Origin of the sequence: Pseudomonas sp. N040 (assembly GCF_015637705.1) — a bacterium.
Lineage (GTDB): Bacteria > Pseudomonadota > Gammaproteobacteria > Pseudomonadales > Pseudomonadaceae > Aquipseudomonas.
This window is the reverse complement of record NZ_JADOBE010000008.1, coordinates 165,494-208,751: the sequence shown is the minus strand read 5'-3', so window position 1 is coordinate 208,751 and position 43,258 is coordinate 165,494. Positions and strand designations below refer to the sequence as shown.

General features: G+C 64.2%; 41 protein-coding genes (1 of these 41 only partly in view). 33 read left to right on the top strand and 8 right to left on the bottom strand.

Going from position 1 to position 43,258, the window contains the following annotated elements:
* Positions 1–1,057: 1,057 nt before the first annotated feature.
* The 5 genes from ISX93_RS13430 to ISX93_RS13410 all read left to right on the top strand — a co-directional run bounded on the left by ISX93_RS13430 (position 1,058) and on the right by ISX93_RS13410 (position 5,608).
* Positions 1,058–1,363: a nucleotide pyrophosphohydrolase gene (locus ISX93_RS13430; RefSeq protein ID WP_195779238.1), complete on the top strand. Its 306-nt coding sequence runs from the start codon at positions 1,058–1,060 to the stop codon at positions 1,361–1,363.
* Positions 1,360–2,121: a methyltransferase domain-containing protein gene (locus tag ISX93_RS13425; RefSeq protein ID WP_195779237.1), complete on the top strand. Its 762-nt coding sequence runs from the start codon at positions 1,360–1,362 to the stop codon at positions 2,119–2,121. The genes ISX93_RS13430 and ISX93_RS13425 overlap by 4 nt, the downstream gene beginning before the upstream one ends.
* Positions 2,118–2,714, top strand: coding sequence for a DUF4136 domain-containing protein (locus ISX93_RS13420; protein ID WP_195779236.1), 597 nt, complete (start codon positions 2,118–2,120; stop codon positions 2,712–2,714). The genes ISX93_RS13425 and ISX93_RS13420 overlap by 4 nt, the downstream gene beginning before the upstream one ends.
* 75 nt (positions 2,715–2,789) lie before the next feature.
* The gene (locus ISX93_RS13415; RefSeq protein WP_195779235.1) at positions 2,790–3,917 is read left to right on the top strand and encodes a GGDEF domain-containing protein; all 1,128 of its coding nucleotides are present in this window, start codon (positions 2,790–2,792) and stop codon (positions 3,915–3,917) included.
* A gap of 194 nt (positions 3,918–4,111) precedes the next feature.
* Entirely contained in the window at positions 4,112–5,608 is a 1,497-nt protein-coding gene (locus ISX93_RS13410; protein WP_195779234.1) for a multicopper oxidase family protein, read from the top strand.
* An 882-nt stretch (positions 5,609–6,490) separates the two neighbouring features.
* Here ISX93_RS13410 and speA read toward each other — a convergent pair.
* The 4 genes from speA to ISX93_RS13390 form a co-directional block, all read right to left on the bottom strand.
* Positions 6,491–8,404 (bottom strand): arginine decarboxylase, encoded by a 1,914-nt coding sequence (gene speA, locus ISX93_RS13405; RefSeq protein ID WP_195779233.1) that lies wholly within the window; start codon positions 8,402–8,404, stop codon positions 6,491–6,493.
* Between the two features lie 108 nt (positions 8,405–8,512).
* Positions 8,513–8,884 carry a translation initiation factor Sui1 gene (locus tag ISX93_RS13400; RefSeq protein ID WP_195779232.1) on the bottom strand — a complete coding sequence of 124 codons (372 nt, stop codon included), beginning with the start codon at positions 8,882–8,884 and terminating at the stop codon, positions 8,513–8,515.
* A 202-nt stretch (positions 8,885–9,086) separates the two neighbouring features.
* On the bottom strand, positions 9,087–9,620 hold the full coding sequence (locus ISX93_RS13395; RefSeq protein WP_195779231.1) for an NUDIX hydrolase: 534 nt from the start codon (positions 9,618–9,620) through the stop codon (positions 9,087–9,089).
* A 3-nt stretch (positions 9,621–9,623) separates the two neighbouring features.
* Positions 9,624–10,676 (bottom strand): DUF2333 family protein, encoded by a 1,053-nt coding sequence (locus ISX93_RS13390; RefSeq protein WP_195779230.1) that lies wholly within the window; start codon positions 10,674–10,676, stop codon positions 9,624–9,626.
* 224 nt (positions 10,677–10,900) lie between these two features.
* Between ISX93_RS13390 and ISX93_RS13385 the strand changes: the two genes are divergently transcribed.
* The 14 genes from ISX93_RS13385 to ISX93_RS13320 all read left to right on the top strand — a co-directional run bounded on the left by ISX93_RS13385 (position 10,901) and on the right by ISX93_RS13320 (position 27,204).
* On the top strand, positions 10,901–12,694 hold the full coding sequence (locus ISX93_RS13385) for a protein-disulfide reductase DsbD (protein ID WP_195779229.1): 1,794 nt from the start codon (positions 10,901–10,903) through the stop codon (positions 12,692–12,694).
* A gap of 107 nt (positions 12,695–12,801) precedes the next feature.
* A complete protein-coding gene (aroQ, locus tag ISX93_RS13380; RefSeq protein ID WP_195779228.1) occupies positions 12,802–13,251 on the top strand; it encodes a type II 3-dehydroquinate dehydratase in 450 nt (149 codons plus the stop codon).
* Positions 13,252–13,297: 46 nt separating this feature from the next.
* On the top strand, positions 13,298–13,753 hold the full coding sequence (gene accB, locus ISX93_RS13375) for an acetyl-CoA carboxylase biotin carboxyl carrier protein (RefSeq protein ID WP_195779227.1): 456 nt from the start codon (positions 13,298–13,300) through the stop codon (positions 13,751–13,753).
* Positions 13,754–13,770: 17 nt separating this feature from the next.
* The gene (gene accC / locus ISX93_RS13370; protein ID WP_195779226.1) at positions 13,771–15,120 is read left to right on the top strand and encodes an acetyl-CoA carboxylase biotin carboxylase subunit; all 1,350 of its coding nucleotides are present in this window, start codon (positions 13,771–13,773) and stop codon (positions 15,118–15,120) included.
* 141 nt (positions 15,121–15,261) lie between these two features.
* Positions 15,262–16,158: a 50S ribosomal protein L11 methyltransferase gene (prmA, locus tag ISX93_RS13365; RefSeq protein ID WP_195779225.1), complete on the top strand. Its 897-nt coding sequence runs from the start codon at positions 15,262–15,264 to the stop codon at positions 16,156–16,158.
* A 191-nt stretch (positions 16,159–16,349) separates the two neighbouring features.
* The gene (locus ISX93_RS13360) at positions 16,350–17,552 is read left to right on the top strand and encodes a DUF3426 domain-containing protein (protein ID WP_195779224.1); all 1,203 of its coding nucleotides are present in this window, start codon (positions 16,350–16,352) and stop codon (positions 17,550–17,552) included.
* Positions 17,553–17,740: 188 nt separating this feature from the next.
* Entirely contained in the window at positions 17,741–18,709 is a 969-nt protein-coding gene (dusB, locus tag ISX93_RS13355; RefSeq protein ID WP_195779223.1) for a tRNA dihydrouridine synthase DusB, read from the top strand.
* A gap of 44 nt (positions 18,710–18,753) precedes the next feature.
* Positions 18,754–19,068, top strand: coding sequence for a DNA-binding transcriptional regulator Fis (fis, locus tag ISX93_RS13350; protein ID WP_195779222.1), 315 nt, complete (start codon positions 18,754–18,756; stop codon positions 19,066–19,068).
* Between the two features lie 81 nt (positions 19,069–19,149).
* Complete coding sequence (gene purH, locus ISX93_RS13345) at positions 19,150–20,757, top strand: bifunctional phosphoribosylaminoimidazolecarboxamide formyltransferase/IMP cyclohydrolase (RefSeq protein ID WP_195779221.1); 1,608 nt, start codon at positions 19,150–19,152, stop codon at positions 20,755–20,757.
* A gap of 217 nt (positions 20,758–20,974) precedes the next feature.
* Positions 20,975–22,261, top strand: coding sequence for a phosphoribosylamine--glycine ligase (gene purD, locus ISX93_RS13340; protein WP_195779220.1), 1,287 nt, complete (start codon positions 20,975–20,977; stop codon positions 22,259–22,261).
* A gap of 105 nt (positions 22,262–22,366) precedes the next feature.
* On the top strand, positions 22,367–25,123 hold the full coding sequence (locus ISX93_RS13335; RefSeq protein WP_229732200.1) for a hybrid sensor histidine kinase/response regulator: 2,757 nt from the start codon (positions 22,367–22,369) through the stop codon (positions 25,121–25,123).
* A gap of 50 nt (positions 25,124–25,173) precedes the next feature.
* Entirely contained in the window at positions 25,174–25,770 is a 597-nt protein-coding gene (locus tag ISX93_RS13330) for a MarC family protein (RefSeq protein WP_195779219.1), read from the top strand.
* Positions 25,771–25,815: 45 nt separating this feature from the next.
* Positions 25,816–26,025, top strand: coding sequence for a hypothetical protein (locus ISX93_RS13325; protein ID WP_195779218.1), 210 nt, complete (start codon positions 25,816–25,818; stop codon positions 26,023–26,025).
* A gap of 231 nt (positions 26,026–26,256) precedes the next feature.
* Entirely contained in the window at positions 26,257–27,204 is a 948-nt protein-coding gene (locus ISX93_RS13320) for a lysylphosphatidylglycerol synthase transmembrane domain-containing protein (protein WP_195779217.1), read from the top strand.
* A gap of 19 nt (positions 27,205–27,223) precedes the next feature.
* Here ISX93_RS13320 and ISX93_RS13315 read toward each other — a convergent pair whose 3' ends face one another.
* Positions 27,224–28,174 carry an alpha/beta fold hydrolase gene (locus ISX93_RS13315; protein WP_195779216.1) on the bottom strand — a complete coding sequence of 317 codons (951 nt, stop codon included), beginning with the start codon at positions 28,172–28,174 and terminating at the stop codon, positions 27,224–27,226.
* Between the two features lie 144 nt (positions 28,175–28,318).
* Between ISX93_RS13315 and ISX93_RS13310 the strand changes: the two genes are divergently transcribed.
* The 13 genes from ISX93_RS13310 to ISX93_RS13250 all read left to right on the top strand — a co-directional run bounded on the left by ISX93_RS13310 (position 28,319) and on the right by ISX93_RS13250 (position 40,521).
* On the top strand, positions 28,319–28,963 hold the full coding sequence (locus ISX93_RS13310; RefSeq protein ID WP_195779215.1) for a TetR family transcriptional regulator: 645 nt from the start codon (positions 28,319–28,321) through the stop codon (positions 28,961–28,963).
* 46 nt (positions 28,964–29,009) lie between these two features.
* The gene (locus ISX93_RS13305) at positions 29,010–29,621 is read left to right on the top strand and encodes a class I SAM-dependent methyltransferase (RefSeq protein ID WP_195779214.1); all 612 of its coding nucleotides are present in this window, start codon (positions 29,010–29,012) and stop codon (positions 29,619–29,621) included.
* A 23-nt stretch (positions 29,622–29,644) separates the two neighbouring features.
* The gene (locus ISX93_RS13300) at positions 29,645–30,040 is read left to right on the top strand and encodes a hypothetical protein (RefSeq protein WP_195779213.1); all 396 of its coding nucleotides are present in this window, start codon (positions 29,645–29,647) and stop codon (positions 30,038–30,040) included.
* A 305-nt stretch (positions 30,041–30,345) separates the two neighbouring features.
* On the top strand, positions 30,346–31,614 hold the full coding sequence (gene urtA, locus ISX93_RS13295) for an urea ABC transporter substrate-binding protein (RefSeq protein ID WP_195779212.1): 1,269 nt from the start codon (positions 30,346–30,348) through the stop codon (positions 31,612–31,614).
* A 184-nt stretch (positions 31,615–31,798) separates the two neighbouring features.
* Positions 31,799–33,370 (top strand): urea ABC transporter permease subunit UrtB, encoded by a 1,572-nt coding sequence (gene urtB, locus ISX93_RS13290; protein ID WP_195779211.1) that lies wholly within the window; start codon positions 31,799–31,801, stop codon positions 33,368–33,370.
* Positions 33,370–34,449, top strand: coding sequence for an urea ABC transporter permease subunit UrtC (gene urtC / locus ISX93_RS13285; RefSeq protein WP_195779210.1), 1,080 nt, complete (start codon positions 33,370–33,372; stop codon positions 34,447–34,449). Before urtB ends, urtC begins: the two co-directional genes overlap by 1 nt.
* On the top strand, positions 34,446–35,294 hold the full coding sequence (urtD, locus tag ISX93_RS13280) for an urea ABC transporter ATP-binding protein UrtD (RefSeq protein WP_195779209.1): 849 nt from the start codon (positions 34,446–34,448) through the stop codon (positions 35,292–35,294). Before urtC ends, urtD begins: the two co-directional genes overlap by 4 nt.
* A gap of 187 nt (positions 35,295–35,481) precedes the next feature.
* Complete coding sequence (urtE, locus tag ISX93_RS13275) at positions 35,482–36,180, top strand: urea ABC transporter ATP-binding subunit UrtE (protein WP_195779208.1); 699 nt, start codon at positions 35,482–35,484, stop codon at positions 36,178–36,180.
* A 229-nt stretch (positions 36,181–36,409) separates the two neighbouring features.
* On the top strand, positions 36,410–37,249 hold the full coding sequence (locus tag ISX93_RS13270; RefSeq protein WP_195779207.1) for an urease accessory protein UreD: 840 nt from the start codon (positions 36,410–36,412) through the stop codon (positions 37,247–37,249).
* A gap of 140 nt (positions 37,250–37,389) precedes the next feature.
* Positions 37,390–37,692: an urease subunit gamma gene (locus ISX93_RS13265; RefSeq protein WP_195779248.1), complete on the top strand. Its 303-nt coding sequence runs from the start codon at positions 37,390–37,392 to the stop codon at positions 37,690–37,692.
* A gap of 10 nt (positions 37,693–37,702) precedes the next feature.
* On the top strand, positions 37,703–38,008 hold the full coding sequence (locus ISX93_RS13260; RefSeq protein WP_195779206.1) for an urease subunit beta: 306 nt from the start codon (positions 37,703–37,705) through the stop codon (positions 38,006–38,008).
* 100 nt (positions 38,009–38,108) lie between these two features.
* The gene (ureC, locus tag ISX93_RS13255) at positions 38,109–39,809 is read left to right on the top strand and encodes an urease subunit alpha (RefSeq protein ID WP_195779205.1); all 1,701 of its coding nucleotides are present in this window, start codon (positions 38,109–38,111) and stop codon (positions 39,807–39,809) included.
* A 211-nt stretch (positions 39,810–40,020) separates the two neighbouring features.
* A complete protein-coding gene (locus tag ISX93_RS13250; protein WP_195779204.1) occupies positions 40,021–40,521 on the top strand; it encodes an REP-associated tyrosine transposase in 501 nt (166 codons plus the stop codon).
* Between the two features lie 295 nt (positions 40,522–40,816).
* Here ISX93_RS13250 and ISX93_RS13245 read toward each other — a convergent pair whose 3' ends face one another.
* The 3 genes from ISX93_RS13245 to ISX93_RS13235 all read right to left on the bottom strand — a co-directional run bounded on the left by ISX93_RS13245 (position 40,817) and on the right by ISX93_RS13235 (position 42,436).
* The gene (locus ISX93_RS13245) at positions 40,817–41,119 is read right to left on the bottom strand and encodes a chaperone modulator CbpM (protein WP_195779203.1); all 303 of its coding nucleotides are present in this window, start codon (positions 41,117–41,119) and stop codon (positions 40,817–40,819) included.
* Positions 41,116–42,075 carry a curved DNA-binding protein gene (gene cbpA / locus ISX93_RS13240; protein WP_195779202.1) on the bottom strand — a complete coding sequence of 320 codons (960 nt, stop codon included), beginning with the start codon at positions 42,073–42,075 and terminating at the stop codon, positions 41,116–41,118. Before cbpA ends, ISX93_RS13245 begins: the two co-directional genes overlap by 4 nt.
* A gap of 94 nt (positions 42,076–42,169) precedes the next feature.
* Positions 42,170–42,436 (bottom strand): DksA/TraR family C4-type zinc finger protein, encoded by a 267-nt coding sequence (locus ISX93_RS13235; RefSeq protein ID WP_195779247.1) that lies wholly within the window; start codon positions 42,434–42,436, stop codon positions 42,170–42,172.
* A 146-nt stretch (positions 42,437–42,582) separates the two neighbouring features.
* Between ISX93_RS13235 and ISX93_RS13230 the strand changes: the two genes are divergently transcribed.
* Positions 42,583–43,258 carry the 5' portion of an Hsp70 family protein gene (locus ISX93_RS13230; protein ID WP_195779201.1) on the top strand. It continues 590 nt past the right edge of the window, so 676 of the gene's 1,266 nt are visible here — the first part of the coding sequence; it begins with the start codon at positions 42,583–42,585; its stop codon lies beyond the right edge, outside the window.

Sequence of the window (43,258 nt, the reverse complement as noted above, 5' to 3'; positions counted from 1 at the left end):
AGCGTTCCAAGGCATGGTTATCGGCTCGGCAGGTCACTACCGAAAGTGTCAGCCATGTCTCCGCACACCTGTCACCTATGTGTCCGGTCCGTACAGCTTGTGCAAAGAAAAGTAAGCAAAAGAAACACCCCCCGGCATCCGGGTCTCGCTGCGCTCGACTCCCCTCGCTCCGGCACTGTTCCGAGGGTCGTCTCGAAGGGCCATCCATGGCCCATCGTTCCTCATTTGGCATCCATGCCAAATGCCCCTCTGCACAGCACCTGCACTCGGCCTCCTGACGGGGACGGTCCGACTACCGAAACCCTACTGTTCGAAAATAAGACCGAAAAAGCTGTTTGGTGTGCACGGACTGGAAGTCCCGTCAGGAGGGAGAGCGGAATCGGTGTGCAAGGGGTTGAGTCGCATGGATGCGACGAAAGCTGCGCTGGGCCATGGACGGCCCATCGCAGCGGCCCCCTGGAGCGCCGATGGAGCGAACGCACCCCGAGCGCGTAGCGCTCGGGGCCGGATGCCGGGCGCGCTTTCTCTTTGCTTACTTTCTCTTTGCGCGTGCAAAGAGAAAGTGAGGCGCCGTGCAGGGCGCAACCTGTAGCCCTGTGCCACGGAAAGCGTGGCGACATTACTCGACGCTGAAGCCGCGCAGGGAAAAAATCACCACGGATTGCCAACCCGTTGACTTCCCAGACGCCCAAAACCCACCCGCGCAGGCAGAAAAGGCACTGTCTGTGTGAGTGGCTGAAAGTGCTTTGTTCTGCGCAGGGTGGGCTTTAGCCCACAAATGTCTTGCAGCCGTTGCGGTGGGCTGAAACCCACCCTACGACAAGCGGGTGCGCACCTAGCAAAAAAAAACGGCCACGCAGGACGTGGCCGAAAAACACGGAGTTGCCGAAACCAAGCGACGAAAAGTGCATCTTTCCGCCACTTGTGCACTTTGGATAACAAATCCTCCTTTGCGGTCACATTATAAGCACCGGCAGAGCGCTTTCTTTTTCCCGCCAGCCCTTGCCTGCCACTCGTCCGGGCGGGAAGCTATGCAGATGGAACAAGGAATCCGTTGATGAACCTCGTCGAACTGACCAGCCGCCTGCACCGCATTCGCGACAACAATGACTGGCGCGGCTTCCACAGCCCGAAAAACCTGGCGATGGCCGCCAGCGTGGAGATGGCCGAGCTGCTGGAGATCTTCCAGTGGCTCAGCGAGGCCCAGTCCCGCCAGTTGTCCGCCGCCGAACTGCACCATGCCGGCGAGGAAGTCGGCGATATCGTGCTCTACCTGTTGCTGCTCTGCAGCGAACTGGGCATCGATATGGAACAGGCGGTGCAGGCCAAGCTGGCCGACAGCGAGCGACGGTTTGCCCGATGAAAGACCGTCACTTCGATGCCCTCGCCAGCCGCTTTGCCGAGAAGATCTACGGTGGCAGCAAGGGCGCCATCCGCCTGGCCGTGCTGCAGGCGGATCTGGCCGAAGTGCTGCCGGATCGGCCGCTGCGGGTGCTCGACGTCGGCGCGGGACTCGGCCACATGGCGCTGTGGCTGGCCCAGCGCGGCCACCGGGTGACGCTGGCGGAACCGGCCGCGCCGATGCTCGAGGCGGCCCGCGAGCGCTTTCGCGAGGCCGGCCAGGCCGCCACGTTCATCCAGGCGCCCTGGCAGGAACTGCTCGGCCAGCTGACCCAGCCGTTTGACCTGGTGCTGTGCCATGCCGTGCTCGAATGGCTGGCCGAGCCGCACGCCATCCTGCCGGTGCTGCACCAGCTGACCGGTACCGAGGGCTGGCTGTCGCTGGCGTTCTACAACCGCGACGCGCTGGTCTATCGCAACCTGCTCAAGGGGCATTTCCGCAAGCTGCGCAGCGACCTGCTGGCCGGCGAAAAGCAGAGCCTGACGCCGCAGCGCCCGATCGATCCGCGCGAGCTTGAGGGGCAGATGAGCGCGCACTGGCTGATCGGGAACCGCAGTGGCGTGCGCGTGTTCCACGACTACATGCCGGCCGAGTTCCAGGCCCGCGCCGAACTGCTCGACCTGCTCGAAATGGAACTGGCCTATCGCCGTCATCCCGCCTTCAGTGCCATGGGCCGTTACCTGCACTGGCTGTGCCGCCCCAATGGAGTCGCACCATGAAAATGCTCTTCAGCCTGGCCGCCTGCCTGCTGCTGGCCGCCTGCCAGCCGGCCGCCAACCCCTACACCAGTGAATCCACGCCCTACCCGCCGGCGCCGGCGGCGGCCGCCAGCAATGTCGATCGCAGCAGTTATCCGCCGCCCCAGCGTGATTTCGCCCTCTACCACAGCTGGGCCTGGCGTAACGCCGAAGTGCCAGCCGGCAGTGGCTGGGCCAGCAGCCAGCTGTTTACCGACAGCATCAGTGCCGGCCTGGATCGGCGCGGCCTGCGCCCGGTACAGGGCCAGGCCGAACCCGATCTGCTGGTCAGTGCCCGGGTGCTGACCCGCGAGGTGGAGATCCACCAGCCACCTGAAGTAGGCGGCTTCTATGGTCACGGGCCCTACGGCGATGGCTACGGGGTTGGCGTGGGAGGGGCGATCAACTCCACCCAGCAGATCCTTGGTGTCCAGATCGACCTGTTCGATGCGCGCAGCGGGCAGCTGGTCTGGACCGGCAGCGCCGCGCTGGTGAGCGGCTACAGCGATGATCGGCAGGCGGAAACCCTGCGTGAAACCGTCGCCAGGGCCATGCAGAGTTATCCCGCCGACTAGTTATCCAGCCCATTCAAGCCGGGCCAGCGCGCAAAGCTGACTATGCTAAGCGTGCCCCCTCAGCGAACCAGGCCCATGAACCCGAACTCTGCCCCCAGCAACCCCGAGTTGTTCGCCCTGTGGCGCGAGGCGCAAGACATGCGCAGCCGCACGCGAATGGGCGGCAGCTTTTACCTGGTGGCCTGGCTGCTGATCTGCATGGCCCTGCCGGACTCGCTGACGGCTGCCCGCTACGGCTTGGTCGGCAGCCTGTTCTTTTCTGTCGCCCTGGTGTCCCGCTGGCTGCACCGTTTTCCGACAGAACTCTCAGTGACGGGCCTGCAGCGCTGGATCAATCAACACTGGGCAATGGTCATCGTCACCACGGCCGGCTGGGGTTTCGTCAACGTCTTGATCCTGAGCCTGCCAGATTTCGCCGTGCCGCAACTGCTGGCGATCATCAGCACCATCGCTTTCAGTACGGCCTTTTCCTTTACTTTCGCCATGCGCCTGTATCGCTGTCTGGCGGTAATGTTCCTGCTCAACCTGCCCGGCCTGGTCGTGCTGGCCCAGAGCGCGCCGGAACAGCGCCCGATTTTTCTCAGCCTGGCGATCTACCTGGTTTACCTGCTGCTGTCCTGCCGGCGCAGCAATACCGACTACCTGGCCACCATCGCCCTCGAACAACAGCTGCTTAGCCAGCGCAATTCGCTCGAGCAGCTCAGCCGTACCGACAGCCTGACCCAGCTGGGCAATCGCTACCAGTTCAACGACCTGTTCCAGGCGATGCTTGCCAGCGCGCACCGGCTGGGCAGCCCGCTGTCGCTGGTGCTGCTCGACATCGATTACTTCAAGCGCGTCAACGACCAGCACGGGCATGCCGCCGGCGACCTGTGTCTGCAGCAATTCGCCGAGGTGATGCGCCAGGTATTCCGCCGCACCAGCGATGTTCCGCTGCGCCTGGGCGGCGAAGAGTTCGGCGTGATCATGCCGGGTACCACGCTGGAACAGGCCAGCCAGCTGGCCGAGCAGTTCCGCGTGACACTGTCCGAAACCAGCATGCGGATTCCCGACTCCGCGCTGCGGATCACCACCAGCGTGGGGGTCGGCGCCTACAACCCGCAGATCGACAAGGGCGCGGACGACCTGTACAAGCGCGTCGATGCCGCCCTCTACCAGGCCAAGGAAGACGGGCGCAACCGGCTGCAACTGGCCAGGGGCTGAAGCAGCGAAACTGCAGGTCGAGCCAGCGGTTGGCAGCGGCGGGCCTCTGCAGGCCGTGCCCGGGACGCGCGGTGACGGCGTGATCGGCCAGCACGGCGCCAAGCGGCCGAGGCCGGGGCCGCGTGCAAAGACTTGACCTTCCCACGATGGCAGGGTTGATTCTGCAAACACCCACCCTATTCAGGAGCACTTCAATGATCCGTCGCAGATTTCTCGGTCACGCGCTCGGCGTTGGCGGCTTGGCCCTGCTGCCCGGTTGGCTGCGCGCCGGGGAAATGGATCACTCCATGCACGACATGGGCGCCATGAGCGGCATGGATCACAGCAGTGCGGTCCAGCCACTTGCAGCCGAAAATGCCCTGCCCGGCAACGCTGCACTTCAGCCGCTGCCCAAATTGCTCAATCAGGGCAGTCAACCCGGCGTATTCAAAGCCGAACTGATAGCTGCGCCGGTCGCGGTCGAACTGCTGCCCGGCCAGCCCACCAGCTTCTGGGCCTACAACGGCAGCGTACCCGGTCCGCTGATCGAAGCACGCGAAGGCGACCGGGTGGAAATCCGCTTCATCAACCGGCTCGAGCAGCCCAGCACCATCCACTGGCACGGTTTGCCAGTGCCGCCGGATCAGGATGGCAACCCCCATGACCCGGTAGCGCCCGGCGGCGAGCGCGTCTACCGCTTCGACCTGCCCAAGGGCAGTGCCGGCACTTACTGGTATCACCCGCACCCGCATGGGCATACCGCCGAGCAGGTGTTTCGCGGCCTGGCTGGCGCCTTTATCGTGCGTGCTGCCGATGATCCGCTGGACAACATTGCCGAGCGGCACCTGCTGATCTCCGACCTGAAGCTGAATGCCGATGGCAGCATTGCGGAAAACGATGCCAACGACTGGATGAATGGTCGCGAGGGCCAGTTCGTGCTGATCAACGGCCAGCATCAACCGACCATTGAACTCAAAACTGCTGAACGCTGGCGCCTGTGGAATGCCTGCAGCGCGCGCTACCTGAAGCTCGACCTGGGCGGCCACAGCTTCAGCCTGGTGGGCACCGATGGCGGCCTGCTCGAACAGCCGCAGACGTTGCAGGAAATCCTCCTGGCACCGGCCGAGCGCATCGAGATCATTGTCCAGCCGATAGCACAGCAACAGACTGTCGCCTTGACTGCGCTGACTTACGACCGCCAAAAAATGGGTAACGTTGCCCCCGAACAGGTACTCACTCTGGCGCAGGTGACTATCGCCAAGGGTCAGCCAACCGGACTGCCGCAGACGCTGCGTGCAATTTCACCGCTGGGCAAAAGCAGCGCTGACAAGCGCGTGGTATTCAGCGAAAACATGCGCATGGAAAACGGCCAGCACCAGATGGATTTCTTGGTCAACGGCAAGGCCTTCGATATGCACCGGGTAGATATGCGCAGCCAGCTCGGCGCGGTAGAGCTGTGGGAGGTCTACAACGACTCACACATGGATCACCCCTTCCACATCCATGGCACGCAGTTTCAGATCGTCGAATTCGAACTGGACGGCAAGGTCACGCCAGCAGCATTTCTGGCCTGGAAAGACACGGTAAACCTGCGCCCCAGAGAAACCGTACGGGTAAAAATGGTGCAATCGTTCAAGGGCCTGCGGATGTTCCACTGCCACATTCTGGAACACGAGAATCAGGGAATGATGGCAACGCTGGAGGTAGTTTGAGCGTCGGGGGAATAGCGGAGCACCGAATTGGTAATCCAGCGCTGATTTGTTGGTTGCGCCGGGCTGATTATCGTGGTCGATAGACAGTTTCGGTTGCGCCCCGCCGGGCGCCTCACTTTTCTTTGCTTGTGCAAAGCAAAGTAAGCAAAAGAAACACACCCCGACATCCGGGTCTTCGCTGTGCGAAGACTTCCCTCGCTCCGGTGCCGCTCCGCAGGCACGCTCCGAAGGGACGTCCTGTCCCATCGGAGCTTTCTCGGCGTCCTGCCTCGAATCCTGCTGCGCAACACCTCTGCTCGGCCTTCTGACGGGGACGGTCCGACTACCGAAACCCTTGTGTAGGGTGGAAAACGCCGCCTGCGGCTTTTCCACCGTGGGGACTTTGGTGGATAACGCTGCGCGGTTATCCACCCTACTTTCGAATGTGCACGGACTGGAAGTCCCGTCAGGAGGGTGAGCGGAATCGGTGTGGAGGGGGTTGAGTCGCATGGATGCGACGAAAGCTGCGCTGGGCCATGGAAGGCCCATCGCAGCGGGCCCCCGGAGCGCCGATGGAGCGAACGCACCCGGATCGCAGCGTAGCGAAGAGCCGGGCCGGATGCCGGGGGCGCTTTCTCTTTGCTTACTTTCTCTTTGCGCAAACAAAGAGAAAGTAAGGCGCCGTGCAAGGCGCAACCTGTAGCCCTGTGCCGAGGAAAGTGCTGTGGTCGATTGCGCATCCAGTGCCGGCGCAACAATTCACCACGGATTACCAATCCGCAGCTCGTAGGATGGGTGGAGCGCAACGATACCCATCAATCACATCGCACCACCCCATGATGGGTTACGCCGCTAGGCGGCTAGCCCATACTGCAACTTCGACCGAGTAGAGCCGGATCCGCCTCAACTGGACAAATACGACGAGCGCGTCAGCCCCAACCGCAAGGCATCCAGATACTGCGTGCGCTCGCGCGCCGTGAGCTTGGCGCTGGCCACCTTGTCGCGGTAGTGGGTCATCAGCTCCTCCGGCGACAGGTGCACGTAGCGCAGCATGTCCTCGATGGTGTCGTGGGTTTCGATGCCGGCGTGGTACACGCTGCCATCGGCATCCTGGTAGATGTTCACCGAGTCGGTGTCACCGAACAGGTTGTGCATGTCACCGAGGATTTCCTGGTAGGCACCGACCAGGAAGATTCCCAGCAGGTAGTCCTCGCCCTCGCGCACCTCGTGCACCGGCAGGCTGGTCTCGATGCTCTGCTCGTCGACGTATTGCTTGATCTTGCCGTCCGAGTCGCAGGTCAGGTCCTGCAGCACGGCGCGGCGCAGCGGCTCTTCATCGAGGCGGTGCAGCGGCAGGATCGGCAGCACCTGGCCGATGGCCCAGGTGTCCGGCAGGCTCTGGAACACCGAGAAGTTGCAGATGTACTTGTCGGCCAGCTTGTCGTTGAGCTCGTCAAGTACCTGGCGGTGCGAGCGCTGACGGGCCTTGAGCGAGTTGTGCAGGCGCCGGCACACGGCAAAGTAGCACTGCTCGGCCAACGCCTTCTCGGTCAGGGTCAGTTTGCCGTCGGCATACTGGCTGGCCACGTCGCTCATGTAGTGGGTGGCGCGCCAGTAGGTTTCGGTGACCATCTCGATATCGGTCGGGCCGAGCAGTTCGATCAGATAGCGCACGGTCTCCGGCAGGGTGGTGACGTCTTCGATTTTCGGCATTTCATCGTTGTGCCGCTCCACGTCGGTGACCTGCACCACCAGCATGGCGTGGTGCGCGGTCAGCGAGCGGCCGCTCTCGGAGAAGATGTGCGGGTGCGGCAAGGCCTGCGCGTCGCAGAATTCCTTGAGCATGCCGACCACTACGCCGGCGTAGTCGTCCATGTCGTAGTTGATCGAGCTGGCATTGCGCGAATGGGTGCCGTCGTAGTCGACGCCCAGGCCGCCGCCGACGTCGATGTGATCGACCGGCAGGCCCAGCGCACGCAGCTCGCCGTAGTAGCGGATGGCTTCCTTGAAGCCGTGCTGGTAGTCGGCCAGGTTGGCGATCTGCGAGCCCATGTGGAAGTGCAGCAGGCGGATGCCCTGGTCGAGTCCGGCGTCGCGGAAACGCTCGACCACCGACAGCAGCTGCGCCGCCGACAGGCCGAACTTGGACTTCTCGCCGCCGGTGTCGGCCCACTTGCTTGAGGCCAGCGACGACAGGCGCACGCGCAGGCCGACCTGCGGCACCAGCTTGAGCTCGGCGGCCTCGTCGATCACCAGCTGCACTTCGGATTCTTTCTCGATGACGATAAACACGTTGTGCCCGAGCTTCTGCCCCATCAGCGCCAGCTTGATGAACTCGCGGTCCTTGTAGCCGTTGCAGACGATGGTGCCGCCCTTCGGCGCCAGCGCCAGCACCGCCAGCAGCTCCGGCTTGGAGCCGGCTTCCAGGCCGATCGAGACATCCTGGGTGGCGATGATGTTCTCGATCACCGCCTCCTGCTGATTGACCTTGATCGGGTACAGCGCGGTGTAGCGGCTCTGGTAGCCGAGGCGGGCGATATTGGCATCGAAGGCACCGGTGAGCTGGCGCACACGGTCCTGCAGGATGTCCGGGAAGCGCACCAGCAACGGCAGCGACAGGCCGCTCTTGCGCAGCTCGGCGACCTGCTCGAAGAGGTCGATCGGCGCGCTCTGCGGGCCGTTGGGGCGGACCTCGACACGCCCGGCTTCATTGATCGCGAAGTAGCCCGCGCCCCAGTGGCGGATGCCATAGACGCTGCGGCTGTCCGCGACTGTCCATTGGCTGCCATCATCTTTGCGTGTGCGTCGTACCGGCATTGCGCGTCCCCTGTCGAAAATGATGCTGCGTCGTCGTTGATGCGCGAACCGATCGCCGCCGTTGGTAGGATGGGTTGAGCTTGCCCACGCTTGAGCGTAGGTGGTGATTTAACCGCCGGACTTCTTCGCCCGAAACCCGCGCGCAGCCAACTCCGCCAGCAGCAGCTCGACGTGATCGCCCTGGATCTCGATTACCCCGTCCTTCAGCGCGCCGCCGCAACCGCAGCGCTTCTTCAGCGCCGAGGCCAGTGCCGTCAGCGCTTCCACGGCCAACGGGACACCGGTAATGGTCGTCACGGTCTTGCCGCCGCGGCCTTTGCTTTCCCGACGCACCCGGGCAATACCGTCGCCCTCGGGCACTGCAGTTTGTTTACAGCTGCAGGCCGCAATGGCCTGGCCGCAGCCAGGGCAAAGCCGGCCGGCATCGGTGGAGTACACCAGACCGCCCAGCGCAGACAATGAAGAGGCTTTCTTGACCACCGGCGCACCCTCTTGAGAGGCCAGAAATGGGTTGCCGGCTGATCGGCCGGGCCTTGTGCGGGCGCAGTTTAAAGGCAAAGCCGCCTGCTGCTAAGGGCCAAATTGCGCCATCAAACAGCAGATTGGCGACCCCGTTCGGCATCCTGCACAAGCTGCCCGGCAATCTTGGGCGCGACACTGTGTTCAACCCAACCAACCCATCCTACGCGCCAGCCAGATAACGCTTCAGCGCGAGCAGCGAGTCCGGGCAATAGGGCTGGGTGGCGGATTCGGCGAGAACGCTTGCGATGGGCATGAAGTGCGCCTGCAGCACCTCTTCGGGCTGCAGGCGCAAGGGCGCATCGCAGACCACGGAAAACACCCCGCACCACAGCCGGTTGTCCGGATGGGCAAAAAAGAAGCGGCCATGCTCGCGCAGCTCGACCCCGGCAATCCCCAGTTCTTCCTGCAGTTCGCGGCGCGCCGATTCGGCGTAGCTTTCCCCGGCCAGCAGCATGCCGCCGGCGGCCACATCCCAGTAGCCGGGGTAGACCGCCTTGCTCAGGGTGCGCTGGTGCACGCACAGCGCGCCGGCCGAATTGAACAGCAGCACGAAGCTGCCCCGCCCGATCAGCCCGCGCTCGCGCAGCTCGGCGCGCGGCAGGCTGCCGAGCAGCTGGTCGGCCTCGTCGACCCAGGCGATCAGCTCGGCGTCCGAGGCCGCCCGGTGCGCCGCTTCCCGCGCAGAAACCGGCATGCCTCAGCCCTGGGTCAGCAGGGTGCGCAGGTCGATGATCGCGGCATTGGCCCGGGAAATGTAGTTGGCCATCACCAGCGAGTGGTTGGCCAGCAGGCCATAGCCGCTGCCATTCAGCACCATCGGACTCCACAACGGTTCCTGCGCCGCCTCCAGCTCGCGGATGATCTGCCGCACGCTGACGGTGGCGTTCTTCTTCGCCAGCACATCGGCGAAATCCACCTCGATCGCACGCAGCAGGTGCGACAGCGCCCAGGCCTGGCCACGCGCCTCGTAGAACACATTGTCGATCTGCAGCCAGGGCGTCTCGACAATTTCTTCACTGACCACCGGCAGCTGGCCACCAGTGTTGCTGGTATCGGTATTCAGGCGCACCCGGCCGACGCTGGCCGAGAGCCGTTGTGACAGCGAGCCGAGGCGGGTGGCGACATCGCCCAGCCAGTTGTTCAGGTTGTCGGCGCGGGTATAGAACTGCGCATTAGACTGTGCCGCATCGGCCAGACGGGCCTGGTAGCGGTCCAGTGAGCGGATGCCATCGCGATATTCCGCTTCGCTGGCCGGCAGCGCCCAGCTCTTGTTGTCGAAGTTGAAGCGCGGCTCGGCCTTGGCCAGGTCGGGGTCCTCGGTGGATTGCGACTGCGAGCGGGCGAAGTCCTTGCGCAGGGCGCGGGCCATGTCGCGCACCTGTACCAGCACGCCATATTCCCAGCTCGGCATGTTGTCCAGCCACAGGCCGGGCGGCGCCACATCATTGGACAGGTAGCCGCCCTGCTTTTCCAGCAGGGTAGTGGCCACGGTCTTCAGGGTTTCCACCGTGGTGTAGCCACTGACCAACTGGCGCTGCGCCTGCTCGGCCGCCGCGCGGGCATTCTGCTGCACCGGGAAGAACTCCGGTTCCTGGCTCCAGAACCAGCCCACCAGCAGCGCCGTCAGCAGGTACAGGCAGAGCAGCACACCCAGCGCGCGCCACAGGCCACCCAGGTAGCTTTTCGCCTCGCCCATCGAGTCATCCACCGACACCCGCACATTCTCGACACGATTCTTCCAGTCCAGCATGGCCATCTCCTTCCACTAGGCAGCACTCGGGGCTGCCGCAGCAGCACCCTTGGATGAATGCACTATAACAGGCAACGCCGGCGCAGCCGTGTCGGTAAAAGCCCATGCGCACAACGCTTCGGTGGCAATCCGCGCATGGCGTAACAATCCCTTGCAGTCTTGGCCCTGCAGCCGGCGGCCAGCTTGGTTATCATGCAGGCCGCCCAGCCGCCCCGAGTACCTTCATGCGCCCCCTGTTGCTGCTGTTTTCCCTGCTGCTCAGCCTGTCTGCGAGTGCCGGCATTTTCGATCAGCGTCCGGCCACCAGTCCGGGGCTCGGTGCTGCCTTGAACAACAGCGCGGATTTCCTGCCGGTAAGCGAGGCCTTCCGGCCCAGCCTGATCGAGCGCACGGACCGCAGCCTGCGACTGCGCTTCACCAATGCCGAGGGCTATTACCTGTACCGCCAGCGCTTCGCGGCCAGCAGCGCACCGGCCGGCGTACCGCTCGGCAAACTGCAACTGCCCGCCGGCCAGCTCAAGCAGGACGAGTATTTCGGCACGGTGGAGGTCTATTACGGCATCCTCGACCTGAGCATTCCCCTCGATCCGGCGCATAGCGACCCCTTCACCCTGCTGCTGACCTACCAGGGCTGCGCCGACCAGGGCCTGTGCTATCCGCCGGAAACGACCCGCCTGCAAATCCCCGCGGCCGGCGCTGGCGCAGCGACGATCCCGGCGACGCCAGCACAACCGGCCCCCCCGGCACTGGCCTGGCATGAGCTGCTGCTGTTTTTCCTCGCCGGGCTGGGGCTGACCTTCACCCCGTGCGTGCTGCCGATGCTGCCGATCCTCTCCGGCGTGGTCCTGCGCGGCCAGGTCGGCGGCATGCGCGGCTTCAGCCTGTCGCTGGCCTACGTGCTGCCGATGGCGGCCTGTTTCGCCCTGCTGGGGGCGCTGATGGGCACTTTCGGCGCCGAACTGAACCTGCAGGCCCGCCTGCAGTCGCCGTGGGTACTGGTACCCTTTGCGATCTTCTTCGTGGCCTTTGCACTGGCCATGTTCGGCCTCTACGAATTGCGCCTGCCGCAGGCCCTGAGCGCGCCGCTCGACCGCCTGGCCGGCAAGACCCGTGGCGGCTCCCTGTGGGGGGCGGCAGTGCTCGGCATAGTGTCCAGCCTGCTGGTATCACCGTGCGTCTCCGCGCCACTGGCCGGCGCCCTGCTGTATATCAGCAGCAGTGGCGATGCCCTGGGGGGCGGCCTCAAGCTGTTCGTGCTCGGCCTGGGCATGGGCACGCCACTGGTACTGTTCGCCACCGGCGGTGGTGCCCTGCTGCCGAAAAGCGGGACCTGGATGGTCGGCGTGCGCAATGCATTCGGCGTGCTGCTGCTGGCCGTGGCCATCTGGCTGCTCGAGCGGGTCCTGCCCGGCCCGCTGAGCCTGGCGCTGTGGGGCCTGCTGGCGGCGGGCGTGGCCCTCAGCCTGGGCACCCTGGAGTTCACCCGCAAGAGCGCGCGACAAAGAATCCTGCAGCTGTTCGGTCTGCTCCTGCTGGCCTATGCCGTGGCCTGCTGGGTGGGCGCGCTGCGTGGTGCCGCCGATCCGCTGCGCCCGCTGGGGCAGGCCGGCGCGCAGCTGGCGACGAATAGCCAGCAACCCTGGACGACCCTGGCACAGCCGGAGGCCCTGGCCGCCGCCCTGCAAGACGCCCGGGCGGCGGGCCGGCCGGTGCTGCTGGATGTGTATGCGGACTGGTGCATCAGCTGCAAAGTGATTGAACGCGAGGTGCTGCCGGCGGTCGAAGTCCGCGAGCAGCTGGACGGTTTCCGCCTGCTGCGCTTCGACATGACCGCCAGCAACGCCGCACAACGCGCCCTGCTTGATCGCTACCAGCTGTTCGGCCCGCCGGCCCTCCTCCTGTTTGCCGCCGACGGGCGGGAATGGCGCGACTTGCGCAGTATCGGCGAGACCACCGCGGCGGAACTGGCTGAACGACTGCACAGCGCAACGGCGCGAGAAATCGGCAATAATCAATAAAACAAGGCAATAAAGCAGGCATCTTGACGGCTTTGTCAGATAACTGGACAGCCTCGCGGGATTTCCTGCATAGTTTTGAAAATGCCTATCTAACAAGGAAAACCGGCATGGCCACCCTACTGGTGCTGCACGGCCCGAATCTCAACCTGCTCGGCTCCCGCGAGCCGGGGGTTTATGGCGCCACCACGCTCGAAGAAATCAATCTGGACCTGGAACGCCGCGCGCGCGAGGCGGGCCACCACTTGCTCTATCTGCAGAGCAACGCCGAGTACGAACTGATCGAGCGCATTCATGCGGCGCGCGCTGAAGGCGTCGACTTCATCCTGATCAATCCGGCGGCATTTACCCATACCAGCGTGGCATTACGTGACGCATTGCTGGCAGTGAGCATCCCATTCATCGAAGTTCACCTGTCCAACGTGCACAAGCGGGAATCTTTCCGTCACCACTCCTACTTTTCCGACGTGGCGGTAGGGGTGATCTGCGGCCTCGGCGCCTGCGGCTATCGCCTGGCACTGGAAGCCGCCCTGGAACAACTTGCTGCCAAGCACGGCTAAACCAATCTGAAGATATTGACCTCAACAAGCGGGAGTCGACGCAAACATGGATATTCGTAAAGTCAAGAAACTGATCGAGCTGCTGGAAGAGTCAGGCATCGATGAGCTGGAAATTCGCGAAGGCGAAGAATCGGTACGCATCAGCCGGCATGCCAAGCAGGTCGCCGCCAGCCATCCGGTGTATGCCGCTGCGCCCGCGCCGGCTGCCGCCCTGGCGCCAGCCGCCGCCCCGGCAGTTGCCGCAGTCGCCGCTGCCCCGCAACTGAACGGACACGTGGTGCGCTCGCCAATGGTCGGCACCTTCTACCGCGCCTCCTCGCCGACCTCGGGCAACTTCGCCGAAGTCGGCCAGACCGTGAAGAAAGGCGACATCCTCTGCATCGTGGAAGCCATGAAGATGATGAACCACATCGAGGCCGAGGCCAGCGGCGTGATCGAATCCATCCTGGCGGAAAACGGCCAGCCTGTGGAATACGACCAGCCGCTGTTCACCATCGTTTGAAGCGCGGGGAGCCTGCGATGCTGAAGAAAGTCCTTATTGCCAACCGTGGCGAGATTGCCCTGCGCATCCTGCGTGCCTGCCGGGAACTGGGGATCAAGACGGTGGCCGTGCACTCGACTGCCGACCGCGACCTGATGCACCTGGGCCTGGCTGACGAATCCGTGTGCATCGGCCCGGCACCCGGCGCGCTGTCCTACCTGAACATTCCGGCGATCATCGCGGCCGCGGAAGTGACCGGTGCCAACGGCATTCACCCGGGCTACGGCTTTCTGGCCGAAAATGCCGACTTTGCCGAACAGGTAGAGAAATCCGGCTTCGCCTTCATCGGCCCGAATGCCGAGACCATTCGCCTGATGGGCGACAAGGTCTGCGCCAAGGCCGCCATGATCAAGGCCGGCGTACCCACCGTCCCCGGTTCCGACGGCCCGCTGCCGGAAGACGAAGAAACCGCGCTGGCGATTGCCCGCGAGGTTGGCTACCCGGTGATCATCAAGGCCGCCGGCGGCGGCGGCGGCCGCGGCATGCGCGTGGTCCTCAAGGAAGAAGACCTGATCAGCTCGGCCAAACTGACCCGCACCGAAGCCGAAGCGGCTTTCGGCAACGGCATGGTCTACCTGGAAAAGTTCCTGATGAACCCGCGCCACGTGGAAGTCCAGGTGCTCTCGGACGGCCAGGGCCACGCGATTCATCTCGGCGACCGCGACTGCTCGCTGCAGCGCCGGCACCAGAAGGTTCTCGAGGAGGCGCCGGCGCCGTTCATCGACCCGAAGTCCCGCGCCGAAGTGCTGAAGCGCTGCGTCGATGCCTGCATCGACATCAACTACCGCGGCGCCGGCACCTTCGAGTTCCTCTATGAGGACGGCCACTTCTACTTCATCGAGATGAACACCCGGGTGCAGGTCGAACATCCGGTCACCGAGATGGTCACCGGCATCGACATCGTCAAGGAAATGCTCAGCATCGCCTCGGGCAATCCGCTGTCGTTCACCCAGGATGACGTGGTCATCCGCGGGCACGCCCTCGAGTGCCGGATCAATGCCGAAGACCCGAAGACCTTCATGCCGTGCCCGGGCAAGGTCACACACTACCATGCGCCGGGCGGCAATGGCGTACGGGTGGACTCACACCTGTACAGCGGCTACAGCGTGCCGCCGAACTACGACTCGCTGATCGGCAAGCTGATCACCTACGGCAAGGATCGCGAAGAAGCACTGGCGCGCATGCGCAACGCCCTGGACGAAGTGGTGGTCGACGGAATCAAGACCAACATCCCGCTGCACCGTGACCTGGTGGTCGATGCCGGCTTCTGCAAGGGCGGCGTGAACATCCACTACCTGGAGAAAAAGCTGGGCATGGACAAGCACTGAGCCCGGCTTGCCGCACCCATCAAGGGCTGCCATCTGGCGGCCCTTTTTGCTCCACCCCCACCGCTCAAGTAAGCTTGCGCGCCTGGCCGGCGGCGCATGCCGCAGAATTCCCCCCGAAGTCCCACCCTACGAGGTTCCCCGATGCCCTGGTTGCAAGTTCGTCTAGCCATCACGCCGGAGCAGGCCGAAACCTACGAAGATGCCCTGCTCGATGTCGGGGCCGTTTCGGTCACCTTCATGGATGCCGAAGACCAGCCGATCTTCGAGCCGGACCTGGGCACCACCCCGCTGTGGTCGCACACCCACCTGCTCGCCCTGTTCGAAGCGGACACCGATGCCGACGCCCTGCTCGCCCACCTGCAACTGCTGTGCGGCGGCCAGCTCCCCGAGCATCAGCTGGAACTGATCGCGGACCAGGACTGGGAACGCAGCTGGATGGACAACTTCAAGCCCATGCGTTTTGGCCGGCGCCTGTGGATCGTGCCCAGCTGGCATGCCGCGCCCGACCCGGCGGCGATCAACCTGCTGCTCGACCCGGGGCTGGCCTTCGGTACCGGCACCCATCCGACCACGGCGCTGTGCCTGGAGTGGCTCGACGGCCAGCCGTTGCAGGATTGCACAGTGCTGGATTTCGGCTGCGGCTCGGGAATCCTGGCGATTGCCGCCCTGCTGCTGGGCGCGCGCCTGGCCACCGGCACCGATATCGACCCGCAGGCCCTGCAAGCCTCGCGCGACAACGCCTCGCGCAACGGCATCGAGCCGGCACGCTTCCCCCTGTACCTGCCGGCGGACCTGCCGCAGGAACAGGCCGAGGTGGTGGTCGCCAATATCCTCGCCGGACCGCTGGTAAGCCTGGCGCCGCAGATCACCAGCCTGGTCAGGCCTGGCGGACGCCTGGCGTTGTCCGGCATCCTCGCCGAGCAGGCCGAGGAAGTGCGCGATGCCTACCGCGATGCCTTCGAGCTGGATCCGACGGCCGACAAGGATGGCTGGGTGCGCATCTCCGGCACTCGTCGCCAGCCTGACAGTTTCCGTTAAACTAGTGGCCTGTGTGGCCAGTTCGATTGGTCAATGACGGCGTCCGAGGTTCTGCTACTGCGTCAGCGCTCCGCGGCATGGCCCGGCCATGGCTCCCCGCGGCGCCCTGGCCCGGCACCTCGACCGGCCAAACCTGAGTTGACCGATTAACCGCACAGGCCTCTAGCGCCTTGTTTTGCACGGATCCCCGCATGACCGACAGCTTCGTCACCCAGTGCCCGCATTGCCGTACCAGTTTTCGCGTCAGCTCCAGCCAGCTGGGCGCGGCACATGGCGCTGTTCGCTGTGGTGCCTGCCTGCATGTGTTCAATGCCCACCAGCACCTGCTGAACCAGCCCGCTGGCGCCAGCACTGCAGCCACGGCAGGCAGTGTGCCGCAACGGCCCGCCGGCAGCGTTGTCGAACGGGGAGCGAAGGTGGCGCGCCAGGATCCGCTGGACCACGTCAGGATTCACGACGACCTGGATCTCGACAGCCTGGACCTTGACAGCCTGGACCTCGATGAAGAACTGGCGCGCCTGGAGGAACTGGAACAGCAACTGGAGCAGGCCAGCTTGACGCTCGCAGCGCCCGCTGCCGTGGCAGCGCCGGAGCAAGAACACCACGCCGCACGCCACAGCGAAGAGTCAGCCCAGCCAGTTCGCAGCCAGCCCGCCGCCGTCGCACCCAGCGCAGCAGCGACGCAGAGGCGCGAACCGGCGCTTGCCGAGCCGGCTCCAGCCGAGCCCACGCCTGAGCAGACAGCGCCGGCGGAAGATGCCGAGCCGCCAGCCACCGCGGCGGCCGTCGAAGAGATCGAGCTGACCATCACCGATTCCGAGTCGCGCGCCGCCTCCACTTTTCGCCGCCAGCAGAATCTGTTCGAACTCAGCGACGACCCCCTGCATCTGGAATGGCAAGCCCCGCGCAAGCCATGGGGCCGCTGGCTGGGCTGGGGCCTGCTGAGCTTGCTCGCCGCCGGCGCGCTGCTGGGGCAGTACACGCTCTATCATTTCGACGAACTGGCCCGTCAGGACAAGTACCGCCCCTGGTTCGCAGCGGCCTGCCTGCAACTGGGCTGCACGCTGCCAACCAAGGTGGATGTCAGCCTGATCAAAAGCAGCAACCTGGTGGTCCGCAGCCACCCGGATTTCGCCGGCGCACTGGTGGTTGACGCGATCATCTACAACCGCGCCAGTTTCGCCCAACCCTTCCCGCTGCTCGAACTGCGCTTCTCCGACCTGAACAACCAGCTGCTCGCCAACCGCCGCTTCAAGCCCAGCGAGTACCTCTCCGGAGAACTCGCCGGCCAGGACGAAATGCCGCCACAGACACCGATCCACATCTCCCTGGACATCCTCGATCCGGGTCCGCAGGCAGTCAATTACAGCCTCGATTTCAAGTCGCCCGAGTAATCGCGGCGGCCCTGCTGGCAGGCACCCGACGGACAGGTCAGACGAGCCCGGGCAAGCCGGACAAATCGGCCAATTGATCATATTTTATCCAGCGCAGTCTTTATCCCGACTTGCCGAACGGGTATCATCGCCTCCCTTTTCCGCTCTCCAATTACTTCGAAACCAGGCCGAACAGGCAGGGAAGATTCATGTCGGCGGTACAGATTGGCCCTTACACACTGCCCAACCAGCTGATCCTCGCACCGATGGCGGGGGTCACCGACCAACCCTTCCGCCAGCTGTGCCGGCGCATGGGTGCGGGCATGGTGGTTTCGGAAATGCTCAGCAGCGATATGCGCCTGTGGAACAGCCGCAAGTCGCGCCTGCGCCTGGTGCATGCCGGTGACGCCGAGCCGCGCTCGGTGCAGATCGCCGGTGGCGATGCACAGATGCTCGCCGAAGCCGCCAAGGCCAATGTGGCGCTGGGTGCCCAGATCATCGACATCAACATGGGTTGCCCGGCCAAGAAAGTCTGCAACAAGGCCGCCGGCTCGGCCCTGCTGAAGGACGAGCGACTGGTCGCGGAAATTCTCCAGGCCGTGGTCGCCGCAGTGAGTGTGCCGGTCACCCTGAAAATCCGCACCGGCTGGGACCGGCAGAACCGCAATGGCCTGATCATTGCGCGGATCGCCGAAGAGTCGGGCATCCAGGCCCTGGCCGTGCACGGCCGGACCCGCAGCGACCTGTACACCGGGGAAGCCGAATACGACACCATCGCCGCCATCAAGCAGGCCATCGACATCCCGGTGTTCGCCAACGGCGACATCAGCTCGCCGGAAAAAGCCCGCGACGTGTTGCGCCACACCGGCGCCGACGGCCTGCTGATCGGTCGCGCCGCCCAGGGCCGGCCCTGGATCTTCCGCGAAATCGCGTATTTCCTGGAGCATGGCAAGCGCCTGCCGGCGCTGTGCATCAAAGAAGTGGAACGCATCCTGCTTGAGCACCTGGCCGCACTGCACGGCTTCTATGGCGAGATCATGGGCGTGCGGATCGCCCGCAAGCATGTCGGCTGGTACCTCGCGACCCTGCCGGGCGCGCGCGAATTCAAGGCGGCCTTCAACCAACTGGAAACATCCGAGGCACAAACCGCCAGCATCCGGCAGTTTTTCCTCGCCTAGAACAACCAAAAACAAAAGGTGGTCGCCTGACGACTGCCGAAAAAATGATCGACAAGAATACTTTTGATGGGGCTACACCGGTGAGCGACGATCTGGATCTGAAACAGCACATGGCAACCAGCGGCAACGAAGGCCAGACCCTGCGCGGGAGCGTGGTCAAATCGCTGCACGACTACTTTGCCAACCTGGAGGGAGCGTCCGTTTCCGACCTGTACAACCTTGTGCTGTCTGAAGTCGAGGCGCCGCTGCTGGAAAGCGTGATGAATTTCGTCAAGGGCAACCAGACCAAGGCCTCGGAAATGCTCGGCCTGAATCGAGGCACCCTGCGCAAGAAACTCAAGCAATACGACCTGCTGTAAATCCTTTCCCGGCGAACAGGGCGGCGCGGATCTGCGAGCCGCCCTTTTTGCTCTGATTCCCAAGCTCTGATGGACTTTGACATGACCGACCAGACCACCCGCAAAGCTGTCCGTCGCGCGCTGATCAGCGTTTCCGACAAGACCGGCATCCTCGAGTTCGCCCGCGAATTGACCACCCTCGGCGTGGAGATTCTCTCCACCGGCGGCACCTTCAAGCTGCTCCGGGACAACGGCGTGCCGGCAATCGAAGTGGCCGACTACACCGGCTTCGCGGAAATGATGGACGGCCGGGTGAAGACCCTGCACCCGAAAATCCACGGCGGCATCCTCGGCCGGCGCGGCATCGATGACGGCATCATGCGCGAGCACGGCATCCAGCCGATCGACCTGGTCGCGGTCAACCTCTACCCGTTCGCCGCCACCGTGGCCAAGGCGGGCTGCACCCTGCCGGACGCCATCGAGAACATCGACATCGGCGGCCCGACCATGGTCCGCAGCGCGGCGAAGAACCACAAGGACGTGGCCATCGTGGTTAACGCGAGCGACTACGGAAACGTGCTGGCCAGCCTGCAAGCCGGCGGCCTGACCTACGCCGAGCGCTTCGCCCTGATGCTCAAGGCCTTCGAGCACACCGCTGCCTACGACGGCATGATCGCCAACTACCTGGGTACCATCGACCAGACCGCCGAAACCCTGACCACCGAAGCCCGCGGCACCTTCCCGCAGACCTTCAACAGCCAGTTCATCAAGGCGCAGGAAATGCGCTACGGCGAGAACCCGCACCAGAGCGCGGCGTTCTACGTGGAAGCCCAGAAAGGCGAAGCCAGCGTGTCCACCGCCGTGCAGCTGCAGGGCAAGGAACTGTCGTTCAACAACGTGGCCGACACCGACGCCGCGCTGGAATGCGTGAAGAGCTTCGTCAAGCCGGCCTGCGTGATCGTCAAGCACGCCAATCCGTGCGGTGTCGCGGTGGCCCTGGACAGCGAAGGCGGCATTCGCCAGGCCTACGAACTGGCCTACGCCACCGACACCGAATCGGCCTTCGGCGGCATCATCGCCTTCAACCGTGAACTGGACGCTGCCACTGCTCAGGCTATCGTCGACCGGCAGTTCGTCGAAGTGATCATTGCGCCGACAGTCAGCGCCGAGGCTCGTGCCGTGGTCGCCGCCAAAGCCAACGTGCGCCTGCTCGAATGCGGCGAGTGGCCAGCCGAGCGCAGCGCGGCCTGGGACTTCAAGCGCGTCAACGGTGGTCTGCTGGTACAGAGTCGCGACATCGGCATGATCAAGGCCGAAGACCTGAAAATCGTCACTAAGCGCGCGCCAAGCGAGCAGGAAATCCATGACCTGATCTTCGCCTGGAAGGTGGCCAAGTTCGTCAAGTCCAACGCCATCGTCTACGCCAAGAACCGCCAGACCATCGGCGTCGGTGCCGGCCAGATGAGCCGCGTCAACTCCGCCCGTATCGCCGCGATCAAGGCCGAGCACGCCGGCCTGCAGGTCGCCGGCTCGGTAATGGCCTCCGACGCGTTCTTCCCGTTCCGCGATGGCCTGGACAACGCCGCCGCCAACGGCATCACCGCGGTGATCCAGCCGGGCGGCTCGATGCGCGATGCGGAAGTCATTGCGGCCGCTGATGAGGCGGGAATCGCGATGGTGTTCACCGGCATGCGCCACTTCCGTCATTGATTGGCATGGCCGCGCTGTAGCAGGCGTCTGCGTTGTTGCGGACGACTTCGCTAATGCTCATTGCCAGTCGGCAACTGCGCTTATCGAAGCCATCCGCGCCTAGCATCCACCAGCTCCATCACGGCCCGAAAGATTTGCGTCGTAGCCCGGATGAAATCCGGGAACACCCCACTCAAAAGCCCCGGATTGCATCCGGGCTACGGTCAGGAGATACCCCATGAACGTATTGATCATCGGCAGCGGCGGCCGCGAGCACGCCCTGGCCTGGAAAGTGGCGCAGGACAAGCGCGTCAAGAAGGTCTTCGTCGCCCCGGGCAACGCCGGCACCGCCACCGAAGCCAAGTGCGAGAACGTGGCCATCGACGTGCTGGCCATCGAGCAACTGGCCGACTTCGCCGAGAAGAACGTGCAGCTGACCATCGTCGGCCCGGAAGCGCCGCTGGTTGCGGGCGTGGTCGACCTGTTCCGCGCGCGCCAGCTGGACATCTTCGGCCCCACCGCCGCCGCCGCCCAGCTGGAAGGCTCCAAGGCCTTCACCAAGGACTTCCTGGCCCGGCACAAGATTCCCACCGCCGACTACCAGAACTTCACCGAAGTCGAGCCGGCGCTGGCCTACCTCAGAGAGAAAGGCGCACCGATCGTGGTCAAGGCCGACGGCCTGGCCGCTGGCAAGGGCGTGATCGTTGCCATGACCCTGGCCGAGGCCGAAGACGCCGTGCGCGACATGCTCGCCGGCAATGCCTTCGGCGAGGCGGGCTCGCGCGTGGTGATCGAGGAATTCCTCGACGGCGAAGAGGCCAGCTTCATCGTCATGGTCGACGGCGAGCACGTGCTGCCGATGGCCACCAGCCAGGACCACAAGCGCGTCGGCGACGGCGACACTGGCCCCAATACCGGCGGCATGGGCGCCTACTCGCCGGCCCCGGTGGTCACTGCCGAGGTGCACCAGCGGGTGATGGACGAAGTGATCTACCCGACCGTGCGCGGCATGGCCAGCGAAGGCAACGTCTACACCGGCTTCCTCTACGCCGGGCTGATGATCGACAAGGCCGGCAAGCCCAAGGTCATCGAGTTCAACTGCCGCTTCGGCGACCCGGAAACCCAGCCGATCATGGTGCGCTTGGAAAGCTCCCTGGTGCTGCTGGTCGAGGCCGCCCTGGCCAAGGCGCTGGACAAGGTCGAGGCCACCTGGGACCCGCGCCCGACGGTGGGCGTGGTGCTGGCGGCCGGCGGCTACCCGGGTGACTACGCCAAGGGCGAAGTGATCGAAGGCCTGGACGCCGCCGCGGCGCTGGACGGCAAGGTGTTCCATGCCGGTACCGCACTGAATGCCGCCGGCCAGGTGGTCACCGCCGGCGGCCGCGTACTCTGCGCCACCGCCATCGGCCGCACGGTCTCCGAAGCCCAGCAACAGGCCTATCGCCTGGCGGAAAAGATCCACTGGAACGGCTGCTTCTACCGCACGGACATCGGCTACCGCGCGATTGCCCGCGAGCGCGACTGACCCGTTGCGGCGTGTGCCGAGGCGCACGCCGCAGGCCCGGCGACGGTGTTCGGCAGGCTGATCGCGCGGCTATACTCGCGCATCTGACTGCGAAAGGGATTTCCAATGGTGCCGTGGCAACGGATTGTCCGCGTCATGCTCGCCGGCCTGCTGCTCGGCATGGCTGCCCCCGCGCAAGCAGCCGATGGAACTGAGAGCTGGTGGGCACTCGAAGATCCGGACGGGCAACTGCAGTTCAACGAGATTCGCAGCGCCAGTCTGGCCAGCGCCTTCCAGCCGGTCGAACGCAGCCGCGTGCGCACGGCCGGCGGCGACAGCGCCTTGTGGCTGCGCCTGCCGTTCAGCGCCGCCAGCGAACTGCAGTACCTGCAGGTAGTCGCCCCCTTTCTGTCGTCGCTGGACCTGTATGCCGTGCAGGCCGGCACCCTGCTTGCGCATTCGCACACCGGCAACCAGCTGGCGCAGGAGCAGCGCCCGGTCCCGGCGCGGGATTTCTTTCTGCCGCTGCCGCAATCCGGCCAGCCGCTGACGCTGTATCTGCGCCTTGCGTCGCCCTACACCCTGCGCCCGATGATCGCGCTTGCCCCGGCCAGCCAGCTGATCGCCAATGACCAGCGTGCCGTGCTGCTCGCCGCACTGCTCGGCGCCCTGGCCATGATGGCGCTCTACAACCTGATCCGCTTCTGCTACCAGCGCAACGCGCCCCTGCTGTGGCTGGCCCTGAGCCAGACCGCGCTGCTGCTGGGCACCATGCACCTGCTGGGCATGTTGCCGGACTGGCTGCGGCTGCTGCGCCCGCTGCAAAGCCCGCTGGGCAGCCTGATCATCCTGTTCGGCATGTTTGCCAGCGTAGGCTTTACCCGCAGCTTCCTGCGCTGGCCAGTGCCCCGCCCCTGGGCACAGCGGCTGCTCGCCGGGCTGATGCTGGCCATGGCGGCGTGCCTGCCGCTGCTGTTTGTGCTGCCGCCGCGGCAGACCACGGCCCTGCTCCTGCTGCTCGGCAGCCTGAGCTTGCCAACCCTGCTGCTGGTCTCCGTCCGGCACTGGCGGCAGGGCAACCAGCCCGCCCGCATGCTGAGCATTTCCTGGGCAATGGCCACGCTGATCAGTGCTGGCGGGGTTGGCTATTTCCTCGGCATTCCGCCCTTCTCCCTGCTGGCCCATACCGACTGGCTGCTGGGCGGAATACTGCTGTGCAGCATCCTCAACAGCCTGGCCCTGACCAATAAGCAATTGCTGCGGCTGGGCGAAAGCATTCTTTCTTCGCGCGCCCGCGCGGCCAGTCGCGCGGTGATCAAGGCCAAGACCGAGTTCCTCGCGCGGATCAGCCATGATATTCGTACCCCCATGAACGGGGTGCTGGGCATGGCCGAACTGCTGCTCGACACGCCCCTGTCCAGCCGCCAGCGCGACTACGCGCAAACCATCCGCAAGGCCGGCAATGAGCTGCTGAACCTGCTCGGCCAGATTCTCGACGTGTCCCGGCTGGAGTCCGGCATGATCGAGCTGGACAGTGATCAGTTCGACTACCCGGCGCTGGTGGATGACTGCCTGGAGATTTTCCGCAGCCAGGCACAGCAGCAGGGTATCGAACTGATCAGCCTGATCAAGCCGGACGTCCCGTCCCTGCTGCGCAGCGACCCGGCACGCATCCGCCAGATCCTGCTGAGCCTGCTCGAACATGCCTTCAAGCAGACCGCCTGCGGGGAAATCTTCCTCCTCAGCGAGATCGAGACCACCGCCTCCCGGCCGCGCCTGCGCCTGACCCTGCGCAACAACGGTCACGCACTGAGCAGCACCGAGCAGGAACAGCTGCTCGGCGCCGAGCTGCATGGCGAAGACTTCATCTCGCCAGGCCGGCTCAGCGGCCACCTGGCGCTGATCATCACCCGCCAGCTGATCCGCCTGATGGGGGGCGAATTCGGCCTGCACAGCAGCCCCGAACAGGGCAACCGCCTGTGGCTGAGCCTGCCGCTGGAAAGTGCCAGCAGCACTCCGGGCAGCGACCTCGGGGCAGAACTACTGCAGGATATCCGCGTGCTGGTGGTCGACGACAACGCCACCTGCCGCAAGGTACTCGGCGAACAGTGCAGCAGCTGGGGCATGCAGGTCAGCTTGGCGGCCTCGGGCCCGGCGGCGCTGGCGCTGCTGCGTACCCGGGCCAACCTCGGCGAGGATATCGACGTGGTACTGCTCGACCAGCGCATGCCGGGCATGCACGGCACCCAGCTGGCGGCCAGCATCAAGGCGGACCCCTACCTGAACAAGGACATCCTGATCCTCATGCTCACCGACCTCTGCGCCACGCCCAGCCAGCAGCTGACGCGCGATGCCGGGATCACCCGGGTGCTGGCCAAGCCGGTGGCCGGGCTGACCCTGCGCAGCGCCTTGAGCAGCGCCCTGAGCCAGCGCCATCCGCCCAGTGCAATACCCTTCAGGGTCAGCGCCGGCTTCCGGGTGCTGGTTGCCGAAGACAGTACGATTTCCCTCAAGGTGATCGGCGCCATGCTCGGCAAGCTGAATATCCGCCCCGACTGCGTGCCTACCGGTGCCGCGGCGCTGCTCGCCATGCAGCAACAACACTACGACCTGGTGCTGATGGACTGCGAGATGCCGGTGCTGGATGGTTTCGGCGCCACCGAACAACTGCGCGCCTGGGAGCAGCGGGAAAAGCGCCCGCGCACCCGGGTGATTGCCCTGACCGCGCACACCCTGGCCGAGCACAAGCTGCGTGCGCGCAGGGCCGGCATGGACGGCTACCTGAGCAAACCGCTGGAGCTGGCACAGCTGCGCGAACTGGTCGAGCAGGCGGATCGGGTGGAAAATCGGCAACACAAGACCCGAGAGGGCATTCCCCCTTAAACTCTGCGTAGCCAGGGCTGCTCCAGCCCTGCCAACCCGAGCCTGGCCCGATGATTTACCAACTGTCCAGCCTGTACCTGAAAATGCTGGTGCTCTACAGCCCGTTCTTCGTGCTGTCCTGCTTTATCAGCCTGACCCGCGGCTACACCGTCAAGGAACGCAAGTACCTGGCCTGGAAGGTCGCGCTCGGCTCGATGATCGCCAGCGCCCTGCTGTACCTGTTCGGCAACAGCATTTTCCTGGTGTTCGGCGTCACCATCGATGCCTTTCGCATCGGCGCCGGCAGCGTGCTGTTCATCTCCGCGCTGGCGATGGCCCAGGGCAAGCCGGCCGTGCAGCAGGAAAACCTCGACCAGGATGTCACCATCGTGCCCCTGACCATTCCGCTGACCGTCGGCCCGGGAACCATCGGTGCCCTGCTGGTGATGAGCGCCAGTGACGCCGGCTGGGATGAGCGCCTGACCACCCTCCTGGCGATCATCCTGGCCAGCCTCACCGTCGGCGTGGTGCTGTATCTGTCCAGCCTGTTCGAGCGGGTGATGGGCGACCAGGGCCTGCAGATCGTCAGCCGCCTGATGGGCCTGTTCGTCTGTGCGCTGGCCGCGCAGATCATCTTCACCGGGGTGAAGAACTACCTGAGCCTGTAACGGGCAGTCCCCGATGCCGTCCCCCTTCAATCCGAGGCCACCACCATGCAGCGCCGCCCATCCAGCAACATCCTCCTCCTCAGCCTGCTTGCCCTCGGTGGCTGCGGGGCCGGTGAAACGGCGGCAGTCGCCAGCCTGCAGGCGGAGCAGGCGAAACAGGCCCAGCAACAGATGCAGCAACTGCAACAGCAGGTCGAGCAGGCCAATGCACAAAGCACCCTGCGCCTGCAGCAGGCGACCAAGGATGTCCAATAGGCCAGCCGCCCCTGCGCTGGGTCAATTGGTCGCCAGCTGTTCTGAAATACGCTGCAACGTCAATGCAGCCCTAAGGGTTGAGACAGCGCGCGGCATCCGCGATACTCCGGCCCGGGTTACCAAAATACTTCGACAAGACAGGCCTCCAGCCCGCCCACAAGGTTCTTCCTCTTTGCCACAGCCAGCGCACTCTTCCCAACCATCCCGCCGGGCTACCCGGAGCCTCGGGCAATGATGAGCAAGCGCGACATCGCCTGGTCGATGATCGGTATCGGCGCGGTGGTGTTCTCCTGCTGGCTGCTGTACCAGGAAGTTCGCGGCATCTCGCTGGCGGAAATTGCCGGCAGCCTGCAGGCGATCAACCTGCACAGCTGGCTGCTGGCAGCCCTGGCCACCGCCGGCGCCTATACCGCACTGGCCTGGTATGACCGCATCGCCCTCGACCATCTGGGCAAGAAGATTTCCTGGTGGTTCATCACCCTCTGCTCGTTCACCACCTACGCCCTGGCGCACAACATTGGCGCCTCGGTGTTTTCCGGCGCGCTGGTGCGCTACCGCGCCTATCGCAGCAAGGGCCTGACGCCGCACGAGATCGGTGTGGTGATCCTGTTCTGCTCCTTCACCTTTGCCCTGGGCACCCTGCTGGCCGGCGGTGTGGTCCTGCTGATCAAGCCCGACCTGATCCAGCGGGTTGCCAACATCACCCCCTGGCTGTCGGTGGTCATCGGCCTTGGCCTGCTGACCCTGGTTGGCCTGTATGTGCTGGGCGCCTGGCGCCACTTCAAACCGTGGACACGGGGCAAGCTGCATATCGAATACCCGCGCCTGCGGGTGGTCGGCCGCCAGTTGCTGGCCGGCCCGCTGGAGCTGCTGTGTGCGGCCGCGATCATCTATTTCGCCCTGCCGGAAGCGGGCAACCCGGGCTACCTGACCATCCTCGGGATCTTTCTCGCCTCGTTCTCGCTGGCGCTGCTGTCGCATGCGCCGGGCGGGCTCGGCGTGCTGGAAGTGACCTTTATCGCCGCCCTGCCGGAACTGGCCACCGCCGACGTGCTGGCGGCGCTGATCGTGTTCCGCTGCCTCTACCTGCTGCTGCCGTTCGCCCTGGCGCTGGTGGTCGTCAGCACCTTCGAATACAAGCAGTGGACCTGCACCAAGGCGCCCGGCCGGCACCCCTGAGCAGCGCCCGGTGCGCGCCTTAGCGGCCCAGGAACGCCTCGACCACCGCCACCGTCGCCGCGGCATCCTCTTCCTGCGGGACATGCCCGAGCGTCTCGAACATGCTTACCTCACTGCCCTTGATCGCCGCTTGGAACAGCGCCGCATGCTCCGGCGGGATCAGGCCGTCACGCCCGCCCCAGATGATCAGCGTGGGCAGCCCCAGCCGGCTGATGCGCGGCTGATTCAGGCGCGGGTCGTCGCGCTGGCTGAAGCGTTGTACCAGCGCCTGGCGATTGCCCGGGCGCAGGGTCAACTGGTAGTAGCGCTCGACCAGCTGCGCGGTGACCCGCTCGGGGTCGCCGTAGACGTTGCGCACGCTGGACTCGATCATCGACCTGGGCAGGATCTTGCCGACCAGCGGGGCCAGTTCGGGAATCCGCGCAATGCGAAAGCCGATCGGCACCGAGGTCGACTGCATGGGGAAACCTGCCGCATCGACGAGGATCAGCCGCGACACCCGCTGCGGCCAGGCCAGCGCGGTTTCCCAGGCGATCTGCCCGCCCAGGCTGTTGCCGGCCAGTACCACGCGCTCGACCTGCAGCGCATCGAGCAGTCCGGCGATGAAGGCGCTGTAGTGCGCCATGCGGTAGTCGCCATCGGGGAACGGCCCGGTCAGGCCGAAGCCCGGCAGGTCGACCCGGATCACCCGGTGCGTGGCCTTCAGCGCAGCCGCCCAGCCCTCCCAGGTGTGCAGGCTGGAGGAAGTCCCATGCAGCAGCAACAAGGGCGTCGGGTCATCGCGCGGCCCCTCGTCACGCACGTGCACGGACATGCCCTGCACCTCGATGAAGGTCGACGGCGCTGGCGCCCAGCGCGCCTTCAGCTCGGCCAAAGGCAGATCCGGCGCCCAGCTCAGCGCCAGCAGCCCGCCCAGCGCCAGCAAGACCAGCAGCAACACCCCGGCAAACCACCTGGTCACGGTTTTCATCGGCAATCCTTTCTGGCAGAGGGCAACTGCAGCAGCTTAGCCAAGTCACGGCGCCCCGGACAGGTCTGCGCCTGCCGGAAGCCCGTGGTTCGACGCCCGCGCAGCGCATTTGCTACAGTGGCCTCCCGCCCACGGATCCAGCCCATGTCGTCGCCACGCAGCCAGCAGAAACAGCAGACCCGCCAGGCCCTGATGGAAGCCGCGCGCAGCCTGATGGACAGCGGCCGCGGCTTTGGCAGCCTGAGCCTGCGCGAAGTCACCCGCCTTGCCGGCATCGTGCCGACCGGCTTCTACCGGCACTTCCGCGACATGGATGAACTGGGCCTGGCACTGGTCGCCGAAGTCGGGGAAACCTTCCGCGCCACCATCCGCAACGTGCGCCAGAACGAATTCGAACGCGGCGGCCTGATCGAGGCCAGTACGCGCATCTTCCTCGATGCCGTCGCCGCCAACCGTGGCCAGTTCCTGTTTCTCGCACGCGAGCAGTACGGCGGCTCGCAGGCGGTGCGCCAGGCCCTGGGCGAACTGCGCCAGCGCATCACCGACGACCTGAGCAATGACCTGCGCCTGATGAACCGCATGCCGCAACTGGATGCCGCAGCCGTCGACGTGCTCGCCGACCTGGTGGTCAAGGCGGTGTTCGCCACCCTGCCGGAGCTGATCGACCCGCCGGCCTGCAACCTGCCGGAACACCTGCGCCCGGCCGCCAAGATCACCGAGCAACTGCGCTTCATCATGCTCGGCGGCAAGCACTGGCGCGGCCTGGGCAAGCCCGGCGACGGTGCCTGAACCGGCGCACAACCACCCAACCCTGCAGCAATCTGCCCGGAGTCCCATGGCCCTCTACGAACGTTACCTGCTGCCGCGCTTGCTCGACATCGCCTGCGGCACGGACGCGGTGATGCAGACCCGCGCCCAGGTGGTGCCCCTGGCCAGCGGCCGGGTGCTGGAAATCGGCATCGGCACCGGACTCAACCTGAGCCTCTATGACCCGGCGCAAGTCACTGCAATCGTCGGTGTCGATCCCGCCGCGCAAGCCCAGCAACTGGCCCGCAAACGTGCAGCCAGAATCGGCATTCCGCTACAGACCATCGCCCTCGAGCTGGGGCAGATCCAGGCCGCGGATGCCAGCTTTGACAGCATCGTCTGCACCTTCACCCTGTGCACCATTCCGGATGCCGGTGCCGCACTCACGGAAATGCGCCGCGTACTCAAGCCCGGCGGCAAGTTGCTGTTCAGCGAACACGGGCTGGCGCCGGACCTGCCGGTGGTGCGCTGGCAGAATCGCCTCACGCCGATCTGGAAATCGCTGGTCGGCGGTTGCCACCTTAACCGTGACATCGCGGCATTGATCAGCGCTGGCGGCTTCACCATCCGCCAGCTGCAAAGCAGCTACCTGCAAGGCCCGAAGGCGCTGACCTGGGTGTCGCGCGGCTGGGCCGACTGAGTCAGTCCGAACGGAGAACGACTATGCGCAAAACCCACCTGCTCAGCGGCCTGCTGTTCTTTGGCCTGTTTCTCGCCAGCGGCCGGCACATGAGCCAGATCTTGCCGGCCTTCACCGGCGAACTCGACGGCCTGCGCATGCTGTACCGCGCCTCGCACGTCTACCTGCTGTTTGCCAGCCTGCTCAACCTGCTCGCCGGGGCCTACTGGCAACCGGTAGCGTTGCGCCGGCGCACCCAGCTGGCGGGGTCCGCCCTGTTGTTGCTCAGTCAGCCGGTGCTCGGCCTGGCCTTCCTGCTGGAGCCGGCACAGAACATGGTCGCCCGGCCGTTTACCCTGACGGGTGCGGTGCTGGCACTGGCCGGGGTGGTTTTATCGATGTTTGCTCAATTGGGCCAAGGCGGGCCGCGGCAGGCATAAACACTGGCCGCCAGGAGGTGCGACTGCGAGCGCAGGCAGAATCGCGCAGATATGAACACTCTCAACGGATTGGCAATCGGTCCCCGCCTCACTTCCCGCACCTGCTTCAAAGTGGCCCACACCAGCGCCACAAGCGACCAACCCCGCACCAGTTCGAAGCAAGATGCGTTTCTCCTCAACGCCAATCATGTCTATCTGTTTGTATTGCATGGCCTTTTTGAAACTGGCGCGCTTTTCGCTATTTGTCTGTCGGGCAACTCAGTCCCGCACAACACATCGCAGAAATAGCGCCAGGAGGCCACCACATGAAACGCCGCCCCTTTCTGAAAACCACCCTCGCCGCCAGCGCCCTGGTGCTGACCGGCCTGTTCCCGTACAGCCTGCAGGCCGCCGAAACCATCAAGGTCGGCGTGCTGCATTCGCTGTCCGGCACCATGGCCATCTCGGAAACATCGCTCAAAGACATGGCGTTGATGACCATTGACGAGATCAACGCCAAAGGTGGCGTTAACGGCAAGCAACTTGAAGCCGTGGTCGTCGATCCGGCGTCCAACTGGCCGCTGTTTGCCGAGAAGGCGCGCCAGCTGCTGACCCAGGACAAGGTCGACGTGGTCTTCGGCTGCTGGACCTCGGTGTCGCGCAAATCCGTGCTGCCGGTGTTTGAAGAGTTGAATGGTCTGCTGTTCTACCCGGTGCAGTATGAAGGCGAAGAAATGTCGCCGAATGTGTTCTACACCGGCGCCGCACCAAACCAGCAGGCCATCCCGGCGGTCGAGTACCTGATGAGCGAAGACGGCGGCGCCGCCAAGCGCTTCTTCCTGCTCGGTACCGACTACGTCTACCCGCGCACCACCAACAAGATCCTGCGCGCCTTCCTGCACAGCAAGGGCGTAGCCGACAAGGACATCGAAGAGGTCTATACCCCGTTCGGTCACAGCGATTACCAGACCATCGTCGCCAACATCAAGAAGTTCTCCGCCGGCGGCAAGACCGCAGTGATCTCCACCGTGAATGGCGACTCCAACGTGCCGTTCTACAAGGAACTGGGTAATCAGGGCATCGAAGCCACCGACGTACCGGTGGTGGCCTTCTCGGTAGGCGAAGAGGAACTGCGCGGCATCGACACCAAGCCGCTGGTGGGCCAGCTGGCCGCGTGGAACTACTTCCAGTCGCTGGATAATCCGGTGAACGAGAAGTTCGTCTCCTCCTGGAAGGCCTACGCCAAAGCCAAGAACCTGCCGAACTACCAGACCGCCGTGACCAACGACCCGATGGAAGCCACCTACGTGGGTATCAACATGTGGGCGCAGGCGGTCGCGAAAGCCGGCACCACCGACGTCGACAAGGTTCGCGAAGCCATGGCCGGCCAGACCTTTGCCGCACCGGACGGTTACACCCTGACCATGGACAAGACCAATCACCACCTGTGGAAGCCGGTAATGATCGGCGAAGTCCAGGATGACGGTCAGTTCAACGTGGTCTGGCAAACCGACGGTCCGGTGCGCGCCCAGCCCTGGAGTCCGTACATCGAAGGCAACGACAAGAAGCCTGACCATGCGGTGAAGTCCAACTAAGTGACGTAGGTTGGGTTGAGCGCAGCGAAGCCCAACTTCGCCATGGTAAAGGTCGACCTGACCTCCCCGTTGGGCTTCGGCCATGCCTCGACCCAACCTACGACCGCGTTTGACCGCAACGATGTGCTCCCCGCCCGAGTGATTAACAGGGCGGGGATTTACGGCGTACCCCAAGGAAATTCGTATGCCCACCGTCTTGACCCGAATTCTGCTGACACTGGCGCTCCTGCTGCCAATGACCAGCCACGCCGGCGATGCCGGCGAGTTTGCCGCCGCCAACCCGGCATTGCAGGCTCGGCTGCTGGAAAGTTGGGCTGCCCGGCCTGAGCCCGCGCGCCAGCCACTGCTGGATGCCCTGCTGCAAGGCCGGCTAGGCATTGACCGCAACAAAACCGCATTTATCGAAGGCAACGGCCAGTGGCTGGCAGCCGAAGGCGATGCAGAACCTGCCGGCACACCGAAAAAGCTGCGCCTGAACAACCGCCTGCGCGGCCTGCTCGCCACCGCACTGGCCAGCCAGCAACTGCTCGCCGAGGACCCGCAACTGCGCCTGAGCGCCGCCATTCAACTACAGAAAACTGCCCGCCCGGCACAACTGGCCCTGCTCAACGAGCGGCTGGCCGGTGAAACCGATGCGCAGGTAAAGACCGCCCTGAGTCTGGCGCTGGCCAACCTGCAACTGGTGGATCCCGACCCTGCCGTGCGCTTAGCGGCCGTGCGCCTGCTCGGCGAAACCGGCGAACCGCTGGCACGCACCCGTCTGGAAACCTTGCTCGACGGCCACACGGAGACCGATACGCAGGTACGTACCGCCGCTGAAACCAGTCTCGCGCAAGTGAAGCGCCGCCTGTTGTTTGGTGAATTGCTTGGTCAGGCGTTCAGCGGCCTCTCCCTTGGCAGCATCCTGCTGCTGGCAGCATTGGGTCTGGCCATCACCTTCGGCCTGCTCGGCGTAATCAACATGGCCCATGGCGAGATGCTCATGCTCGGCGCCTACACCACTTACGTGGTGCAACTCGGCCTGCAGAAACTGGCCCCCGGCTACCTCGCTTTCTATCCATTGCTGGCCCTGCCGGTGGCGTTCTTCGTCACCGCCGCCATCGGTATGGCGCTGGAGCGTACGGTGATCCGCCACCTCTACGGCCGGCCACTGGAAACCCTGCTGGCAACCTGGGGCATCAGCCTGATCCTGATTCAGCTGGTGCGGGTGGTGTTCGGTGCGCAGAACGTCGAAGTGGCCAACCCGGCCTGGCTGTCCGGCGGTGTGCAGGTACTGCCCAATCTGGTGCTGCCTTACAGCCGTATGGTGATCATCGCTTTTGCGCTGTTTGTGGTGGCGCTGACCTGGCTGCTGCTGAACAAGACCCGCCTGGGCCTCAACGTGCGCGCCGTCACGCAGAACCGCAACATGGCCGCCTGTTGCGGCGTACCGACCGGCCGCGTGGACATGCTCGCCTTCGGCCTCGGCTCGGGTATCGCCGGCCTTGGTGGCGTGGCCCTGAGTCAGATCGGCAACGTCGGCCCGGATTTGGGCCAGAGCTACATCATCGACTCCTTTCTGGTGGTGGTGCTCGGCGGTGTCGGTCAGCTGGCCGGCAGCGTGATGGCCGCCTTCGGTCTGGGTATCGCCAATAAGCTGCTGGAACCGCAGATCGGCGCGGTACTGGGCAAGATCCTGATCCTCGCGCTGATCATTCTGTTTATCCAGAAACGCCCGCAAGGACTCTTCGCACTCAAAGGACGGGTGATCGACTGATGAACCAGCCTATGACCCTCACGCTGGCGCAAAAAGCCGGCCCGAAACTCAGCCTCGCCGTTGGCGGCCTGATCCTCGCCGTGCTGTTGGCCATGCCGCTGCTGCACCTGCTGCCGGCAGAGAGTGCGCTGCACGTCTCGGCCTACAGCCTGACGCTGGCCGGCAAGATCCTCTGCTACTGCATCGTCGCGCTGGCGCTCGATCTGGTCTGGGGCTACGCCGGTTTGCTGTCGCTCGGCCACGGCCTGTTCTTCGCCCTCGGCGGCTACGCCATGGGCATGCACCTGATGCGTGAAAGCGCCGGCGACGGCCTGCCGGCGTTCATGACTTTCCTGTCCTGGACCGAACTGCCCTGGTACTGGTACGGCACCAGCAGCTTTCTGTGGTCGATGTGTCTGGTGGTGCTGGCGCCCGGTCTGTTGGCGCTGGTGTTCGGCTTCTTCGCCTTCCGTTCGCGGATCAAGGGTGTGTACTTCTCGATCATCACCCAGGCGCTGACCTTCGCCGGCATGCTGCTGTTCTTCCGCAACGAAACCGGCTTCGGCGGCAACAACGGCTTTACCAACTTCCGCAGCCTGCTGGGCTTCGACATCACCGCACCGGGCACCCGTGCCGTACTGTTCCTCTGTACCGTGCTGTTGCTGGCCGGCAGCCTGTATCTGGGTTTCCGGCTGGCACGCAGCAAATTCGGCCGGGTACTCACCGCCCTGCGTGATGCGGAAAATCGCCTGATGTTCTGCGGCTATGACCCGCGCGGCTACAAGCTGTTTATCTGGGTGCTCAGTGCTGTTTTGTGCGGTCTGGCCGGCGCGCTGTATGTGCCGCTGGTGGGCATCATCAACCCCAGCGAAATGTCGCCAACCAACTCCATCGAGGCCGCCGTCTGGGTCGCCCTCGGCGGGCGCGGCACGCTGATCGGCCCGCTGCTCGGCGCCGGGCTGGTGAATGGCATGAAGAGCTGGTTCACCGTAGCCTTTCCCGAATACTGGCTGTTCGCGCTCGGCGCACTGTTCATTCTGGTCACGCTTTATCTACCCAAAGGCGTAATCGGCCTGATCAAGAAGGACAAGGATCAATGAGAGCAGCCCCCATTCCCGAGGCCATGCTCGGCCACGCCTCCAAGCCCGATCACGACCGCGATGCCATTGGTTTGGGCAGCGCCTCCGGTAAAGGGCTGGATGTGCGCCACGGCACCATCCTCACGCTGGAAGACATCAACGTCAGCTTCGATGGTTTCAAGGCGCTGAATCATCTGACCCTGTACATCGGCCTCGGTGAACTGCGCTGCATCATCGGCCCCAACGGCGCCGGCAAGACCACCATGATGGACGTGATTACCGGCAAGACGCGCCCGGACAACGGCGTAGCCTACTTCGGTGAAACCTTCGACCTGACGCAGATGAGCGAAGTGCAGATCGCTCAGGCCGGCATCGGTCGCAAGTTCCAGAAGCCGACAGTGTTCGAGGCGCTGACCGTTTTCGAGAACCTTGAACTGGCACTCAAGACCGACAAATCGGTGTGGGCCAGCCTGCGCGCCCGGCTCTCCGGCACACAGAAAGACCGCATCGACGAAGTGCTGCAGACCATCCGCCTGGACAGTTCGCGCCAGCGACCGGCAGGGTTGCTCTCGCACGGGCAGAAGCAGTTCCTCGAGATCGGCATGCTGCTGGTGCAGGACCCGCAATTGCTGCTGCTCGACGAGCCGGTGGCGGGCATGACCGACGCCGAAACCGAGTTCACCGCCGAGCTGTTCAAGTCGCTGGTACCCAAGCACTCGCTGATGGTGGTCGAGCACGACATGGGCTTTGTCGGCTCGATCGCCGACCACGTCACCGTGCTGCATCAGGGCAGCGTGCTGGCCGAGGGTTCGCTGGAACAGGTGCAAAACGATGAACGGGTGATCGAGGTATATCTGGGCCGCTGAAAAGCCCCTCTCCCTAACCCTCTCCCATAAATGGGCGAGGGGACTGGTTAGATGCCGTGCCTCCCCTCTCCCGCTTGCGGGAGAGGGGCAGGGGGAGAGGGAAACAGGCAGCACAGAATCAAGTCTGTAGGGTGGAAAACGGCACAGCCTTTTCCACCAGAGGAACCGACACAACAAGGACACCAACATGCTGCAAGTCCAACAGCTTCACCAGTACTACGGCGGCAGCCACATTCTGCGCGGCCTGTCATTCGAGGCCAAAGTCGGCGAAGTCACCTGCCTGCTCGGGCGCAATGGCGTGGGCAAGACCACCCTGCTCAAATGCCTGATGGGCCTGATCCCGGCCAAAGATGGCAGCGTGCGCTGGGAGGATCGGCCGATCACCTCGTTCAAGCCGCACCAGCGCGTGCAGGCCGGCATTGCCTATGTGCCGCAAGGGCGGGAAATCTTCGGCCGCCTGACGGTGGAGGAAAATCTGCTCATGGGCCTGTCACGCTTCCCCGGCTCACAGGCCAAGGCTGTGCCGGAATTCATCTATGAACTGTTCCCGGTGCTGCGCGAGATGAAGCAGCGCCGCGGCGGCGACCTCTCCGGCGGCCAGCAGCAACAGCTGGCCATCGGCCGCGCACTGGCCAGCCAGCCGCGCCTGCTGATTCTCGACGAACCAACTGAAGGCATTCAGCCTTCGGTGATCAAGGAAATCGGCGTGGTCATCCGCAAGCTGGCCGAGCGTGGCGACATGGCGATCCTGCTGGTCGAGCAGTTCTACGACTTCGCCGCCGAACTGGCCGACCAGTATCTGGTCATGAGTCGTGGCGAAATCATCCAGCAGGGCCGTGGCGAGACCATGGAAGCCGAAGGCGTGCGTGGGCTGGTGACGATATGAGCGCAATTGCCTTGTTGGGCTTCCCTGCGCTCAACCCAACCTACACAAGCCCCGCGCCTCAGCGAACCGTAGGTTGGGTTGAGGCGCCAAGCGCCGAAGCCCAACGCCAGTCACGCACATCCCCGTTGGGCTTCGCTGCGCTCAACCCAACCTGCACAAGCCCCGCCCCTCACCAACCCGCAGGTTGGGTTGAGGTGCAACGCGCCGAAGCCCAACGTTATCCACACCCATGAACGCCCCCCTGCCCTCCGCCCTGTTCACCCCCAGCTGGCATGCCGAGCTGGAGCTGGCTTATGGCCGTTTTGCTGACAGCACACGCCCGGTGCTGCGCCGCCATCAGGGCCCGTTGCGTGTACAAAAACACCTGTATGCGGAAGGACCACAGGTCTGCCAGCACATCATCGTGCACCCGCCCGGCGGCATTGCCGGCGGGGATCGGCTGAACATCAGCGCCAGCATCGGTGAACAGGCCTGGGCACAACTGACCAGCCCCGGCGCGGCCAAGTGGTACTGCGCCAATGGCCTGGCCTATCAGCAGCTCGAACTGCAGGTCGCGACCGGCGCCACACTGGAATGGCTGCCGCAGGAAACCATTGTCTACGCCGGTGCGCAGGCGCAGCTGAGTACGCGCATCCAGCTGCAGGGCGACGCCCGCCTGTGCTACTGGGACATGGTTGCGCTCGGCCGACCGGCCAGCGGCGAGCGCTTCGACAGCGGCGAATTCCGCTCGCGTCTGGAAATACTGCGTGACGGCCACTTGCTCTGGCACGAACGTCAACGCATCTGCGGTAGCGACGGCCTGCTCGACTCGCCCATCGGCCTGTGCGGCCAACCGGTATTCGCCACCCTGCTGATCACCGGTGAAATCGGTGCCGAGCTGCTCGAACGCTGCCGCGAACTGATCACACCGGTGCGTGGTGATCTCACCCAACTTTCCGGCCTGCTGGTGGCCCGCTGTCTGGCCAGCGAAGCGCTGCACGCCCGCGCCTGGCTGATCGAACTCTGGCATTTGCTGCGCCCCGCTTTGCTCGGGCGGGAGGCTGTTTCACCACGAATCTGGAACACCTGATGATCGATACGTAGGGTGGAAACCGCGAAGCGTTTTCCACCACAAACCGGTGGATGTGAACAGCGACAGCCACCCTACGCGGCACATCACAATGAACACCGGCGATGCAGCGCATCCGCCAGAACGACTGGAGCAACTCGATGGATCTGAGTCCACGCGAAAAAGACAAGCTGCTGATCTTCACCGCCGGCCTGGTCGCCGAACGACGCTTGGCCCGCGGCCTGAAACTGAACTACCCGGAAGCCATCGCGCTGATCTCCGCCGCCCTGCTCGAAGGCGCTCGTGATGGCCAAACGGTCGCCGAACTGATGCATTACGGCACCACCCTGCTGACCCGCGAACAGGTCATGGAAGGCGTGCCGGAAATGATCCCGGATATCCAGGTCGAAGCCACCTTCCCCGACGGCACCAAGCTGGTCACCGTCCACCAACCGATTGCCTGAGGAGCGCGCCATGATTCCCGGTGAATACCTGATTCAGGACGGCGAGATCGAGCTCAACGCCGGCAGGCGCACCCTGAGGCTGACCGTGGCCAACAGCGGCGACCGGCCGATCCAGGTCGGTTCGCACTTCCACTTCTTCGAAACCAACGACGCGCTGCTGTTTGATCGGACAGCTGCACGAGGCATGCGCCTGAATATCGCCGCCGGCACCGCCGTGCGCTTCGAGCCGGGGCAGTCGCGGGAGGTCGAACTGGTGGACCTCGCCGGTGGGCGCCGCGTGTTCGGTTTTGCCGGGCGGGTGATGGGCGAGCTCTGACGGTTCGCCTTTTTCGTAGGGTGGAAATCGCCAAAGGCATTTCCACCGTGACCTTGACCGGTGGATGGCTACGGCCATCCACCCTACGCGAGACAAACACATGAAAATCTCCCGCCAAGCCTACGCCGACATGTTCGGCCCCACCGTCGGCGACAAGCTGCGCCTGGCTGACACCAACCTGTGGATTGAGGTGGAAAAGGATTTCACTGTTTACGGTGACGAAGTGAAATTCGGCGGCGGCAAGGTCATCCGTGACGGCATGGGCCAGAGCCAGCTGTGCGCCGCGGATGTAGTCGATACGGTGATCACCAACGCGCTGATCATCGACCACTGGGGCATCGTCAAGGCCGATGTTGGCTTGAAGGGCGGGCGCATCGCCGCCATCGGCAAGGCCGGCAACCCCGACATCCAGCCTGGCGTGAGCATCGCCATTGGCGGCGCCACCGAAGTCATCGCCGGCGAAGGCATGATCCTCACCGCCGGCGGCGTCGACACCCATATCCATTTCATCTGCCCGCAGCAGATCGAAGAAGCCTTGATGAGCGGCACCACCACCATGATCGGCGGCGGCACGGGCCCGGCCACCGGCACCTATGCCACCACCGTGACCCCGGGGCCGTGGCACATGGCGATGATGCTCAAGGCCGCCGACGCCTTCCCGATGAACATCGGCTTCACCGGCAAGGGCAACGTCTCGCTGCCCGAACCGCTGATCGAACAAGTGAAAGCCGGCGCCATCGGCCTCAAGCTGCACGAGGACTGGGGCACCACACCGGCGGCGATCGACAACTGCCTGAGCGTCGCCGATGACTACGATGTGCAGGTGGCGATCCACACCGACACCCTTAACGAATCCGGTTTCGTCGAGACCACGCTAGCTGCCTTCAAGGGCCGCACCATCCACACTTACCACACCGAGGGTGCTGGCGGCGGCCATGCACCGGACATCATCAAGGCCTGCGGTTTTCCCAACGTGCTGCCCAGCTCAACCAACCCAACCCGGCCGTTCACCAAGAACACCATCGACGAACATCTGGACATGCTGATGGTCTGTCACCACCTCGACCCGAGCATCGCCGAAGATGTGGCCTTCGCCGAATCACGCATCCGCCGCGAGACCATCGCCGCCGAGGACATCCTGCATGACCTGGGCGCCTTCAGCATGATCAGCTCCGACAGCCAGGCCATGGGCCGCGTCGGCGAAGTGATCATCCGTACCTGGCAGACCGCTGACAAAATGAAACAGCAGCGCGGACCGCTGCCCGAAGACGCACCAGGCAACGACAATTTCCGCGTCAAGCGCTACCTCGCCAAGTACACCATCAACCCGGCGATCACCCACGGCATCAGCCACGAAGTCGGTTCGATTGAAGTGGGCAAATGGGCCGACCTGGTGCTCTGGCGCCCGGCCTTTTTCGGCGTGAAGCCAACGCTGATTCTCAAAGGCGGGGCGATTGCTGCGAGCCTGATGGGCGATGCCAACGCCTCGATCCCCACGCCGCAACCGGTGCACTACCGACCCATGTTCGGCAGCTACGCCGGCATGCGCCACGCCACCAGCATCACTTTTATCAGCCAGGCCGCCTTCGACGCCGGGGTACCGCAGCAACTCGGCTTGCAGAAGCAGATCGGCGTGGTCAAAGGCTGTCGCACCGTGCAGAAAACCGACCTGATCCACAATGGCTACCTGCCGGGCATCGAGGTCGATCCGCAGAACTATCAGGTCAAGGCCGACGGTCAGTTGCTGTGGTGCGAGCCGGCTGATGTGCTGCCTATGGCGCAGCGTTATTTTTTGTTTTAGGCAGCGTTTGTGGGGGACTTAAGCACCGCTTGTTGGGCTTCGCTGCGCTCAACCCAACCTACACAAGCCAAGCCCGGCACACACCGTAGGTTGCGGTTGAGGCGCACAGCGCCGAAGCCCAACATTTGCAACAACTCACCCACCCTGCTGCCCGCAATGCCAAACGCGCATCTACACTGGCAACATACTTCACTCACCAAGGATGGTGAACATGCGCTACCGTCGCGTCTGGGTGCCAGGTGGCACCTACTTTTTCACGGCCACCCTGGCCGATCGCTCTCAATCTTTACTGACCGAACATATAGATACGTTGCGACAAGTCCTGCGCGCGGTGCGCACTACACATCCATTCGAGATCAAGGCAATGGTGGTGCTGCCCGATCACCTGCACTGCATCTGGCAACTGCCCGCCGGCGATCAGGACTACCCGACCCGCTGGGCGCTGCTCAAATCCACTTTCAGCCGGCAGATCAGCAGCAGTGAAAGCATCAGCCTGTCACGCCATCTCAAACGCGAGCGCGGCATCTGGCAGCGGCGTTATTGGGAGCATTGCATCCGCGATGAAGATGACCTGCAGCGACATACCGATTACATCCATTACAACCCGGTCAAACACGGCTACGCCCTGCGGCCGGGCGACTGGCCCTATTCGTCGATTCACCGGTATGTGCGAGAGGGATTGCTGCCGGCTGATTGGGTTGGTAGCACTTGAACAGCACAAGACCATGTAGGTTGTGGTTGAGGCGTTTGGCGCCGAAGCCCAACGGGAGCACTTGCGCCGGGACTGTTGGGCTTCGCTGCGCTCAACCCAACCTACACGGGTCTCACCAAACCCGCACATCCCTCGTAGGTTGTGGTTGAGCCGTGCAACGATGAAGCCCAATGGGAGCACCTGCGCGTGGATTGTTGGGCTTCGCTGCGCTCAACCCAACCTACATAAGCCAAACCCGGCACACACCGTAGGTTGCGGTTGAGGCGCGTAGCGCCGAAGCCCAACAGGGGCAGATTTATTCCTCGAAGCGACTCAAGCGGCGGCGCAGCAGGGTGTTTTCGGCACGCAGCTGCTCCAGCTCATCAAGCAGTTGCAGGGCCAGCGCGACACCCGCCCATTCGATCTCCAGTTCGCGCTGCAGGCGCAGCGCGCGTCTGGCGATGGCCAGCGCACCGGCATCAAACAGCCATTGCTCGGGAGCAGGGCCGCTGGGTTCGATGATGCCGTGCTCGACGAGCTCCAGCAGGGATTGCTCTGGCAGCTCGGCGCGCTGGCAGAACTCGTGAAGACTCAATTGCACGATCAGGCTGCTGGTCATTTGCGCTGACTCCACTCGGCCCGCGGATCGAAGGCGGCCTGCTCGGCCAGTTGCGCCCACAGCCCGCGGGTTTTCTCGTCACTGCTGGCCGGATTGACGATCTTGAACAGGGCATACAGGTCGCCATGCTCGCCCAGTTTGTTGACCAGCCCCTTGCCCTTGATACGCAGGCGCTGACCGCTTTGCGTGTTGGCAGGAACGGTCAGGTGAATCTTGCCGGTCAGGGTTGGCACCGTGATCTTGCTGCCCAGCGCCGCCTCCCAGGGGGTCAACGGCACAGTCAGGATGAGGTTATGTGCCTCGACATCGAACAACGGATGCGGCACCAGCTTGATCACCAGATACAGGTCACCGCTCGGCGCGCCACCAATCCCGGGCAACCCCTGCCCCTTGAGGCGGATACGTTCGCCCTCGCTGACACCGGGCGGAATCTTCACCCCCAGTGTTTTGCTCTGCGCCGGCATCGGCTGGCCGTCGGCGCTGTACTGCGGTATCTGCAGGGATACCTGTTTGGCTTCCTCCTGCAGGGTTTCCTCGAGCAGCACCGGCAAGACCATCTCCACATCCTGCCCGCGCCGCGCATGGCCACGGCCCTGCCCCCGGTGCGAACGGTCGGCGGCGCCAAAGATGGACTCGAAGAAATCGGAAAAGTCACGACCGGACTCACCAAAGTCTGCGCCATGGCCTGATGCACCTCGCGGCTGCCAGCCCGGTGGCGGCTCAAAGGGACGACCCTGCTCGGCGTACTTGCGCAGCTCGTCGTATTCGGCGCGCTTCTCCGCAGTCTTGAGCACCTCGTAGGCTTCGGCGACTTCCTTGAACTGGTTTTCGGCGTCCTTTTCCTTGCTCACGTCGGGGTGATACTTGCGCGCCAGCTTGCGGTAGGCGGCCTTGATCGTCGCGTCATCCGCACCCGGCTCTACGCCGAGAATCTTGTAGTAATCCTTGAAGTCCATCGCATCACCTTTGCTGATACGCGAAGTGGCATTACCGGATAGTCTCGGTCCGGCTGCTGTCCTGTGCATTGCTTTGGATCATGTCTGTGGGTGCTCAGCGTAACTGACTGTCCTTGCTGCCACGCCGGTTGTAACCCGCGGCTGCCGACTGCTGCCGATCGCGCTCGGACTGACAGGCGACACACAAGCGCACCCCCCTGATCGCCGCCCGCCGCGCCTCGGGAATCGGCGCATCGCAGGCTTCGCAATGGGTCAGGCTATCGCCCGTCGGCAGCTGGCTTCGGGCGCGCGCAATGGCGTCCTCCAGACTGCTGTCGATCTGTTCCTGCACCGCCCCATCGGTTGTCCAGCCACCGGCCATAACTGCCTCGCACAAGCACGCGTCACCTGTTCAGGTATGGGCGCTTGCCGGTAGTTTTGCAAGTGTGTTTGCCGAGCACCAGCCAGGCACATTACAGGGCCAATTCGCGTACACTGCGCGGCCGTTTTTTCCAGACACTGTGCGCCATGAACTTCACGCAACCCGCCAATGCCCTGGGCATCGACTTCGGTACGTCCAACTCCACCGTCGGCTGGTGGCGGCCGGACAGCGAACCGCTGATCGCGCTGGAAGACGACAGCCTCACGCTGCCCTCGGTGGTGTTTTTCAATATCGAGGAACGCCGGCCGGTGTACGGTCGCCTGGCGCTGCACGAATACCTGGAAGGTTACGAAGGCCGGCTGATGCGCTCGCTGAAAAGCCTGCTCGGTTCCAGCCTGCTCAAGAGCGAAACCACCGTGCTTGGCAGCGCCATGCCGTTCAAGGAATTGTTGCGCCTGTTCATCGGTCAGCTCAAAGCGCGCGCCGAAGCCAGCGCCGGCCGCGAGTTCGAACAGGTGGTGCTGGGCCGCCCGGTGTTCTTTGTCGACGATGACGCGAAAGCCGATCAGGTGGCGCAGGACACCCTGATCGAAGTGGCGCACAAGCTTGGTTTCAAAGAGGTGTCGTTTCAGTACGAACCCATCGCTGCCGCCTTCGACTACGAGCGCACGATTGAGCGCGAAGAACTGGTGCTGATCGTCGACATCGGCGGCGGCACTTCGGATTTCTCGCTGGTGCGACTGGCCCCTGAGCGCAGGGAAGTGGCCGACCGTCAGGCCGACATCCTCGCCACCGGCGGCGTGCATATTGGCGGTACCGATT

Excerpts from the sequence above, each read along its gene's own strand:
- ISX93_RS13430 (WP_195779238.1), top strand. The coding sequence starts at position 1,058 with ATGAACCTCGTCGAACTGACCAGCCGCCTGCACCGCATTCGCGACAAC.
- ISX93_RS13425 (WP_195779237.1), top strand. The coding sequence starts at position 1,360 with ATGAAAGACCGTCACTTCGATGCCCTCGCCAGCCGCTTTGCCGAGAAG.
- ISX93_RS13420 (WP_195779236.1), top strand. The coding sequence starts at position 2,118 with ATGAAAATGCTCTTCAGCCTGGCCGCCTGCCTGCTGCTGGCCGCCTGC.
- ISX93_RS13415 (WP_195779235.1), top strand. The coding sequence starts at position 2,790 with ATGAACCCGAACTCTGCCCCCAGCAACCCCGAGTTGTTCGCCCTGTGG.
- ISX93_RS13410 (WP_195779234.1), top strand. The coding sequence starts at position 4,112 with ATGATCCGTCGCAGATTTCTCGGTCACGCGCTCGGCGTTGGCGGCTTG.
- speA (WP_195779233.1), bottom strand. The coding sequence starts at position 8,404 with ATGCCGGTACGACGCACACGCAAAGATGATGGCAGCCAATGGACAGTC.
- ISX93_RS13395 (WP_195779231.1), bottom strand. The coding sequence starts at position 9,620 with ATGCCGGTTTCTGCGCGGGAAGCGGCGCACCGGGCGGCCTCGGACGCC.
- ISX93_RS13390 (WP_195779230.1), bottom strand. The coding sequence starts at position 10,676 with ATGCTGGACTGGAAGAATCGTGTCGAGAATGTGCGGGTGTCGGTGGAT.
- ISX93_RS13385 (WP_195779229.1), top strand. The coding sequence starts at position 10,901 with ATGCGCCCCCTGTTGCTGCTGTTTTCCCTGCTGCTCAGCCTGTCTGCG.
- aroQ (WP_195779228.1), top strand. The coding sequence starts at position 12,802 with ATGGCCACCCTACTGGTGCTGCACGGCCCGAATCTCAACCTGCTCGGC.
- accB (WP_195779227.1), top strand. The coding sequence starts at position 13,298 with ATGGATATTCGTAAAGTCAAGAAACTGATCGAGCTGCTGGAAGAGTCA.
- accC (WP_195779226.1), top strand. The coding sequence starts at position 13,771 with ATGCTGAAGAAAGTCCTTATTGCCAACCGTGGCGAGATTGCCCTGCGC.
- prmA (WP_195779225.1), top strand. The coding sequence starts at position 15,262 with ATGCCCTGGTTGCAAGTTCGTCTAGCCATCACGCCGGAGCAGGCCGAA.
- ISX93_RS13360 (WP_195779224.1), top strand. The coding sequence starts at position 16,350 with ATGACCGACAGCTTCGTCACCCAGTGCCCGCATTGCCGTACCAGTTTT.
- dusB (WP_195779223.1), top strand. The coding sequence starts at position 17,741 with ATGTCGGCGGTACAGATTGGCCCTTACACACTGCCCAACCAGCTGATC.
- fis (WP_195779222.1), top strand. The coding sequence starts at position 18,754 with ATGATCGACAAGAATACTTTTGATGGGGCTACACCGGTGAGCGACGAT.
- purH (WP_195779221.1), top strand. The coding sequence starts at position 19,150 with ATGACCGACCAGACCACCCGCAAAGCTGTCCGTCGCGCGCTGATCAGC.
- purD (WP_195779220.1), top strand. The coding sequence starts at position 20,975 with ATGAACGTATTGATCATCGGCAGCGGCGGCCGCGAGCACGCCCTGGCC.
- ISX93_RS13335 (WP_229732200.1), top strand. The coding sequence starts at position 22,367 with ATGGTGCCGTGGCAACGGATTGTCCGCGTCATGCTCGCCGGCCTGCTG.
- ISX93_RS13330 (WP_195779219.1), top strand. The coding sequence starts at position 25,174 with ATGATTTACCAACTGTCCAGCCTGTACCTGAAAATGCTGGTGCTCTAC.
- ISX93_RS13325 (WP_195779218.1), top strand. The coding sequence starts at position 25,816 with ATGCAGCGCCGCCCATCCAGCAACATCCTCCTCCTCAGCCTGCTTGCC.
- ISX93_RS13320 (WP_195779217.1), top strand. The coding sequence starts at position 26,257 with ATGATGAGCAAGCGCGACATCGCCTGGTCGATGATCGGTATCGGCGCG.
- ISX93_RS13315 (WP_195779216.1), bottom strand. The coding sequence starts at position 28,174 with ATGAAAACCGTGACCAGGTGGTTTGCCGGGGTGTTGCTGCTGGTCTTG.
- ISX93_RS13310 (WP_195779215.1), top strand. The coding sequence starts at position 28,319 with ATGTCGTCGCCACGCAGCCAGCAGAAACAGCAGACCCGCCAGGCCCTG.
- ISX93_RS13305 (WP_195779214.1), top strand. The coding sequence starts at position 29,010 with ATGGCCCTCTACGAACGTTACCTGCTGCCGCGCTTGCTCGACATCGCC.
- ISX93_RS13300 (WP_195779213.1), top strand. The coding sequence starts at position 29,645 with ATGCGCAAAACCCACCTGCTCAGCGGCCTGCTGTTCTTTGGCCTGTTT.
- urtA (WP_195779212.1), top strand. The coding sequence starts at position 30,346 with ATGAAACGCCGCCCCTTTCTGAAAACCACCCTCGCCGCCAGCGCCCTG.
- urtB (WP_195779211.1), top strand. The coding sequence starts at position 31,799 with ATGCCCACCGTCTTGACCCGAATTCTGCTGACACTGGCGCTCCTGCTG.
- urtC (WP_195779210.1), top strand. The coding sequence starts at position 33,370 with ATGAACCAGCCTATGACCCTCACGCTGGCGCAAAAAGCCGGCCCGAAA.
- urtD (WP_195779209.1), top strand. The coding sequence starts at position 34,446 with ATGAGAGCAGCCCCCATTCCCGAGGCCATGCTCGGCCACGCCTCCAAG.
- urtE (WP_195779208.1), top strand. The coding sequence starts at position 35,482 with ATGCTGCAAGTCCAACAGCTTCACCAGTACTACGGCGGCAGCCACATT.
- ISX93_RS13270 (WP_195779207.1), top strand. The coding sequence starts at position 36,410 with ATGAACGCCCCCCTGCCCTCCGCCCTGTTCACCCCCAGCTGGCATGCC.
- ISX93_RS13265 (WP_195779248.1), top strand. The coding sequence starts at position 37,390 with ATGGATCTGAGTCCACGCGAAAAAGACAAGCTGCTGATCTTCACCGCC.
- ISX93_RS13260 (WP_195779206.1), top strand. The coding sequence starts at position 37,703 with ATGATTCCCGGTGAATACCTGATTCAGGACGGCGAGATCGAGCTCAAC.
- ureC (WP_195779205.1), top strand. The coding sequence starts at position 38,109 with ATGAAAATCTCCCGCCAAGCCTACGCCGACATGTTCGGCCCCACCGTC.
- ISX93_RS13250 (WP_195779204.1), top strand. The coding sequence starts at position 40,021 with ATGCGCTACCGTCGCGTCTGGGTGCCAGGTGGCACCTACTTTTTCACG.
- ISX93_RS13245 (WP_195779203.1), bottom strand. The coding sequence starts at position 41,119 with ATGACCAGCAGCCTGATCGTGCAATTGAGTCTTCACGAGTTCTGCCAG.
- cbpA (WP_195779202.1), bottom strand. The coding sequence starts at position 42,075 with ATGGACTTCAAGGATTACTACAAGATTCTCGGCGTAGAGCCGGGTGCG.
- ISX93_RS13235 (WP_195779247.1), bottom strand. The coding sequence starts at position 42,436 with ATGGCCGGTGGCTGGACAACCGATGGGGCGGTGCAGGAACAGATCGAC.